This is a genomic window from Actinomadura rubrisoli (assembly GCF_004349215.1).
GTDB lineage: Bacteria > Actinomycetota > Actinomycetes > Streptosporangiales > Streptosporangiaceae > Spirillospora > Spirillospora rubrisoli.
In genome coordinates this window covers 1-46313 of sequence record NZ_SMKU01000028.1, presented here as the reverse complement: position 1 = coordinate 46313, position 46313 = coordinate 1, and the positions used below count along the sequence as shown (strand labels likewise).

Genomic DNA, 46313 nt, shown 5'->3' with positions numbered 1-46313 from the left:
CCGCGTGGCCCCCGCGACCAGTGCGATCTTCCCTGTCAGTTCACGGCTCATGAGGACGATGCTGGCAGCGAAACCTGACAGGGCGCGTCAGGCTTTCCCGGCGATCCGGGATCTCGTGCATCAACCGCGTCCGTGGGGAACAGGAAGAGGGAGGAGGTAACCCCCGGTGAACACCCGCCAGTTGCTCGATCACGTCCCCGGGCTGACCTACCGGCAGCTCGACCTGTGGACGCGCTCCGGATACCTGCACGCCCTCCAGGCCGGCCCCGGGTCGGGCCACGCCCGCCGGTACTCGCGGGACGAGGTCGAGGTCGCGGCGCTGATGGTGCGGCTGCACGCGGCCGGCCTCAACGTCCAGACCGCGCACCACGCCGCCCGCGAGCTGGCCGCCGGACGCCCGGCGGTCCTGGCCCCGGGCATCGAGATCACCGTCGCCGAGCCGCCCGGCGGCGTGGCCGCCTCGGCGTGAACGCCGGCGTGACCTGGTCGTGAGCCTCGGCGGGACGGCCGCGCTTCCCGCCACCGGAAATCCGGTGGCGCGGGGGGCGGGCCCGGGACCATGATCGTCGGATGGACGTGCTCCCGATCGAGGAAGGCGGCGATCACCACGCGTGGTGGGTCGGCGCCGGTCACGTCCTGCGGATGGCCCGGGACCAGGACGGGTCCGTACGCCAGCTGCGGGAGATCGCCCTGCGGGACGCGCTGCGCCCCTTCCTCGCCGTCCCGGTCCCCGAGAGCGTCGCCACCGGTGAGTGGGCGCCGGGGCTCACCTACAGCGTGGACGGCCGGCTCTTGGGAGTCTCCGCCGAGGAGCGGGCCGTGTCGCCCGGCGGCGAGGCGGACTTGGCGGGCCTTCTCACGGGCCTGCGCTCGTTTCCCGTGGCGAAGGCCGCCGCGCTCGGCGTCCCGGCCTCTCCCCCGCGCGACCTCGGCGTCCTGCGGGTGAGCGCCGCCGAGGCCGCCGGACGGCTGGACGACGGCCGCGCGCCGCCCGCCGATCCGCCGGCGGCAACGACGGCGACGGCGGACGTGCCGGTCAGCCTGGTCCACAACGATCTCAAGGGCGAGCATCTGCTGGTCGGCGGTTCGGGCCGGGTCACCGGCGTCCTCGACTGGACGGACGCGGTCCTCGGCGATCCGGCCGAGGACATCGCGGGGCTCGCCATCTCCATCGGGGCGCGGGCGGCCGTCCGCGTGGCGGCCCTCGCCGGTTACGGGCCGGGCCTGTGCGCGCGCGCCCTCCGCCTGTGCCGCTGCGACACCGTGATCCTGCTCGCCGCCCGCCTCCACGGCGAGGATGACAGCCCGCTGCCGCTGCTGCGCGCCCAGCGGGACCGCGCGTGGGAGCCCACTCCGCTCGACGCGCCGTAGGCCCCCGGCCGCCGCCTTCCAGTAAGCCTGCGCCCGTTCCCCCTTATGGAGAGGAAACGGCCGTTGCTGTTGCATCGCCTCCCGTCCGGCCGGAATCCCACCGGCGACGCCGACGGGACGTAACGGCGCGCGCTCCGCATCTGTTTCGTCCCGTCCTCGCAAGGAGCGTGTGCACATGGCCCGATCCGAATCCTCGCCGGCGGAGCCGTCCCGGCGTTCCGCCCTCGGCCTGCTCGGGGCCGTTCCTCTCGCGGCCGGTGGCGCGATGGCGCTCCCGGAGGCCGCCCATGCCGGCACGTCCCGTTCGGGGCATGTGCCGAAAGAGCTTCGCCCCGGGGGCTCCTATGACCGCTACATCGCGAGACTCGCCGCGGAGGACAAGTTCTCCGGAACGCTTCTGGTCGCCCATCGCGGACGTCCCGTCCTGGCCCGTGCTTATGGAATGGCCGACAAGGAGCGCTCGGTCCCCAACCGCCTCGACACCGTCTTCGCCCTGGCCTCGGCGTCGAAGCCGTTCACGGGCCTCGCGATCGTCCAGCTCGCGCAGAAGCGGAAGCTGAAGCTGGACGCGACGCTGGGCACCTACCTGGACGGGTATCCGGCCGGGGTCGCGGACACCGTCACCGTGCACCACCTGCTCACCCACTCGGCCGGGATGGGCGATCCCACCCGGCCGGACGGGCGCCCAGACAAGATCTACAACAATGCCGACGACCAGATGAGGGAGCTTCGGGAGTACCTGAGGAAGCAGAAACTCGCCTTCCCTCCGGGCACCATGAGCCTGTACAGCAGTTCCGGCATGGACGTCCTCGGCGACATCGTGGAGAAGGTGTCGGGCCGGACGTTCTGGGACTACGTGCACGAGAACATCTTCCGCCCGGCCGGAATGAAGCGCTCGGCTTACTACACCCGGCCGCAATGGCTGGCCGACGAGGGCATCGCCCACCCGTACATGCTCCAGTCGTCGGGCCCGCGCCTCGATGCCCTCCGCAATCTGGACAAGGGCGGGATCGGCGACGTCCCCGGGACCAACTCGGCGCGCCAGTTCATCGGGACGGGCGGCGGGAACGGTTTCTCCTCGGCTCCGGACCTGGTCCGCTTCGCGCAGGCCCTGCGGAGCGGGAAGCTGCTGAACCGGGCCTACACCGAGCTCTACATGGCCGGGAAGATGCCGCCCGCACCGAGGCCGGGCGGCCCCGCGCCCGATCCGGCCACCCAGGAGCGGCACCAGGCGTACGGGCCCGCCGCCGCCATCTTCAACGACCAGCGGATCATCTCGCACGGCGGGGGGATCGCGGGAGGAGCGACGAACTGGTCGATCTACATCGATTCGGAGTGGACGGCGGTCACGCTCTGCAACTACGACGGCGTGCCCCTCCAGGACATCATCAACCGGGAGAGGCACGCCGTCACCGATCACCTGGCGTGACCGCGGGGGGATTTTCGGTCTAGGTGAAGATGCTGACCCCGCCCGGGCCGACCAGGAGGCCGACGACGATGAGGACGATGCCCCAGAGCAGGTCGCGCCGGGCGACGATCACATAGATTCCGGCGATGACCAGGATCACCGCGATGAGCCACAGGATTGTCATCATGGCCGACGGGATCCCCGCGACGGGCCGGTCAAAACTCTCATCCCGTTACGGTCACCCGTAAACCAGGATTTGGTGCGGAGGGGGGACGCCTCCCCCCTCCGCCGGGATAACGGCGATCACACACGTGTCACGGGAATGTGGCACGCTTGCCGTCCACGAGTCTCCCTCCGCCGCCGCGCCCGCGACAGGAACCTGAGGACCATTTCCCCTCGGCCGCCTTAGTGCCTCAGGACTAGGCCCGGCTCGTCCGGCGGGTGGGCCGGTCAGGCGCGGCAGAGGCGCAGCACGTTCGCCACGATCCGGTGCCCGGCCCCGCCCGCCGCCGTCAGGATCGACTCCGGGTGGAACTGGACGGCCCATCGCGCGCGCCGCGGGTCCTCGACGGCCATCACGACGTCGCCGGTGAGCGCCGTCACGTCGAACCCCGTGACCTGGTCGGACGTGGCGTGCAGCGAGTGGTAGCGGGCTGCGGTGAACTCGTCGGGGAGCCCCTCGAACAGCGCTCCCCCGGTCACCTTCACCCGGCCGGGCTTGCCGTGGGACGGCTCGGGCAGCAGCGCCAGCCGGCCCCCGGCGTGCTCCACCATCGCCTGGAGGCCCAGGCAGACGCCGAAGACCGGCAGGTTCCGCGCGTCCAGGGCGTCCAGCAGGGCGGCGGTGGAGAAGTCCTCGGGACGGCCCGGCCCGGGCGACAGGACGACCAGGTCGGGGGCGTGCTCGTCCAGCATCCGCACCGGGAACCCGTGCCGCAGCGTGACGACGCCGGCGCCCTGCTGGCGGAAGTAGTCGGCGAGGGTGTTGACGAACGAGTCCTCGTGGTCGACCAGCAGCACCTTCAGCCCGTCGCCCGGCCGCTCCGGCTCCGGCTCCGGCGGCGCGGCGGCCCCCGGCTCCCGCTGGGCCGCGGCGAGCGCCCCGAGCAGCGCGCTGGCCTTGAGGTGGGTCTCGCGCTCCTCCTCCTCGGGGTCGGAGTCGTACAGCAGCGTCGCCCCGGCCCGGACGGTCGCGACGCCGTCGCGGATCTGCGCGGTGCGCAGCGTCAGCCCGGTGTTCATCGACCCGTCGAACCCGACGCACCCGACCGCGCCGCCGTACCAGCGCCGCGGCGACTCCTCGTGGTCCTCGATGAACTGCATCGCCCACGTCTTCGGCGCGCCCGTGACGGTGACGGCCCACATGTGGGTGAGGAAGGCGTCGAGCGCGTCGAACCCGGGGCGCAGCCGCCCCTCGATGTGGTCGACGGTGTGGATCAGCCGCGAGTACAGCTCGATCTGCCGGCGGCCGAGGACCCGCACGCTGCCCGGCACGCAGATCCGCGACTTGTCGTTGCGGTCGACGTCGGTGCACATGGTCAGCTCGGACTCGTCCTTGGCCGACGACAGGATCGTGCGGATCTGCTCGGCGTCCTCCAGCGCGTCGCCGCCGCGCCGGATCGTCCCCGCGATCGGGCAGGTCTCCACCCGGTCGCCGCTGACCCGGACGAACATCTCCGGCGAGGCGCCCACCAGGTACTCGCCGTCGCCGAGGTTGAACAGGAACTCGTACGGCGCCGGGTTGGTCTCCCGGAGCCGCTCGAAGAACGCGGCGGGCGCGTCGCACCGCCCGTACATGGCATGGCCGGGCGTCACCTCGAACAGGTCGCCGCGGATGAACTTCTCCTTGGCGTCCCGCACCGTCTGCGCGTACGCGCCGGGCACCGGCTGCTCCGGCAGGGCCGCGGGGACCGGCACCGGCGTCGGCTCGGTGGCGCGCGGCAGGCCCGCGGTGCTCGTCCCCCCGACCTCGAACTCGTACGACATGCGGTGCGAGGTCTCGCGCTTGCGGTCCACGACGACCAGCTCGTCGGCCAGGTGCAGGACGAGGTCGCGCTGGTCGGCGGGGCGCTCCAGGCGGGTCCGCAGCGGCTCGAACTGAAGCGACAGGTCGTAGCCGAACGCCCCGTACAGGCCGAGGTGGGGGTCGTCGCAGCGGAACAGGTCCACGACGGCGCGCAGCGCGGTGAACACGGTCGGCTGGCGGCTGCGCTCCTCCTCGGTGAAGAACTCCTCCGTCGGCGGGACGAAGACCTCGAAGGTGCCCGGGCCGTCCGCCCTGACCTCGCCGATGCCACGCAGCACCGGGGCCAGCGCGGGCATCAGCACCCGCCCGCGGCCGTTGAGCGCCCGGACGGCGACGCTCCGGCCCCGGGCGACGATCTCCAGGCAGGGGTCGAGGTAGGCCATGTGCCAGCGGCTGTAGCGGCCGGGATACTCCATGCCCGAGCTGAGCACGCCGCCTCGCCGCTCCCCCACGGCGGCGACGAGGGCGTTGAGCACGTCCGACTTGCGCTCGGGGTCGACCGGTGTGGCGGTGCGGGTGACCCGCACGCCCCCGGCTGTGACGAACTCGCTGGTCAGCGGCTGTTGTGAGACGGTCTCCACCGCGATGGCCCCTCGTGGTCGGGCCCTGCACCCAGTCGGACAACGCAAAAACGACCGCCGGGTGAGGGCGGTCGCCTGGTCTGAACGTGCACGAACCGGCGCCGCCTTAGCGGCGCCACCACCACTGGAAGGTCGCGGTTCGCATGCCGCGAGACTACCCCGCCCCCGGCGCCCGCGCCAAGCGTCCCCGCCGGGGCCAGGACGAGACAAATTCCCGGACTTGTCGCAGAACGGGGTTCTCTTCGGGGCGGGGGGTTGCGATGATGGCGGCGAGGGTCCGTCACGTCAGCGGGGAGCGTCGCCCATGGCCGGGAAGAACACCGAGTTCGAGCTGCGCGGGGTGAACCACCTGGCGCTGGTGTGCCGCGACATGAAGCGGACGGTGGACTTCTACCAGGGCGTGCTCGGCATGCCGCTGATCAAGACCATCGAGCTGCCGATGGGCTGGGGGCAGCACTTCTTCTTCGACTGCGGCGGCGGCGACGCCCTGGCGTTCTTCTGGTTCCCGGACGCGCCCGAGGCCGTCCCCGGCGTGTCGGCGCCCAAGGGCCTGCCCGACCGGGGCGAGCTGCTGTCGGCCGTCGGGTCGATGAACCACATCGCCTTCGACGTCCCGCCCGAGCGGATCGAGGAGTACCGCGACCGGCTCGCCGCCAAGGGGGTCGACGTCGGCGTCCTGCTCAACCACGACGACAGCGAGTTCGGCGTCGCGCGGGAGATGCACGACGGCGTCTTCGTCCGCTCGATCTACTTCAGGGACCCCGACGGGATCCTGCTGGAGTTCGCGGCGTGGACGCGGGAGCCGGACCCGGCGTCCGACGTCCGGCACGAGCCGAGGACGGCCGCCGACCGCACCGTCTGACGCCGCGCCGGCCCGCCGCCGGCCGGGTCGCGGCCCAGGGCGCCGGCCCTCCCCGGGCTGGAGCGCTCCCGCCGAGTCGTTCCGTGTCCGAGATCGGGCCGTTACCGTCCGTGGAGTAAGCTCTCCCGGCTTCGCCCGCATGTGACGAGGAGACTCCCCTTGGCCTCGACAGAACCCGCCGCCGACCAGCCCCCCGCGCGGGGGCGCCGCTCGGACCGCAGCCACTGGAACTGGCTGCTGATCGTCCCGGTCGTGATCCCGCTGCTGACGTTCCTGTTCAACCGCGACGCCCCCCGCCTGGCGGGGTTCCCCGCGTTCTACTGGATACAGTTCGCGTTCATCCCGCTCAGCGTCGCCTGCACGATCGTCGCCTACCGCGCGACCCGGAAGCGGGGCTGAGCCGGTGCCGAGCGACCACCTCACCGAGATGATCGTGTTCGGCGCCCTGTTCCTGCTGGTCAGCGGGATGGGGTTCGTCGCCGCGCGGTGGCGCAGGCCGGACACCATGCACAGCCTGGACGAGTGGGGCCTGGGCGGCCGGAGCTTCGGCAGCTGGGTCACCTGGTTCCTCATCGGCGGCGACATCTACACCGCCTACACCTTCGTCGCCGTCCCGGCGCTGGTCTTCGGCGCGGGCGCGGCGGGCTTCTACGCCGTGCCCTACACGGTCGTGATGTACCCGATGGTCTTCCTCGTGCTGATCCGGCTCTGGTCGGTGTCGCACGTCCACGGCTTCGTCACGCCCGCCGACTTCGTCCGGGCCCGGTTCGGCTCTCCGACGCTGGCCCTCGCGGTCGCGGTCACCGGCATCGTCGCGACGATGCCCTACATCGCGCTGCAACTGGTCGGCATCGAGGCCGTGCTCAAGACGATGGGCGTCAACGGCCACTGGCCGATCGTCATCGCGTTCGTGATCCTCGCGGCCTACACCTACCAGTCGGGCCTGCGGGCGCCCGCGCTGATCGCCTTCGTCAAGGACATCCTGATCTACCTGGTGATCATCGTCGCGGTGCTGTACATCCCGTCGAAGCTGGGCGGCTGGGGCGATGTGTTCGACTCGGCGCAGGCGAAGTTCGCCAAGAGCCCGGCGCCGGGCGACGGGATCCTGCTGGACGGCACCAACCAGCTGAACTACGCGATGCTGGCGCTCGGGTCCGCGCTGGCGCTGTTCCTGTACCCGCACAGCGTCACCGGGGTGCTGGCCAGCAAGAACCGCGACGTGATCAAGCGGAACATGGCGGGGCTGCCCGCCTACAGCCTCGTGCTCGGCCTGATCGCGCTGATGGGCCTCATGGCCATCGCGGCGGGCGTCAAGCCGGTCGTCACCGACGGCAAGCCCGACACCAACACGGTCGTGCCGCTGCTGTTCGACCGCATGTTCCCGGACTGGTTCGCGGGTGTGGCGTTCGCCGCCATCGGCATCGGCGCGCTCGTCCCGGCGGCGATCATGTCGATCGCCGCCGCCAACCTGTTCACCCGCAACATCTACAAGGAGTACCTGCGCCCGGACGCCACCGAGCGGCAGGAGGCCACGGTCAGCAAGCTGGTCTCGCTGGTCGTCAAGGTCGGCGCGGTGGCGTGCATCCTGCTGCTGGACCCCGAGTTCTCCATCGACCTGCAGCTCATCGGCGGCGTGATCATCCTGCAGACGCTGCCGTCGGTGGCGCTCGGGCTGGTGACCCGCTGGTTCCACCGCGGCGCGCTCATCGCCGGCTGGGCCGCGGGCCTCGCGGCGGGCCTGTGGATGCTGTACGAGACCCCGAACCCGGCCAAGCACAAGGAGCACTTCGGCTCCCCGGCCTTCAATCTCGGCGACTTCGGCCTGGACACCAAGATGACGGTCTACGTGGGCATGCTCGCCCTCGCCGTCAACCTGGCGGTCGCCGTGGCGGGCACCGCGGTCTGCCGCGCGGCGAAGCTCGCCGACGGCGTGGACGCCACCCGTCCAGGCGACTACCTCGCCGACGAGGACGACCCGAAGACCAAGAAACTGGAGATCACCGCCAGCACCTGACCCTCCTTCCGAACGACCGGTGCCCGCTCAGGACCCGAGCCGTCCGGCCTACTCTTGCGGCGCCTTACGCTTAATGGTTGCCCGAGGAATACCCACGTTGACGGATTCCCACGATCTATTTGTATAAGAATAGTATCCGCCCGTCTTTTCCATCCCGCCAAACGAGACGGTGTAGCCGCCTCCAGGCTTCACCGGAACGGCCCTACCTATAACTTGGTCCTTACCCGTAATGGTGTCTTTTCGAAAAAATCTCTCCTCAGTCCGTTCGGCGGTGGCCGCGTACACTCCTTCTATTCTGACCATATAGTCATCTGAATACCATGAGGCGATCCAAAAGTAGTAATACTCGAAAGCGGCTACAGGGCGAACGAAGAGATTTCCCCCGGTCCTGAAGACCTGGGAACACAGAGAGTACTTGACCCTCGAATAATGGTTCCTGCTGTAAGCCGCACCCCCAGTGCAGTAGTTCTCCACGACGCCGTCCTTCGGGGCGCGGGCAGCGTGGTGCGGTGGTTCCGCTCGTGCGGCTGTCGCCGAGGTCGCCGCGAATAGCGCGGATGCGGCCATGAGCACGGACACCGGCCTGAGGTACATCATTTCTCCATAGGTCGGGCGGCTGGGCGTATCTCGCCCAACGCGTGGCCAAAACAGTAGCCGCCTCGAATGCGACCCCACAAGGCCCTTTCATCGCGTTACGGCGCCCTGTCCTCTCCGATACACCACCCTCTAATGCGGCATCTTAAAATTCCAGAACAAAGGGAATGATGGTCGGATAATGGCCATTTTGTGGCGATAAGAGTTCGGCCTGCGCTGACCGGGCGCCAGGATCGCGCCGGAGTCAAGACCCGTCCGGTGGCCGGGTCCGGCCCGGCGGGCGTGGCCTGGGGGTTCGGCCGCGGCCGGGCCGGGTACCGGGATCATGAGAAATAGATAGGATACTTTCCTATTCATTGTGCCCGTCCCGGCCCCCGCCGAGAAGCCGTCTCGTACGCCAGGAGAGCGGAACCCGTGAAGAGCCCGAGCAGACCCGTGGCCCTCGCCTCGGCGGCCGTCCTCGCGGGCGCGCTCGCCGCGGCCCCCGCGCCCGGCGCCGCGTCCGCCGCGTGCCGTCCCGGCGCCCGCGACCTGCGGGTGACCTACCAGCCGGTCGACCACACCGTCGCGGACGCGCGGTACCACCTGGCCAGGCTGACCCTCGACAACAACGACCGCCGCTGCGCGCTGGACGGCGGCTGGGCGATGTACTTCAACGGCCCTCGCCAGCCCGCGGCGGTGCTCGACAACGCGGCGGGCGACATCGGCCGCAAGCAGCTCGCCGACCAGGGCCTGGCGGTGAGCCGCGCGGACGCCGCGCGCAGCGGCGACTTCTACGTGCTCAAGCCCACGGCCGGGTTCGCGGCGGTCGCCCCGGGCGGGCACCGCGCGATCGACATCAACTTCGAGCTCTGGGCGACGCACAAGTCGGACGGCCCGGCCGGGTGGACGATCGCGTTCGGCGGCGGGCGGCCGGCGTGGGTTCCGTCCAGGACCCTGCTCGACCCCGCCGACCCGAAGCAGACCACGGCGTTCTCCGGCGACAGGCGGCCGGTCGAGACGGCGGCGACGCGGTACGCGGACAACACCTCGGCCAAGGCGGCGCTCACGCTGCGGCAGCGGCTCGTCCCGCAGCCGCTGTCGGCCACGGCGTCCGGCGGGACGGTCGCGATCGGCGGGGCGTCGGAGATCTCGGCGCCGCCCGCGCTGCGCGGCGAGGCCGGGTACCTGCGGTCGGCGCTGCGGGACGTCGCGAAGGGGAGGGGCGCGCCGATCCGCCTGCGGGAGGACCCGCGCCTGGACGCGGACGGCGACGGCAAGGCCGACGCCGAGGGCTACACGCTCGACGCGACGGCCGCCGGGGTCCGGATCACCGGCGCCGACCGCGCCGGGGTGCTCTACGGCGTCCAGACGCTGCGGCAGCTCGTCCCGCCGGACGCCTACCGGGCCGCGGCCGAGGGACGCGGCGGCGCCACGGTCGCGATCCCGCGCGCGGCGGTGTCGGACGCGCCGCTGTTCGGCTACCGGGGCCTGCACATCGACGTGGGCCGCCACTTCGAGACCAGGCCGACCATCGAGAAGTTCCTCGACCTGATGAGCTTCACCAAGCTCAACCGGCTGCACCTCGGCCTGACCAACGACGAGGGCTGGCGGCTGGAGGTCCCGGGGCTGCCCGAGCTGACCGGGTTCGGGTCCCGGCGCGCGTTCGACCTGGAGGAGACGGGCGCGCTGCACCAGGGCATGGGGTCGGCCAACGACCTCGGCGGCGGCGACGGGATCTCCGGCAAGCCGCGCGGCGCGGCCGCGGCGAACCTCGGCCGCGCCCCCGCCTACCAGGGCTACGAGCAGGCCATGCAGAACTTCACCGGGAAGGGCGGCGGCTTCTACTCGGTGCGGGACTTCCAGGAGATCCTGCGGTACGCCCGGGAACGGCACATCGAGGTCGTGCCCGAGCTGAACTTCCCGGCGCACGCCCGCGCGGCCGTGCAGTCGATGGAGCGCCGCTACCAGCGCACCCGCGACGCGACGTACCGGCTGCTGGACCCGGCCGACACTAGCAGGCACACCAGCGTCCAGCGCTACACCGACAACCTCGTCAACCCCTGCCTGCCCAGCACGTACGCGTTCCTGGGCAAGCTCGTCGCCGAGGTCGGGAAGATGTACGCGGGCGCGGGCGTGCCGCTCGGCAGGATCAACCTCGGCGGGGACGAGCCGCCGGGGCCGCCCGAAGGCTGGTGGTCGGGGTCGCCCGCGTGCAAGGCGAACCCCGAGACCGCGGGCAGGCCCGGTGAGGAGCTGAAGGAGCTGTTCTTCACCCGCTGGAACGACATCGCGCGCAAGGCCGCCGCCGCGACGACCGGCTGGGAGGACATCACCAACCCGGCCCGCCCGTTCCGGCTCAAGGGCTTCACCCCGCTCCCCTGGCAGAACGTGTGGGGCTGGGGACGCGAGGACTGGGCGTACCGGTTCGCCAACGAGGGCACGCCGGTGATCCTCGCCCACGCCACCAACCTGTACATGGACCTCGCCTACAACAAGGACCCGGACGAGCCCGGCTACTACTGGGCCGCGTACGTGGACGAGAAGAGCACCTTCACCTACCAGCCCTTCGACGTGTACGCGAACGCGGTCGAGGACCGCTGGGGCAGGCCGGTCACGCCCAGCCCGTCCTGGACGAGGCTCACCCCCGAGGGCAGGAAGAACATCCTGGGGATCGAGGCGCAGCTGTGGGCGGAGAACGGCAAGGCCCCCGAGATCCGCGAGTACCAGGCGTTCCCCAAGCTCCTCGGCGTCGCCGAGCGCGCCTGGAACCGCGACATCCCGCCGCCGGACAGGATGGGCGCGGCGTGGGACACCTTCGCCAACACCCTGGGCCAGGTCACGTTCCCGCTCCTGTCGTACTACCGTCCGGTCGGGCTGCCCGGCCGGGGCGTGAACTACCGCGTCCCGCCGCCCGGCGCGAAGATCTCCGGTGGCGTGCTGACCGCGAACGTCCGCAACCCGGGCATGGCCATCGAGTACTCGACGGACGGCACGCGCTGGCGGCCGTACGCCGGGCCGGTCGAGGTCGGCGCGACGGCGCTGGCCCGCACCCGCGGCGCGGACGGCCGCGGCAGCCGCATCTCCGCGGTCGGCGTGCCCGGCTGGCAGGGCGGCACCGCGTACGAGCGGGGCGCGCTGGTGGTCCACCAGGGCGAGCTGTACCGGGCGACGCGCGGCAGCACGGGCCGGCGACCGGATCTCGCCCCGGGCCCGTGGTCGCCGCTGCGGTGATCCGCCGCGTCCCCGTCCGCCCGCGTGGCGCGCGCCGCCCGCCGCCTCGGCCGCGCTGATGGGCGCGGGACGTGCCGGTCGTTCAGTATGTGACCTATGCCATACAACCGGGCGGGCGGCCCGCGCGGTCCCCTGGGTGTGAACGCCTCACTCTCCCGCCCCGTCGAGCTGACGGTCGTGATCCCCGTCTACAACGAGATGGCCCGGCTGCCCCGCACGCTCGACGCGGTCAGGGCGCACCTCGGCCGGGGGACGGACCGCTGGGAGCTGATCGTCGTCGACGACGGCTCCACGGACGGCACGGCGGGGCCGGTCCGGGCCGCCGCCCGGCGCGACCCGCGGATCCGGCTGCTGCGCACGCCCGCCAACCGGGGCAAGGGCCACGCCGTGCGGACGGGCGTGCTCGCCTCGCGCGGCCGGCTCGTCCTGGTCACCGACGCCGACCTCGCGACGCCCGTCGAGGAACTGGCCCGGCTCCGCGCCCGGCTGGAACCCGGGTTCGCGGCCGCGATCGGCTCGCGCGCGCACGTCCGGCGGCACCCGCTGCGGCTGCCCGCCGCCGGCCTCGGCCGGATGCTGATCCGGGCCCTGGCGGTGCGCGGCGTCGCCGACACCCAGTGCGGCTTCAAGCTGTTCGACGGCGGCCGGGCCCGCAGCGCGTTCGCGGCGGCGCGGGTGGACGGCTGGGGCTTCGACGTGGAGATCCTCTGCCTGTTCGCCCGGCGGGGATGGCCCGTCGCGGAGGTCCCGGTTCGCTGGACGCACCGCCCAGGGTCCAAGATCCGTCCCGTGGACTATGCGAAGGTGCTCGGCGAGGTGGTCCTCGTCCGACTGCGGCTCGGGCGCACGTCGCCCGCCTCCCCTCCCCCCGGCTCCGGGGGCTCCGGCTCCGCGGGCTCCGGCTCCCGCGCGGCGGACGGCCCCCGGCGGGTGCCGGCATGACCGCCGAGGCCGGGGTCCGGCCACGCGTGGACGGCGGGCGGCCCCGCTACCGGCGGCTGAGCGGCCGGGAGGCCGACCTCGCCGTCGCGGCCGGGTTCCTGCTGGCGGCGTTCGCCGTCCTCGGGCGGCTGTGGGCCGACCCGGGCCGCCGCTACCTGGTCGACGGCGGCCAGGACCAGACGCAGTGGGAGTGGTTCTTCGCGGTGACCGCCCGCGCCGTCACGCGCCTGGACGACCCGTTCTCCACCACGCTGCAGAACTTCCCCGGCGGCGTGAACCTGATGGCCAACACGGTCATGCTCGGCGTCTCGGTCCCGCTGACGCCGGTGACGCTGGCGTTCGGGCCGTCCGCGACCTGGGCGCTGGTCCTCACGCTCGGGCTCGGCGGGAGCGCCGCGGCCTGGTACCGCCTGTTCCAGCGGCACCTGGGGGCCTCGCGGGCGGCCGCCGCCGTGGGCGGGGGCTTCTGCGGGTTCGCGCCGCCGATCATCTCGCACGCCAACGCGCATCCGAACTTCGTCGTGCTGGCCGCCGTCCCGTTCATGATCGGACGGCTCGTCCGGCTGGCGCGCGGGGAGGGCCGGCCGCTGCGCGAGGGCGCGTTCCTCGGCCTGCTGGCGGCCTACCAGATCTACCTGGGCGAGGAGGCACTGCTGCTCACCGCGACCGGCCTCGCCCTGTTCGCGGCGGCGTACGCGGCGTTCCGCCCGGCGGCGGCGCGGGCGGCGGCGGGACGGATCGCCGCGGGCTGCGGCGTCGCGGCGGTGGTCTTCCTGCCCCTCACGACCTACGCGCTGCTGTGGCAGTTCTTCGGCCCGCAGAGCTACGACGGGCTGGTGCACGGGCCGTCCGGCAACGACGTCGCGGTGCTCACCGCGTTCGCGCGCCAGTCGCTGGCGGGGCACCAGGCCGCGCCCGGCCCGCTCGACGTGAGCCCGACCGAGCAGAACGCGTTCTTCGGCTGGCCGCTCGCCGTGCTGGTCGCGGCGCTGGTCACCTGGCAGCGCCGGGACCCGCTCGTCCGGGCGCTGGGCGCGGTGATCGTCGCGGCCGTCCTGCTGTCCCTCGGCCCCGAGGTGGTCGTGGACGGGCATCGGACCGGCGTCCCCGGCCCGTGGCGGCTGGTCTCGGAGGCCCCGCTGTACGAGTCGGTGATCGAGTCGCGCCTCACGCTGCTGTGTGCTCCCGCGGCCGGGCTGCTGCTGGCGCTCGGCGTGGACCGGTTCCTCGCCACGGCCCCGGCGGGGACGCCGCGCGCCGCCGGGGTCCGGCTGCTGTGCTGCGTCGTGCTCGCCCAGGCGCTGCTCCCGATCGCGCCGAAGCCGCTGGCCGCGCAGGACCGCCCGCCCGTCCCGGCGTTCTTCGCCGACGGGACCTGGCGCCGCCACGTCCGCCCCGGGCGGGCGCTGGTGCCCGCGCCGCTACCCGACGTCCCGGACGCGACGCCGCTGCACTGGCAGGTCGAGGCGGGCTTCGGCTTCCCCGTCCCGGAGGGCTACTTCATCGGCCCGTTCGGCCCCGGCCGCGAGGGCGGGTACGGCGCGGCGCGGCGCCCCACGTCCGACCTGCTGGCCAAGGCGCGCGACGAGGAGCGGCCCCCGGTCGTCGGGGACGCCGACCGGGCCGCCGCCCGCGCCGACCTGGCCTACTGGCGGGCGGACGCGGTCGTGCTCGGCCCGAACGCCAAGCAGCGGGTCCTCCGCGAGGTGCTCCAGGAGCTGCTGGGGCCCGGCCGGTACGAGGGCGGCGTGTGGGTGTGGGACGTCCGGGACCTCACCGGCGGGCCGCGGGGGTGACCGGGACATGGACGCGGATCGCGTGACCTTTCTCCCTCCGGCGGTCGTCTCACCGACGAGAACGCAGGCGGGACGACGGGCGGGGAGGCGGGCGGCGGTGCGGTCGGCCGACGAGCGCGAGTACGTGGAGTACGTCACCGGCGCGCTGCCCGGGCTGCGGCGGATCGCGCACCTGCTGTGCCGCGACCCGCACCGCGCGGACGACATCGTCCAGACGGCCCTCACCCGCCTGTACGTCCACTGGAAGCGCGCCCGCGCGGCCGACGACCTGGACCGCTACGTCCGCGCGATCCTGATGCGGTCGTTCCTCAACGAGCGGCGGCTGGCGTGGGCGAGGGTCCGGCTCACCGGCGCGCCGTCCGACACGCCCGAGCGGGCGGCGGCGCCGGGGACGGACGTGGAGACGCAGGCCGTGCTGCGGGCGGCGCTGGAGCGCGTCCCGCCGAGGCAGCGCGCGGTGCTCGTGCTGCGGTTCCTGTGCGACCTGCCGGTGGCGGAGGTCGCGCGGACCCTCGGATGCTCCGAGGGGACCGTCAAGAGCCAGACCGCGCACGGGCTGGCCCGCCTGCGCGACCTGCTGGGCGCACAGGACTGGGCCGCGCCGATGACGCGCCGCGACCGGGGAGAGGAGTAGCACGGTGGACGAACGGGAGCGGGACGCCGCGCGGCTCCTCGCGGCGCTGCGCGGCTTCGAGGCGCCGACGGGCGGGACCGCCGATCCGGAGGACGCCGTCCGGGCAGGGCGGCGCCGTGTGCGCGCGCGCCGCGCCGCGGCCATGACGTCCGCCGTCGCCGCCGTCGCCGCGATAGCCGCTGCGACGGCCCTCCTCGGACGGCCCGCCGCGGCGCCGGAGCCCCGGCCCGTCGCCCCGGCCGAGCACTTCGACGCGGGGCGGCACGCGTTCAGCGTCGGCTCGGCGGGCGGCTTCGCCCCGGCGTCCTACCAGCCCGGACGCGACGTCCAGCGGATCACGCTGCGCGTGGAGCGGCCCGGCGGGACGCTGCGCGCCGACGGGCTCGTGGAGATGTACCCGGCCGGGGGCCTGCCGCCCGGCAGCGGGGGCCGCGCCCCCCGGGGACGGCCCGCGCCGGACGTGCACGGCCACCGCGCCTACGTGCTCGCGGTGCCGGTGCTGCGCCCGGGCGCCGTGGAGCTGGCCTGGGAGTGGAAGCCCGGGGCCTGGGGGTTCGTGTCCCTCAAGGGGCCCGGCGCCGACGAGGGACGGGCCCAGCGGGTCGCCCAGGGCGTGCTGCCCGCGGGCGGTCAGTCGCGGCCGTAGGAGTCCTCCAGGCGCTCGATGTCGTCCTCGTCGAAGTGCCCGAAGGCGATCTCCATGACCCGGACGGCCGGGCCGTCCGAGCTCAGCCGGTGGGTCTCGCCGGCGCGGATGAACGCCCGCTCGCCCACCTCCGGCAGGACGCGCCGCCCGGCCACCTCGAACACCGCGCCCGGGTCGAGCGCGACCCACATCTCGTCGCGGTGGCGGTGCCGCTGGAGGCTGAGGCGCTGCCCCGGCTCCACGTGGATGATCTTCACGGTGGACGGCTCGTTGAGCGTGAAGCGCTCGAAGGCGCCCCAGGGCCGCCGCTCGGTCTCGACGGCCGGTTCGGGGCGCGGAGCGGCCGCGTCGGGCCGCCGGTCGGTCTGGGTCTGCACAGTCACCTCGGGGATCGTGGTTCTCGGAACAACTGCAGGACGGGGGCGCCGGCCGCGGCGGCCGGGAGCCCTCCGAGGATGAGGTCGGCCAGGCCGTCCACCACGGCCTCCCTCGGCACGTCGCCGTCGTGGTCGAGCCACCAGTCCCCGGCGGTCTGCACCATGCCGACGATCGCGTGGCCCCACACGTAGGCGCGGGTCCGGTCCGCCGGCTCGCCCTCGTCGATCATCACCTCGGCCAGCTCCCGGCTCACGTCGCGGATCATCGTGCTCATCGCGCTGCGCGTGGCCGCGTCCTCGGCGCTGGCCCGGTGCATCAGGAACCGGTACAGGTTGAGGTTCGCCGAGATCGTCGACAGGTAGGTGTCGATGGTGGAGCGGGTGCGCGCGCGGACCGAATCGTCCCGGGAGAACTCGGCCCGGATGCCCTCGATCAGCTTGCGCGTGTGCCGCTCGGCCAGCGCCTGGTAGAGGCCGCTCTTGTCGCCGAAGTGGCGGTACAGGATCGGCTTGCTGATCCCCGCCTCCGCCGCGATCGAGGCCATCGACGCGCCCGGGCCCTCCCGCTGGATGACCCGGTCGGCCGCCTCCAGCAGGGCACGGCGGCGGTCGGGATCGCGCCGCGATCCCGGACCGGCGCCCGCCTGGCTCGTCATGACCTGATCACCGTACGCCAGGGTCGCGGGCGGCGGGGCCCGCAGAGGACGCGGGCGGACGGGACGGTCGGGCACGCACCGAACGGTATCCGGGGGTGTTACCCGGTGCCAACACCACTGGCCTGCGGCGCCCTCCCCGGCACCCCGGGCTTCCGGGCCGGCGGGCCGACCGGTTACCGTGATCGACCAGGCGGCTCAGGGAGGTCGAAGGGTGGAGACCCTCTACTCGGTGCGCCTGGAAGGGCTCGCCGCCAACCCGAGCGCGCCGGAGGACATCCTCCTGCGGATCCTGGAGCACGCCGAGCACCGGATCAGGGCCGCGCTGGTGCACCGGCCCGGCGTCCCCGGCGCGGTGTACGACGCGGTCATGCGCCACCCCGACCCGCGGACGCGGCGGCTGCTGGCCATGGACGGCCGCGTCCCCGCCGGGCTGCGCGCCCGGCTGGCCGCCGACCCCGACCCGGCGATCCGCATGGCCGTCGCCTGGGGCCCCGACCTGCGGTGGGACGGCGCCGAGCCGCTCCCGGCGCAGACCGTCGCGCGGCTCGCCGCCGACCCCGACGCGCGGGTCCGGCACGCGCTGTGCGAGCTGGCGTCGCTGCCCGGGGCCGTCCGGGCGGCGCTGGCGGCCGACGCCGACCCGAAGGTCCGGCGGAACGCGCTCCAGCTGTGGCGGGACCCGCCGCCCGAAGTGGTGGACGCCGCCCTGGACGACCCCGACCCGGACGTGCGGCGGCAGGCGATGCTGCACGGCTACCGCCGGCGCCCCGACCTGGTCGCGCCGCTCCTGGCGGACGGCTGCGAGAGCGTCGCGTCCGACGCCGTCCTGGACCGGGCCCAGGCGCTGGCGCTGTCCCGGCACGACCGGCCTTGCATGCGCGCCGCCGCGGCGGCGAACCCGAGCCTGCCCGCCGACCTCGTGACGGAGCTGGCCGCCGACCCCGAGGACGAGGTGCGGCTCGCGGTGTCGCTGCGCCCCGAGCTGACCGAGAAGGAGCGCGCCGCCATCGACTACCGCGTCGGCGCGCGCGACCGGCTGCGCCCGCCGCGCTGGTTCCGCGACCGGCTGGACGACGCGGACCTGCTGCGGCGGTACGCCGCGTCCGCCCACGTCGGCCTGCGCCGCCTCGCCGCCCACAGCCCCCACCTCCCCGGGGACCTCGTCGCGCGCCTCGCCCGCGACGACGACTCCACCGTGCGGGCGCTGCTGGCCGAGCACCATCCCGACGCGCCCGCCGACCTGCTGCTCGCGGTGACGCTGGAGTCGCCGCACGTGTTCCGGTTCGAGCGGCTCCGGCACCCGAACTTCCCGCACGCCGGCCTGGCGCGCCTCGCGGGCTCACCCGACCCGGTCGCGCGGATGCTGGCCGTCCGCGACCCGGGCGCGTCCCCGGCGGTGGTCGAGCGGCTCAGCCGCGACGGCGAACCGCGCGTGCGCGCCGCCGCGGCGGGCGACGCGCGGCTGCCCGTCGCCCGCGTGCTGGAACTGCTCGACGACCCGGCGGCGGCCAGGAGCGCCGCGGGCAACCCCGGCCTGCCGGTGCGGTCGATGGAGCGGATCCTCTACGACGTGGCCATCCTGTAGCCGCCGGGCCGCTACCGGACGGGCAGGCCCGTGAGGGTGCGGCCGATGACCAGGCGCTGGATCTCGCTGGTGCCCTCGAAGATCGTGAAGATCTTGGCGTCCCTGTGCATGCGCTCGACCGGGTACTCGCGGGTGTAGCCGTTGCCGCCGAGGATCTGGATGGCCTCCTCGGTGACCCGCACCGCCATCTCGCTCGCCATCAGCTTGGCCATCGAGCCCTCGGCGTTCTCGAAGTCCTTGCCGGTGCGCGCCATCCAGGCGGCGCGCCACACCATCAGGCGGGCGGCGTCGACCTGGCACTTCATGTCGGCCAGCTTGAACGCGATGGCCTGGAAGTCGCCGATCTTCTTGCCGAACTGCTCGCGCTCCCGCGCGTACCCCAGGGCGTAGTCGTAGGCGGCGCGCCCGACGCCGAGGGCCATCGCGCCGACCGACGGGCGCGTGGTCTCGAACGTCTTCATCGCGGCCTGGCCCTTGGCCCGCTTGCCCTCGCGGACCCGGGCGATGCGCTCGTCGAACTTCTCCTTGCCCCCGATGATCAGGCGGCTCGGGATCCGCACGCCGTCCAGGACGACCTCGGCGGTGTGCGAGGCGCGGATGCCGTGCTTCCTGAACTTCTGCCCCTGCTTGAGCCCGGGGGTGTTCGGCGGGACGATGAAGCTCGCCTGGCCGCGGCTGCCGAGGTCGGGGTGGACGGAGGCCACCACGACGTGGACGTCGGCGATGCCGCCGTTGGTCGCCCAGGTCTTGGTGCCGTCCAGCACCCACTCGTCCTTGGCCTCGTCGAACACCGCGCGGGCCCGGATGGAGCCCACGTCGCTGCCCGCGTCGGGCTCGGAGGCGCAGAAGGCGCCGAGCCTGACGTCGTCGGGCGTGCCGAACATCTGCGGGACCCACTCGTTGATCTGGTCGGGCGTGCCCACGGCCGCGATGGAGGCGGCGGCGAGGCCGGTGCCCACGATCGACAGCGCGATGCCGGCGTCGCCCCAGAACAGCTCCTCGAACGCCACCGGGATGCCGAGGCCGGTCGGCTCCAGCCACTGGGTGGCGAAGAAGTCGAGCGAGTAGAGGCCGACCTTGGACGCCTCCTGGATCAGCGGCCAGGGGGTCTCCTCGCGCTCGTCCCACTCCTCCGCCGCCGGACGGATGACGTCCCTGGCGAAGGCGTGGACCCACTCCCTGACCTCGCGGACATCTTCGCTGGGCTCCAGCGAGAACGGCGTCGAATCCGGGCTCGTCATGTTTACTGGACCTCTCTCCAATACGGCTGTTACCAACGGTAGCAGCGGAGCGCTACCCGCGGCCGGGCGAGAGGGTCCGGGCGGACGCGTAGCCGGGGACCTCGATCATCGGCGGGCGCTCCCCCACCGCGACGTCGCTGGTCCGCGCGTCGTGCCCGTCCGGGACGCGGCGGAACTGGGTGAGCGCGGTGGCGGGGGCGCCCAGCGGGATCATCCGGCCCTGCCGCTCCAGCCGCGACCAGGCGGTCAGCATGATCTGGCCCGACATGGCGCCGAGGGCCTCGGTGGACTGGTGGGAGTGGACGCGGCGGCCGAGGTCCACCTGGGCGATCGCGTCGAGCCCGGAGTCCTGGCAGACGTCCAGCAGCAGGCCCAGCTCGACCCCGTAGCCGGTGACGAACGGCAGGCGCTCCAGCAGCGCGCGGCGGCCCGCGTACTCCCCGCCGAGGGGCTGCACGACCCCGGCGAGCAGCGGCCAGTGCAGGTTGATCAGCGGGCGCGCGACCAGCTCGGTCACCCGGCCGCCGCCGCCCTCGGCGCGCCGGTCCCCGTCGATCAGCGGCCGGTCGTAGCAGCCCTTGACGTAGCCGACGGACGGGTCGGCCAGCAGCGGCCCGAGCAGCCCGGTGACGTAGGACGAGGTGAACCCGCGCAGGTCGGCGTCCACGAACACGATGAGGTCGCCGGTGGTCGCCGCCAGGGACTTCCACAGCGCCTCGCCCTTGCCGGACATCCGGCCCTGCCCGGGCAGGACGGCGTCCTGGGCGACCACCTTGGCGCCCGCCGCGGCGGCGACGGCGGCCGTCCGGTCGCGCGAGCGCGAGTCGACCACGACGATCTCGTCGACGAGCGGGATCCGCTCGACCAGGTCCGTCCGGATCGCGGCCACGATCGCGCCGACCGTCGCCTCCTCGTCGCGCGCGGGGAGCACGACGCTGATCCTGGCGGCGCCCTTGGCGGCCGACAGGCTGTGCGGCGGCCAGTCCTCCGCCCTGCTCGTACGACGGCGCGACCATGAAGCGACCTCAGGCAGCACGCACTTCCCCTCCCGACCGGAGCCGCCCCCGGACCGAGGCGACTCGTCCCAGGAAACGCCACCGGCGCCCTGAGCACCCGCCGCCGACACGGACCGGGCCCGGCCGACCCGAAGAGTTAACACGGCCACAACACGTCCGTCATTCGGCGGCGTGCTTGTCCAGGAATGCGTAGACGTCCGCCTCGTCCACGCCCGGGAACGCGCCGGGCGGCAGGACGGACAGGACGTGGGAGTGCGCGCGGGCGGACGGCCAGGCCATGCCCTCCCACCGGTCGGACAGGGCCTTGGGGGGCCGCCGGCAACAGTCGCCGTCCGGGCAGGCCGACTTGACCCGCCGGGTCGTCTCGCGTCCGCGGAACCAGCGCGAGTCCTCGAACCGGACGCCCAGCGTGATCGCGAAGTCGCGCTCGTGGCTCGGGTCGATGTGCGACAGGCACCAGTACGTCCCGTTGGGCGTGTCGGTGTACTGGTAGTAGACCGAGAAGCGGTCCTCGGCGCCGAACACGTGCCGCCCGGCCCACTGCCGGCACATCCGCTGGCCCTCGATCGCGCCGTCCTCGTCCTGCGGAAAGGCGAGGCCGTCGTTGGTGTAGGCCTTGTAGATCGTGCCGTTCTCGTCGTTCTTGGTGAAGTGCAGCTCCAGGCCGAGGTGGTGGGTCGCGACGTTGGTGAACCGGTGCGCCGCCATCTCGTAGGAGACCGAGAACACGTCGGCCAGGTCCTCCACCGACAGTTCCCGGGCGGCCTTGGCCTCCTGGAGGAACGGCACGACGCTGCGCTCGGGCATCAGGATCGCGGCGCCGAAGTAGTTCGCCTCGACGCGCTGGCGCAGGAAGTCGGCGAAGTCGCGGGGCTGGTCGTGGTCCAGCGCGATGTGCCCCAGGGTCTGCAGCAGGATCGTGCGCGGGGTGTGCATGCCGAGCTGCTCGCGCTCCAGGTAGATCCGCCGGTTGCGCAGGTCGGTGATCGACCGGACGGAGCGCGGCAGGTCCTGGACGTACCGCAGGCCGAAGCCGAAGTGGCCGACGAGCGTCATCAGCACGCCCTGCGACACCGCGCCGCCCCGGTAGCCGACGGAGTCCAGCGCCTGGGCGGCGATCGTCTCGATCTCGGGGAAGTGGTTGCCGCGCTCGTGCATCTGGCGGCGCAGCTCGGCGTTGGCCTTGCGGGCCTCCTCCGGGCTCGCGGTGGGCTTGGTGCGGCTGCGCCTCAGCTCCCCGTACAGCGCCAGGATGTGCTCGATCACCTCGTTCGGCATCCGCTTGCCGACCTTGAGGTGCGAGAGCCCGAGCGCGGCGTAGAGCGGGTCGCGCTGCGCCTCCTCCAGCTGGATCTCCAGCTGCGCGCGGCGGCTCGGCGGCTGGCGGCGCAGCAGCTCCTCGACCGGGCACTCCAGCGCGGCGGCGAGGGACTGCAGCAGCGACAGCTTGGGCTCGCGCCGGCCGTTCTCCAGCAGGGAGAGCTGGGACGGCGCGCGCCCGACGCGCGCGCCCAGGTCCGCCAGCGTCATGCCGCGGCCCCGCCGGAGATGGCGGAGCCGCTGCCCGAAGGTGACGAGATCCACGTCGCTCGTCAAGATGAGGGGTTCTTCTGGCCGCAAGGTCGTCACCGCTTCATAATAGCGGAAATTTCGCAATTCTTCTGTTACCCGCGAGTTCAACGGCGCCCGCGGGCGGGGCATAGTCAGGTCCAAGCACCCAGGGGACGACACAGAAGGGCACGACATGAGCGACAGTCGCCTCAAGGGCGCAGCTGAGGAGCTGCGGCGGCAGTGGGACACCGACGACCGCTGGAAGGGCATCGAGCGGACCTACACGGCCGAGGACGTCGTGCGGATCCGCGGCTCGGTCCAGGAGGAGCACACGCTCGCCCGCCTCGGCGCCGAGCGGCTCTGGCGGCTCCTGCACGAGGAGGACTACGTCCACGCGCTCGGCGCGCTGACCGGGCTCCAGGCCGTCCAGCAGGTGAAGGCCGGCCTCAAGGCCATCTACCTGTCCGGCTGGCAGGTCGCGGCCGACGCCAACCTCGCGGGCCAGACCTACCCCGACCAGAGCATCTACCCGGCCAACTCGGTCCCGGCCGTCGTGCGGCGCATCAACAACGCGCTGCTGCGCGCCGACCAGGTCCAGTGGGCCGAGGGCGAGGGCGACACGCACTTCCTCGCGCCGATCGTGGCCGACGCCGAGGCGGGCTTCGGCGGCGTACTGAACGCCTTCGAGCTGATGAAGGGCATGATCGCCGCGGGCGCCGCGGGCGTGCACTGGGAGGACCAGCTGGCCTCCGAGAAGAAGTGCGGCCACCTCGGCGGCAAGGTGCTGATCCCGACCTCGCAGCACATCAAGACGCTGAACACCGCCCGCCTCGCGGCCGACGTCGCCGGCGTGCCGTCAGTGATCATCGCGCGGACCGACGCCGAGGCCGCGACCCTGATCACGACGGACGTGGACGAGCGCGACCGCGAGTTCACCACCGGCGAGCGCACCGCCGAGGGCTTCTACCGCGTCCGCAACGGCATCGAGCCCTGCATCGCCCGCGCCAGGGCCTACGCGCCCTACTCCGACCTCATCTGGATGGAGACCGGCACCCCGGACCTAGAGCAGGCCCGCAGGTTCGCCGAGGCCGTCAAGGCCGAGTACCCGGATCAGATGCTGGCCTACAACTGCTCGCCGTCCTTCAACTGGAAGGCGCACCTGGACGAGGCGACCATCGCCAAGTTCCAGCGCGAGCTCGGCCACATGGGCTTCACGTTCCAGTTCATCACCCTGGCGGGCTTCCACGCGCTCAACTACGGCATGTTCGACCTGGCCCACGGCTACGCCCGCGAGGGCATGACGGCCTACGTCGAGCTCCAGGAGCGCGAGTTCGCGGCGGCCGAGAAGGGCTTCACCGCGGTCAAGCACCAGCGCGAGGCCGGAACCGGCTACTTCGACCTGGTCAGCACCGCGATCGCGCCCGACTCGTCCACCACGGCGCTGAAGGGCTCCACCGAAGAGGGCCAGTTCCACTGACCCGCACCTGATCCGCACCGATCTTTCCAGGCCATTCCTCCCCTCACACCGAAGGCCCCCGCGTCCCTACACCCGCGGGGGCCTTCTGGCGCGCGTCCGTCCGGGAGCCCGATCCGGCACGCCGTACCCGCCCGCACCTGCGGACACCCGCGGCCACATTCGGCACATGTCTCGACATCTCCTGGCAATGCGGGCAATGTAAGCACGCTTGTGATCACTCAAGGGAGAGGATCCTCAAATGGCGTCGCGCCACAACCGGTTCATGCCGCCCCGGGCCACCCCCGGGCGAATGCTTCCGATCGCCGTCGCGGCCGTAAGCGTGCTCGCGCTCGCCCCGGCCGCCTCCGCCACCGCCCGCGAGCGCTACACCCCCGGCGCTCCCGGAGTCGGCGATGCCTACTTCCCCTTGGAGGGCAACGGCGGATACGACGTCCAGCACTACTCGCTGAACCTCCGCTACGACCCCGACTACGACCAGCTCGACGGCACCGTGACCATCACCGCGAAGGCCACGCAGAACCTGTCGAGCTTCGACCTGGACCTGTCCGGCATGGACGTCGACCAGGTGAAGGTGGACCGTGGCAAAGCCACCTACAAGCGGCGCGGCCAGGAGCTGATCGTCACCCCGCGCAAGGGCCTGCGCAAGGGCAAGACGTTCACGGCGGTCGTCACCTACGGCGGCGTCCCGCAGACCATCGTCGGCTCGCCGATCGTGTTCGGCTCCCCGTACGGGTTCCTGCACACCCCGGACGGCGCGTTCATCGGCGGCGAGCCCAACGGCGCCTCCACCTGGTTCCCGGTCAACGACCACCCCAGCGACAAGGCCACCTACGACTACACGATCGCGGTGCCGAAGGGCCTGAGGGCCGTCGCGAACGGCCTGCTGACCGGCACGCAGAACACCGTCGCCTCGTTCAGCCGGCGCCGCGCGGCCACGTCCGCCAGCGTCTTCAAGTGGCGTGAGAGCAGCCCGATGGCGAGCTACCTCACCACCATCGACATCGGCAAGTGGGACATCAGGGACGGCCGGACGCCCGGCGGCGTGCGCAACTACACCGCCGTCGACCCCGAACTGATCAAGGCCCAGCCGAACGCGGTCGGTTTCTTCTTCGACACCACCAGCCAGGTCACGGACCTGTGGGAACAGACCTTCGGCCCGTACCCGTTCAGTACCACCGGCGCGATCGCCGACGACGCCCAGTTCAACGGCCAGCCGCTCGGCTTCTCCCTGGAGACCCAGGGCAAGCCGGTGTACTCGGCCGTCCGCAACACCGGGACCATCGCGCACGAGCTGGCGCACCAGTGGTTCGGCGACAGCGTCTCCCCGAAGCGCTGGAAGGACATCTGGCTGAACGAGAGCTTCGCCACCTGGGCGCAGTGGTGGTGGGCCGAGAAGCAGGGCGGCGCCACCGTCCACGACCAGGCCCGCACGACGTACAACTCCCGTCCGTTCCCCGACCCGGCGGGCCGCCCGTTCTGGTCGGTCGTGACGGCCGACCCGCAGCGCGACACCATGTTCAACGCGCGGGTCTACAGCGGCGGCGGCATCGCGCTGCAACTCCTCCGCGAGAAGATCGGTGACGAGAAGTTCTTCGCCCTGCTGCGGACGTGGCTCGCCCAGCACCGGTACGGCAACGCCACCACCGAGCAGTTCACCGCCCTGGCCCAGAAGGTCTCCGGCCAGGACCTGACGCAGTTCTTCAAGGAGTGGATCTACTCCCCGACCAAGCCGGCCCTCCCCCAGGGCTGACCTTCCCTCGTTCGCTCGCGGCGAGTCGTTGTCATGGAGGGCCTCATGACAGCGGCTCGCCGCACGTCGACGCCGGTGGGGGCGCGGTCCGGTTTGTCCGCCCGCGTGCGGGGTTCTAGGCTCTCGGCAAGTGAGCGTCCTTCCGTGGGTCTGGTGGCTGGTGGCCCTCTGGCATGAGCGCCCCTCGCTCGGCGGGTACGACGCGGCCGACGCCGTCACCTTCTGCTTCCTGACGCAGGCCCTGATCGGACCCGTCCAGATCTTCGGCGGGCTGGACCTCGCCACGCGGATCCGCGACGGCGACGTGGCGATCGACCTGCACCGCCCGGTCGGCCTCCAGGGCTGATGGCTGGCCGACGACCTCGGGCGCGCGGCCGGGACGCTGGCGCTGCGCGGCGGCCCGCCGCTGCTGGCGGGGTCGCTGGTGTTCCCGTTCAGCCGGCCGGGCGGCGCCGGGCCGGCCGCGTTCGCCGTGGCCGCGGCGCTTCGGGAAGCTGGTCCCGGCGGTGACCGTCCTCGTCCTCGCGCTGCCGCGACTGGAGGCGCCCTGGACGCCGGGGCGGGCGGCGATGGTCCCGCTCATGGTGCCGGCCGGAACCGCGATCTTCGGCGGGCTGTGGGTGCTGTCGGGCGCCCTGCAGTTCGTGCCGATCGAGAGCCACGGCGCGACCAAGTCGCTCACCTACGGGGGCGCGTTCCTGACGCAGTGCCCGATGACCGTCTTCGCCCGGGACTTCGTGCGCGGCGTGACGTTCGTCGCGCCGCTCGCGTTCATGATCATCGATCACTGTCGGCCGGCCTACGACGGCGGCGGCCTGGACGAGCTGCGCCGGACCGTCGGCGCCGACCGGATGCTGGTGGTGGAGCTGGCGAGGCCGGGCCCGCCGGTCGCGCTGGACGGCCCCGCGACCGGACGGATCGAGGCCGAGCGGGTCGAGGGGCCCCGGCAATGGCTGCGGCTGCCGCGCTCGGCGAACGCGGCGGCGGTGGTGGCCGCGCAGCGCCGCCTCAGCGCTCCACGGCGGAGTAGTACTCGGGCTCGGCGGCCTCCTCGTCGCGGGCGGAGCCCCAGCGGCGCGGCGCCCACGTCGGCATCAGCAGCGCGAAGCCCATCATCGCGTAGACGCCCGAGCCGAGCAGCATGCGCAGCCCGAAGTCCATGTCGCCGGAGGGGGGCACCTTGCCCGGCAGGTCCAGGACGCGGCCGGGGTCGACCAGGAAGGAGGCGGAGAGCCCGAGCAGCGCCAGCGCGGGGACGAGCGAGACCAGCGGCGACGCCCACCGCGCGACGATGATCACGCCCATCACCAGGCCGACGGCGGCGAGCAGGGCGAACGCCCCGTAGATGCGGGTGCGGTCGGTGATCTCCTGCCCGGACCCGTCGAAGGACTGGCCCGCCTGCACGTAGCCCCAGGCCGCGCCGTAGAGCAGCGCGGGGGTCAGCACGACGCCGAGGACGAGGCCGAACGCATGGCGCACCGCGCATCACTTCCCATCGCGCGCACCCGCACCGGGCACATAGGGTTTTCGTACCGCTCCATCAGAACATGCAGATCGGATATGGCGCAGTAAATCGTGACTTGTGGCATCGAGGGGCGGACTCCGGGTACGCCAGCAAAGATCAACTTCTTGGCGGAGCCTGTGAACTCCCCGGGCCGCCGGGGCGTCGTAAAGAACAAGATCACTAAACAGCACCGTGCCTCCGGACACTCGGCCACCCCCGCCGGCAGAGGACGGTGAGAGCACACGCGCGCACTGGGGGAATCGGATGATCCAACTTCGGGATCGTTCCACTGAGACGAGGGACGGCGGTCTGACGGGGGCATCGCGCACGACGCGCATCATGGACGGGGTCGGCGACGGCGCCGTGCTGCTGTTCGCCGCGTGGACCCTCGTCTACCATCTCGGCCTGCTGCTCCGGCCGCCCACCGCGGTCCTGCTGGCCGCCTGGCTGGTGCCGGCGGCCGTGCTCGCCGTGCTCGTGGCGCGGCGGGGCCTGTGGCGGGACGGCAGGCCGCTTTGGCCCGATCGCCGGGTCCGGGCCGCCGGGGCGCCGCCGCGCGCACTGGCCGCGGTGGCGGTGGCGGCGGGCCTCGCGGCGGGGACGTGCGCGGGCCTGCACCCGTCCGGGGTCCCGTGGTGGTGCGCGTGGGCGCCGGGGCTGGTGAGCGTCGCGGCGTCCGCCGCCTGGCTCCTGCGCCGCCGCGCCCCGTCCGGCCCGGAGGGGGAGCCCGGGGACGGGGCGGACGAGCCCTCCGGGGAGGCGGACGAGCGGGACCTGCGCTGGGGGACGCCGCTGGCGCTCCTCACCGGCGCCGGGTTCGCCGTGGCGTCGCTGTTCATCGTCAACACCGACGCCGACGACGCCTACTTCGTGTCACGCTCGGTCGCCACGGCCGCGACGGGCCGCATCCCGCTCCGGGACGTCATGTTCACCTCCGGGAAGACGGACGCGATCGCCGGGGAGCCGCCGGTGGCGTCGATCGAGGTGCTCGTCGGCGCCCTCGCCCGGATGCTCGGCGTGCCCGCGTCCTCCTTCCTGTGGTACGCGGTGCTGCCCGCGGCGACGTTCCTGGCGATCTGGTCGCTGTGGCGGCTGATCCGGGCCTGGGCGCCGCGCCACGCCGCCGCCTGCTTCGCGGTGGGCGCCCTGTACCTGCTGTGGTCGGGCGAGGACCGCGCGTCGCTCGGCTCGTTCCACCTGCTGCGCATGTGGCAGGGCAAGGCCGTGCTGGTGTCGGCGCTGATCCCGCTGATGTACGTCTACCTGACCCGCTGGGCCGAGCGCAGGTCGCGCCAGGACCTCGCCCTGCTCGCCGCGGCCGGGATCGCGGCGGCCGGGCTGACGTCGTCGTCGGCGTTCGTCGTCCCGCTGATCGCCGCGGCCGCCGCCGTCCCGCTGATCGCGGCCGGGCGGGTCGCGACCGGGCTGGCCGCGTGCGTCGTGGCGGCCTACCCGATCGCGGCGGGCCTGGGCGTCATGATGATGGAGAGCGACACGACCATCCACGGCAGCTTCCACGACGGGCCCGTCAGCTTCCAGTGGGTGCTGCTCCACTCCACGCTCGGCGTCCTCGGGGGGTGCGCGCTGTGGCTCTCGCCCTGGACGGCCCGGCGCGGCGTCCCCGCGCTGATCCTCACCGGCGTAGCCGCGCTGCTGACCCTGCTCGTCCTGCCAGGGGTCCTGGAGGGCATCAGGGACGCCACCGACGTCGGGCAGGTGCTGTGGCGGACGATGTGGATCGTGCCCGCGCCCGCCCTGGTGGGCCTGCTCGCCGCGGTCCCGGTGACGGCACTGGTCCGGGACGCCGGACGGGCGGGGGCCGTGCGCCTCCTCGCGGCCGCCGCGCCCGCCGCCGCCCTCGCCGTCGCGCTGGTGGCCGGCGGTACGCCGGTGTGGTCGGAGAAGAACGGCTCCTACGTCGCGTCGCGTCCCTCCTGGAAGGCCCCCGCCGAGCAGATCGGCACCACGCGGGCGGTGGTCCGGGCGGCCGGGCCGGACGGCGTGGCGCTGATGCCGATCGCCTTCATGCGGATCGTGCCGATGCTGTCGGCCGACGTGCACGCGGTGAGCCCCAACCACCACTACCTGTCGCTGGTCCCCGCGCCGCCGGAGTTCATCGAGGACCGGCGGCTGCTGAACGCCGCGGTGCGGGGGCCCCGCAGCCGCAAGCCCGGCCTGGAGGAGTTCCGGCGGGCGCTGGGCCGGGTGGGCGTCACCGTCGCGTGCACGCTGCCCTGGGACAGGCGCGGGATCGCCCTCCTGGACGCGGCCGGATGGACCGAGCGCAAGCGCATCAGGATGCTCGTCTGCTCCTTCCCTCCCAAGGGTTGACAGGCGCCCCGGCCTCCGGGCGCGCCTAGCCCGGCGGCTCGTTTCGACCGTCTTTCTCCGGGCATCGGCGATGCATTCAATCCGACGCACGTTGGAGGACAGACAATGTCGACCGTCATCATGGTCGTCATCGCCGTCGTCATCGTCGCCGCTGTCGCGTACCTGGCGTGGACCCAGGCGCGGACGCGGCGGCTCAAGCGGCGGTTCGGCCCCGAGTACGACCGGGCACTGGAGAGCCAGGGCGGCCGCGCCGCCGCCGAGCGCGAGCTCCTCTCCCGCGAGGAGCGCCACCAGGAACTCGAACTGCGCGACCTCGAACCGCAGCAGCGCGAGCAGTACCGCGAGCAGTGGGTCCGCGTCCAGGAGCGGTTCGTCGACGCCCCGGAGGCGGCCGTCGAGCAGGCCGACGGGCTCGTCACCGTGGTGATGGGCGAGCGCGGCTACCCGACGCGCGGCTTCGAAGAGAAGGCCGCCCACCTGTCGGTGGAGCACGGCCGCACCCTGGAGCACTACCGGGACGCCCACGACATCAGCGCCCGCGCGCAGGGCAAGCAGGCTTCCACGGAGGAGCTGCGGCAGGCCATGGTGCACTACCGGGCGCTCTTCGAGGAGCTCCTGTCCGTCCCGGCGCGGGACGCCGCCGAGCAGACCCCGAGGAGCTGACCCCTGATGGAGCACAGGCCACCGGACGACCGGACAGCCGCCGCCGGGCCGGGGCCGGCCCCGGACGAGCGCGCCCGGGCCGCGGGGACCGCCGATCCCGGCGTCGCCGGCGACACCCGCGTCGCCGGTCCCCCGCCGAAGGCCCCCGGCACCGGCGGCGGGCCCGAGCCCGAGCCGGACACCGCACCCGACCGGATCACCTCGCCGGGACTCGCCAAGGGCGAGGTCGCCACCGGCTTCCCGAGCCCGCCGGGCACCACCGGCGGCCCCCGGGACACCGGCGACGCGAAGGGCACCGCCCCCGGGACGGGCGCCGCACCGGAAATCGGAAACGCGCCCGGCACGGGCACCGCGCCCGGCACCGGCACCGCGCCCAGTACCGGCACCGCGCCTGGCGGCGGCGGCAAGCCCGGTGCCGCAGACGCGGCCGCGAGCCCCGGCGGAGCCGGGAGCGGACCGGACCTCGGCGCGCTCCACGAGCGGTTGCTGAAGGCCGCCGAGGCCGAGCGGTTCAGGGAGCGCTGGCGCGCGGTCCAGGCCGGGTTCGTGGACGACCCGGGCGAGGCCGTCCGCAAGGCCGACGAGCTCACCGCCGAGGCCGCCGACGCACTCGTCCAGGCCGTCGCCGCCCATCGGCGGACCCTGTCGGAGCCCCTCGGGAACGGCAAGGGCGACCGCCCCGACACCGAGCGCCTGCGCCTGGCGCTCCGCGGCTACCGCGACCTCCTGGACCGGGTCTTCACGGCCTGACACCCCATCCCGCGACGGGCTTCACCCAGGTGAAGCCCGTCGCCGAGCGGCGGGCTCATCGCGCGCGAACCAACCACTCGGCAGACTCCACTACGCAGGAGACCGCACCACGCGGGAGGCCCCACCACACGGGAGGCACCACCACGCGGCGGACTTCACCACGCGGGCGCCTACGAGAGCGTGGGGTCGGCGCCCTTAGGAGGTCGCGGAGGTTTTCGCCGCGGCGGCGAGCTGCGCCGTGGTGGGGGGCGGCTCGGGGAGCGGGTGCGCGGCCCCGGGACGGAGGCCGTCGAAGATCATGTGCACGTAGCGGCGCCACAGGCCGGGGAGCGTGCCGCCGAGCGGGGCCGCCGCCTGCGTGGCGGCACCGAGCAGGAGCACGACGTCGTGGCCGGTGGCGTCCTCGCGGACGGACCCGGCGCGGCGGGCGCGCGCGGTGAGGGCCTCGGCGACGCCGATCAGGCGCTCGCTGGCGGCGCGGAGCTGCGGCTCGGTCCGGGCGAGCGCCGTCACGGCCTGGCAGAACATGCGGTCGCCGGCCTGCATCCGGACGCCCTCGGTCATGAACGCCAGCAGCGCGGCCCCGGGGTCCCGCGCGTCCAGCAGGCCCTGCCCGACGGCGGACAGCTCGTCCAGCCGGTGGCCGAAGATCGCGGCGAGCAGCTGCTCCTTGGTCGCGAAGTGGCGGAACACCGTGCCCTTGCCGACGCCGGCGCGGGCCGCGATCCGCGCGATCGGGACGTCCATGCCGTGCTCGGCGAACTCCGCCGCGGCGGCGTCCAGCAGCAGGCGCCGGTTGCGGACCGCGTCCGCGCGCGTCCCGCCCTCCGCCGTTCCGGTTCCCGCCATGTGCCACCGCCCTCTCGCGTCACCCCCCACCCTACAAGCGGACCGGACGGTCAGGTTTTCTGCTAGCGTGAGCACAACATGACCGACTGGTCCGTTTAGTGCGGAGCGATGGGAGTGATGCGGCATGGGCGAGACGATGAGGGCCGTGGTGGCGGACGGCTACGGAGGGCCGGAGGTGCTGCGCGCCGGCGAGCTGCCCGTCCCGAGCCCCGGTCCCGGGCAGGTGCTGGTGCGCGTCAGGGCGACCGGGCTCAACCCGGGCGAGCTGCGGCTGCTGGCGGGCGTCTTCCGCGACCGGGCTCCGCTGACGTTCCCGCACGTCCCGGGCCGCGATTTCGCGGGCACCGTCACGGAGGCGGGCCCGGGGGTGACGCGCTTCTCCCCCGGCGACGAGGTCTTCGGGCACGCGCTGCCGCGCGGTGCGGTGGCGATGGCGGCGCTGGTCGCGGACGTGCCGTCCCTGTCGACGGGGGCGATGGCCGAGTACGCGGTGTTCGAGGCGGACGCGCCCGCCCTCGCGCTTCGTCCGGCGGCGCTGCCACCCGAGCACGCCGCGGTCCTGCCGACCGCGGCCCTGACGGCGCTGCCGCTCATGCGCGCCGGGGCGTTCCAGAAGGGCCAGAGGGTCCTGGTCATCGGCGCGGCGGGCGGTGTCGGCGGGGTCGTCGTCCCGCTGCTGGCCGAGGCGGGCGCGCACGTGGTCGCGACCGCGATCCCCGAGGACGAGGCGTACGTGCGGGGGCTCGGGGCGGCCGAGGTGATCGACTACCGCGCCGCCGACCCGGTCGCCGAGACGCTGCGGCGCCATCCGGGAGGGGTGGACACCCTGGTCAACCTGGCGCTGCCGGGAGACCGGCTCGCGGAGGCCGCGCGGGCCGTCCGGTACGGCGGGCGGCTGCTCAACATCGCCTTCCCGGCGCCGCCCGCCGACGCCATCGGGCGCGACGACCTGGCCCCGGAGACCGTCCTGACCACGGCCAGGCCCGGCGACCTGGAGACCGTCGCGGACAGCGCCCTCAAGGGGACGCTGCCCGCGACGGTCGGCCGGCGCTACACCCTGGACGAGGGCCCCAGGGCCTACGCCGACCTGCTGAACGAGCACACCCGGGGCAAGCTCGTCGTCGTGGTCGACAACGGCTAGCCGTTGAGGAAGGTGTAGACGGCGTCGCGGCCCTGCGTGCCGCGCTCACGGTTCTGGATGGAGTGCGCGGCGCCCTTCACCACCACGAGCCGGCCGCGCGGGGCCAGGCCGAGCGCCTCCCGGGCCCATTCGAGCGGCGTGGACAGGTCGCGGTCGCCGTTCAGCAGCAGCACCGGGACCGGGGGCAGCTTCGACCGCCTCGGCTCGGCGGTGTGCCGGGACGTGGGCCAGTACAGGCACTCCTGGACGAACCCGTTGCCCACGGCGGCGTCGGCGGTGAACGGCCAGGTGGCGCGGGCGGGAAGCCGCCGGCGCGTCTTCTCCAGGATCGCCTTGCGGCCGGCGAGCGGCGCCGCCGAGGTGCCCCAGGGGAAGTGCCCGTCGCCGCAGATGGTCGCGATGTGCAGGCCGGAGCTGTAGGACGCGACCGGGTCGCCGCCGGAGTCCAGCAGCCGGATCAGGCGGTCGAGCCGGGCCGGGTTCCCGTGCCGCGCCTCGTGGAAGGCCGACACCACGTCCCCCGACCCGGCGGGCAGCCCGGCGGGGTTCGGGTCGCGGTAGGTCGGGTCCAGGAACTCGTAACTCACGAGCATGTCCCAGATGAGGACGTCGTCGTCGCGGTGGCGGGCCACCCAGGCCAGGTCCTTCGCCGGATCGAAGCCGCAGGACGGGGCGGCCCCGCACGCGTCCCGCAGGACCCGCGCGGTCGCCCGCAGGCCGGTGAGGTAGAGCATGTCGTCCTTCTGCGGGTCCACGTGCGGGAGCACCGAGTCCAGGACGAGGCTGTTCACATTGTGCGGATGGAAGGCGGCGTAGGTCGCGGCGGTCATGGTGCCGTAGGAGACGCCGTCCAGCGTCATCTTGCGGGCGCCGAGCGCCCGGCGGAGCAGGTCGAGGTCCCCGACGGTCTGCTCGGTGGTGAAGTAGTGCCGGCGGTCGCCGAGGACACCCGCGCACTCGGCGACCGCGTCCGGCGTCGGCGCCTCGATGTCGCTGCCGCCGACCTGCGCCTGGAGCCTCGGGCAGTCGATCGCGCCGAACTCGCCGGTGCCCCGCTGGTCGATCATGACGAAGCGGTAGTTCTTCGTCAGCCCCGGCAGCCGCTGCTGGGCGATCCGGCTGATGAAGGGGACGCCGGGCTGGCCGGGACCGCCGGTCAGGAACAGCAGGACGCCCTTCGGCGCGCCGGTGTCGCCGCCGGTCGCGACTTGCAGCTTCAGGGTCCCCTTGGACGGGTTCCGGTGGTCGAGGGGAACGGTCAGGGTCGAGCAGGTGAATCCGGGCTGGCCCGCGCACGGGTGCGGGTCGGCCAGTTCGGGAGCGGACGCGGACGGGGTCGCGCGGGTGGTCGCGGCCCCCGCCGCCCCGCCGGACGCGGCGAGGACGAGGGTGAGGGCGAACACCGCGGTCAGACGTGATCCCATAAGGCCGATCATCTCCCCGGCCGGGGCCGGAGCGCTCCGCTCTCGCCGGAAGCGGCCACGGCCCGCCCCGGCCGACCACGGCCGACCGAGGCGCGCGCCGCTCTCGTCAAGCGGGTGAGCAGGGTGAATACTGAACGCCATTCGGCGGACGCCTTCGAGCGGAGGATGAGCGGTGTCGGAGAACTACTCGATGACCATCGGCGGCGCGGCCGTGCGGGCGACCGGCACGTTCGGCGTGATCAACCCGGCGACCGGCGAGGTGGCCGAGCGGGCGCCCGACGCCTCCCGCGACCAGCTCGACGCGGCGATGACCGCAGCACGGGCCGCCTATCCGGCCTGGCGGCGCGACGAGGCCGCGCGGCGCGAGGCGCTGCTCGCGGCGGCCGATCTGCTGTTCGCCAGGTCGGAGGAGATCGGCCGCATCCTCACGCTGGAGCAGGGCAAGCCGCTCACCGACGCCACCATGGAGGTCGTCGGCGCGGGCGTCTGGCTCAAGTACTTCGCCGGGCTGGAGCTGCCGGGCGAGGTCATCCGGGACGACGCGGACGCGCGGGTCGAGGTCGTCCGCCGCCCGATGGGCGTCGTCGCGGCGATCACCCCGTGGAACTACCCGCTGCTGCTCGCCGTCTGGAAGCTCGCCCCGGCCTTGCTCGCGGGCAACACCGTGGTGCTCAAGCCGTCCCCGTTCACCCCGCTGTCCAGCCTGAAGCTCGGCGAGGTCCTGCGCGGCGTCCTGCCGCCCGGCGTGCTGAACGTGGTCACCGGCGGCGACCGGCTCGGCGCCTGGATGACCGCGCACGAGGTCCCCCGCAAGATCAGCTTCACCGGCAGCGTCGCGACCGGCAAGCGGGTCGCCGCGGCCGCCGCGCCCGACCTCAAGCGCGTCACCCTGGAGCTCGGCGGCAACGACCCGGCGATCCTGCTGGACGACGTCGACCCGGGGGCCGTCGCCGCCAGGCTGTTCGGCGGGGCGTTCCAGAACAACGGGCAGGTCTGCTCGGCGATCAAGCGGGTGTACGCGCCGGAGGCGCTCTACGGCGACGTCGTCGACGCCCTCGCCGAGCAGGCACGGGCCGCGAGGGTCGGCGACGGCATGCGGGAGGACGTCCAGTACGGGCCCATCAACAACCGGCCGCAGTACGAGCGGGTCGGAGAGCTGGTCGCCGAGGCGGTCGCGGGCGGCGCGCGCGCGGCGGCGGGCGGCGGGCCGATCGACCGGCCCGGCTACTTCTTCGAGCCGACGATCCTCGCCGACGTCGCCGACGGCGCCCGGATCGTGGACGAGGAGCAGTTCGGCCCCGCGCTGCCGGTCATCAAGTACACCGACCTCGACGAGGCCCTCGCCCGCGCGAACGGCACCCATTTCGGCCTGTCCGGCTCGGTGTGGGGCACCGACGCCGACCGCGCCGCCGAGGTCGCCGCCGAGCTGGAGTGCGGCACCGCCTGGGTCAACACCCACCTGGCCCTGTCGCCGAGCCAGCCGTTCGGCGGGATCAAGTGGAGCGGCGTCGGCGTCGAGAACGGCACGTGGGGCCTGTACGGGTTCACCGAGATCCAGGTCATCCACCGCTCGAAGACCTGAGCGCGGGCGTATCCGGGCACCGTATTCCCTGTACGGAAGGTCACGACTTCGAGTCCGGAAAGTGACACGGCCACTACTGGTGGCCGCTCCCCGGAATGGGACACTTTCTGGACGGGGGCGTTCGATGACCGCTTCGCCGACCGTGGAGGGGCCGGATGCACACGTGGAACGTCATGCGCCAGGACGACAGCGGCAACGAGTTCCACGTGGCCGCCCATGACTCGCGGACCTCGGCGCTGGCCCACGTCCTGGCGCTGGAGAGCGGTGTCCGGCACAAGCAGATGTACTGGGTCGAGGGGCCGCCCGGTCCGTCCGTCCGGACCAACCGCGACCTGTACCTGCACTTCCTGCACCTCGGCCAGGAGGCCAGGGCGGCGTCCTGGTCGCTGTCGGCGTTCCTGCGCGCCCTGTGGAGGGTCAGCGCGCCGCTGAGCGACCGCGAGCGGCTGGAGCCCGACGACGTCGCGGCGATGTTCACCGCGGCGTCCACCACCCCGCCCGCCGATTTCGACCCCGCGTGGACGGCGAAGGACCTGTCGCTGCCCGGCCCCGAGCCGGAGGGCTACGCCGACTGGGAGCGGGTCGTGCTGTCCCAGCTCGCCGACCTGGAGGACTTCCTCGCCGCTCCCCCGGGCCCGCAGGCGAGGTTCGGCGCCGACGCGCCCCGCGGGCCCGGCTCGGGACGGCGCGCCACCCCGGCCCGCTGGTACAACTTCGACCCCGCGACGTACCTGGAGTGCGCGGTCGCCGGGAGCCTCGGCGGCTGGGACGCCGCCGACGGCGCCCGGGTGCCGCTGCCGGCCCCGCCCGGGCGGCCCCCGGCCCGCTCCTACGTCCGCACGATCACCACGATGACGTGGGGCGACCTGGCGCGGATCGCGGTCTGCGGCCAGATGTACGAATAGCCCGGCCCGCCGGCCCAGGTGGTAGTACTGGACGCATGACGGACAGGACGGTCGAGATCGCCGACCGGGGCGGCTGGTGGGAGGCCAAGGCGCGCCCGCACCCGGCCCTGCGCCCGTTCCTGCGCTTCTACGACGGCTACTGGGAGCCCGAGGTCGTCCCCACTCGGATGCGCACGCTCCCGACCCGGACCACCGTCATGATCGTCAACCTGGGCCCGCCGCTCCACCTGACGGTCCCCGACCCGGGCACGAGCGCCCGCGACTACGGCTCGTTCGTGGCGGGCATGCACGACGGCCACGGCATGTACGCCCATCCCGGCGGGCAGCGCGGCATCCAGCTCGACCTGACCCCGCTCGGCGCCTACACCCTGTCCGGCGTCCCGATGGCCCGCCTCACCAACGCCGCCGTCGACCTGCCCGACCTGCTCGGCCCCGCCGCCTCCCCGCTGGTGGAGCGGCTCGCCGCCGCCCCGTCCTGGGGCGAGCGCTTCGGCCTGCTCGACGCCTTCCTGCTGCGCCGCCTGGAGTCCGGCCCGTCCCCCGATCCGGAGGTGGCCCGCGCCTGGCGGCTGCTCACCGGCGCCGGCGGGCTGGTCTCGGTCGCCGACCTCGCCGCCGACGTGGGCTGGAGCCGCAAGCACCTGACCCGCCGCTTCCACGAGCAGGCCGGGCTGCCGCCCAAGGTGATGGGGCGCGTCCTGCGCTTCCAGCGCGCGGTCGGCCTGCTGTCGGGCGGCGGCTCCGCCATCGCCGACGTCGCGTTCGCCTGCGGCTACTACGACCAGGCCCACCTCAACCGGGAGTTCCGGGCCCTCTCGGGGTGCACCCCCACCGAGCTGCTGGACGGCCAGCTCGAACAGCAGCGCCTCACCACCCCCGCCGACGCCCGCTGACGCCCGCCGCCGGGAAAGCGCACGTCACGGCATGGGGAGGAGTGGAGCGGCGGCAGGCGGCAATACCGGAGGGGACTCCCCCGGAGGTGCGCATGGTGTGGCTCGGCCTGGTCCTGCTCGTCGCGGGCGCCGTCCCCGCGCTCACCGCCGACGGCGATCTCGGCGGCGTCGACCTCACGGTGGCGGGAGCCGTGGTGATGGCGGCCGGGGCGGTGCTCCTGGTCGCGGGCATCCTGCGGCTGCGCAGGCGGCGCCGGCCGGGCGCGCCCGGCGGCGTGCAGGGCTTCTACCGGACGTCCACCGGCAAGATCGTCGCGATGGTGGCCGCGGTGGTCTACATCGTGTCCCCGATCGACCTGGTCCCGGACGTGTTCCTGCCGGTGGGCGTCGTCGACGACGCCACCGCGTTCACCTGGCTGCTGTTCGCGCTCGGCCAGGAGTACACGCGGCGCTCGCGGTCGGCGCGGCGGGCCCGCTGATCAGCCCTGGCTCACGCCCCCGCCGAGGTTCATCACGATGACGCCCAGCACGATGATCACCGCTCCGGCGACGGTCAGCGGGCGGACCTGCTCGTCGAACAGCAGCACGCCGCCGACGAACGCCCCGATCGTGCCGAGCGCGGACCAGATCGCGTAGACCGGGCCGACGTTCAGGGAGGTCAGCGCCTTGGCCATGAAGAAGAACGAGACCAGGTAGCCCGCCACCACCAGCGCGGACGGGCCGAACCTGGTGAACCCTTCCGAGGCGCGCATCGACAGCGTCGCCGTGACCTCGAACGCGATGGCGAGGCCGAGCAGCACGAACGGCATCACCGTCCCTCCCCGTGCTCGGCGGCGACCGCCTCGAACACCTTCATGTCGGCGTCCCAGGGCGTGCCGGGGCGGGGCCAGTGCAGCGCGACCTCGGTGACGCCGAGCTCGCCGTAGGCGCCCGCGAGATCGGCGAACGCCCCGGCCGACTCCAGCCAGGGCTCATCGGTGAACCCGGTGAGCAGGACCAGGTCGTCCAGGACGCGCCCCTCGGCCTCGCACGCCGCGCGCAGGGCCTCCAGCCGGGAGCGGACGACCTCGCGCGGCTCGCGGCCCTCGGCGCGCCCGCTCGTCACCCAGCCGGTGCCGTACCGGGCCGCGAGCCGCATGCCGCGCGGGCCGTTCCCCGCGATCACGAACGGGACGCGCGGCCGCTGGACGCAGCCGGGCTCCTCGACGACCTCGCGGGCGGCGTAGTACGTCCCCTCGTAGGTCGTCTCGGGCTCGCGCAGCAGGCGGTCGAGCAGCTCCACCCACTCGGCGAACCGGGCGGCGCGCTCGCCCGGGGTCCACTCGCCGCCGCCGAGGACGCCCGCGTCGGAGGCGCGGCGGGTCCCGCCCGACCCGATGCCGATGGTGACGCGGCCGCCGCTCACGTGGTCGACCGTCTTGATCGCGTGCGCGGTCGGCACCGGGTGCCGGAAGTTCGGCGAGGTGACCAGCGTGCCGAGCCGCACCCGCGAGGTGACCGCGGCCGCCGCGGCGAGCGTGGTGTAGGCGTCGTACCAGGGGGTCGTCCCGCGCCAGGCGAGGTGGTCGTACACCCAGGCGTGGCGGAAGCCGAGCTCCTCGGCCCGCCGCCACAGCTCCCCGGCCTCCGGCCAGGACTGGGTGGGCCACATCACCGTGCCGATCCGCGGTGCGGTCACCGGTTCCTCCGTCGTCTCATCCGTCTCGTCCCGCTCCGGGACACCGCATCCATCCCATCATCCGGACCGGCCGATCAGCCCCTCGCCTGGGCGAGCCAGTGGTGCAGCGCCCACCACCAGTTGGCGGCGCGGGCGACCGCCGCCCCGCCGGACGGGTCGAGCAGCGGGCGGCCGGTCAGCTCCTGGAACCGCCGCGTCCGGTACTTGACCGTGTTGCCGTGGACGTGGAGCGCCGCGGCCGTCGGCCCGATCCGGCCGCCGTGGTCGAGGTAGGCGAGGGCGGTCTCGGCCAGCTCGGCGTGGAACGGGTCGCCGGGGTCCAGGCCGCCGAGCAGCCCGGCGGCCAGCAGCCGCCCGAGGCCGGGCTCGGCCTCGGTGACGGTGAGCAGGGCCAGGTCGCCGAGCCCCCGCATCCCCGCGAGCCCGGCGGCGGCGCCCGCCCGCAGCGCCCGGCGGCCCAGCTCGTACAGCGGCCCGACCTCGTGCGGGCGGGCGGGCGGCGCGGCCACCAGCAGCGGCCCGTCCGGCGGCGGGCCGGGCAGCCGGGCGACCAGCGCCGCGAACCGCCCGTCGACCAGCCCGCACAGCCCCGGGCCCGCGGCGGTCAGCCGCGTCTCCAGCCGCGCCGCGGCGGCCGGGTCGCCGACGTCGGAGACCACGCAGTGGTAGGCGCCCGCCGGGTCGAGCGGCGCGAGCACCGGGACGGCCTCCCCGTGCAGGAGCCGCCGGAGCATCTGCACGTGGGTCTCGCGCGCGGTCCGGGCCATCTCCAGCTCGGCGACCCGGTGGGCGTGCACCATCCGGTGGACGAGCCGGGTGGTGATCTCGTCGACGCGGGACACGCCGTCCAGCAGCAGGCCCTCCGGCACGCCCAGCCGCCGCCCGTCGGCGATGATCGCCTGGACGAGGTGGGCCCGTCCCGCCTGGAAGCCGTCCAGGAACGCGGCGACCGGGACGCCCTGCCGGGCCCGGTCGGAGCCGAGCCGCTCCGCCGCGGCCAGCACCTCCTCGTCCGGCCCGCCGGTCTCCAGCGCGGCCAGCACGCCCCGCACGAGCGCGCGGGTGTGCCGCCGGGTCTCCTCCTCGGGCAGCGCGGCGACCAGGTCCGACCTGCCCCGGGCGGCGCGGACCGCCGCCTCCAGCACCACCGGGTCGTCGCTGCGCTCGATCAGCAGCCGCAGGAACCGGTCGCCTTCACTGGGCTCCATCCCCCCATTCTGCGCCCCCGTTGTCCGTTCGGGACAACCGGTCCGGCCGAGATTGGATCGCGCCGCCCTAGCGGACGGCCCGCCGCCGGGTGTTCGGTGGGGGCGGGACGAGCCGGAGGAGTACGCCGATGACCGCTGACGAGGAGTTCCTCGACAAGCTGCCGACCGACCTGGTCTTCAAGCTGCCGCCCGCCTTCGACAACGCCGAGGACGAGCGCCAGCACCGCAAGGAGCGGCTCGCCGCGGCGCTGCGGATCTTCGGCAGGCTCGGCTTCGAGGAGGGCGTCGCCGGGCACATCACCGCCCGCGACCCCGAGCGCACCGACCACTTCTGGGTCAACCCGTTCGGCATGTCCTTCAAGCACATCAGGGTCAGCGACCTCATCCTGGTGAACCACGCGGGCAAGGTCGTGGAGGGCCGCTACCCGGTCAACGAGGCCGCGTTCGCGATCCACTCCCAGATCCACCAGGCCAGGCCGGGCGTCGTCGCCGCCGCGCACAGCCACTCCACGCACGGCCGCGCGATCTCGGCGCTGGGGAGCCGGCTGGAGCCGATCACGCAGGACGTCTGCGCGTTCTACCAGGACCACGGCCTGTTCGACGACTACACCGGCGTCGTCACCGACCTGGAGGAGGGCAAGCGCATCGCCGCCGCCCTCGGCGACCACAAGGCCGTCATCCTGCGCAACCACGGCCTGCTCACCGTCGGCGACACCGTGGACGCCGCCGCCTGGTGGTTCATCACCATGGAGCGCTCGTGCCAGGTGCAGCTGCTGGCGAAGGCCGCGGGCCGGGTCGTCCCGATCGAGCACGACGACGCCGTCCGCACCCACGAGCAGATCGGCAACGACCTGGTCGGCTGGATCAACTACCAGCCCCTCCACGACCAGATCGTCCGCGAGCAGCCCGACCTCTTCGACTGATCCGCCCTTCGCTCACGAGGGGGTGCCGGGGCGCGCTCTCGGGTCGTGGTGGGTGAGCAGGACCCGGGTCATGCGCGCGTAGGCGGCCCTGTCGGCGGCGTCGAGGGGGGCGAGGAGCTCGGCGTCCAGATCCGCCGCGCGGCGGGTGACGGTGTCCAGTTCCGCGCGTCCCTCCGGGGTCAGCTCGACCAGATAGCGGCGGCGGTCGGCGGGGTCGCGGTCGCGCCGCACGAGCCCGGCGGCCTCCAGCCGCCCGACCACCTCGACCAGGTCGCTCGGGTCGATGCGCAGCCGCGTCCCGAGCTCCCGCTGCGAGGCGTGCCCGGAGTCGTCCAGCGCGGCCAGGACGGCGAAGTGCCACAGGCCCAGGCCGTGCTCGTCCATCATCCGGCCCATCCGGGCGCGGCCGGCGCGGCCGACCTGGGCCAGCGCGAACGTCGTGATGCCGAACAGGCGGGGCGGCAGCCGCCCCGGCCCGGTCTCCGCCGTCTCGTCCATCCGATTATTGTAGGGTTACCCCAATCATTGGTGAGCCCCCACGAATAGGAGGACGGCATGGACGCGCTCTACCCGCGCCTGCTGGTGGACGACTTCGACGCCTGCGCCCGGTTCTACGAGGCGGCGCTCGGCGAGCTGCTCGGCATCCGGCCCGCGAAGCTACTGCCCGAGGCCCAGTACGCCGACTGGGACCTGCGGGGCGAGGGCGCGCTCGTCCTGATGGGCCGGGCGAGGATGGCGGAGGCGGTGGGCACCGCGGATCTCCCCGCCACCGCCGGGCAGGACCGTTCCATGCTCGTCTTCCGCGTGGACGACGTCGACGCGGCGGCCAAGGCCCTCACCGGCCTCGGCGCCTCACCCGTGACCGCGCCGCAGGACCGTCCCGGATGGGGGCCGGGGCTGCGGACCGCCCACCTGCGCGATCCCGGTGGCAACCTGCTCGAACTCCAGTCCTACTGACCTGGAAGCGCCTGCCGCCGGACCCGCCGCCGGGACGCCGGGGCGCCATCGGTCATGATGCGGGCATGGACCTGCGTGTTGCGCTGATCGGCTACGGCACCGGCGGCTCGGTGTTCCACGCCCCGCTCATCTCCTCGGTGCCCGGCCTGCGCCTCGCCGCCGTCGTGACGGGGGACCCGGAGCGGCAGCGGGCCGTCCGGGACCGGTATCCGGAGGCGAAGGTCCTCGCCGCCGCCGACCGGCTCTGGGAGGCGTCCGGCGCCTACGACCTGGTGGTGGTCGCCGCGCCGAACCGGCAGCACGTCCCGCTGGCCCGGACGGCGCTGACCTCGGGCCTCCCGGTCGTCGTGGACAAGCCCGCGGCGGCCTCCGCGGCGGACGCCCGGTCCCTGGCGGCGCTGAGCGCCGTCCGGGGCCTGCCGGTGATCCCGTTCCACAACCGGCGCTGGGACGGCGACTACCGCACCGCGTGGCGGCTGATCGCCTCGGGCGCGCTCGGCGACGTCCTGCGGCTGGAGTCGCGGTTCGAGCGGTGGCGGCCCGAGGTGAGGGCGGGCTGGAAGGAGAGCGGCGACCCCCGCGACGCGGGCGGGATCCTCCACGACCTCGGCCCCCACCTGATCGACCAGGCGGTCGCCCTGTTCGGCCGTCCCGAGCGGGTGTACGCGGAGGTCGACGCGCGCCGCCGGGGCGCGGCGGCCGCCGACGACGCGTTCGTGGCGCTGACGCACCGCGGCGGGACCCGCTGCCACCTGTGGATGAGTGCGACGGCCGCGCGACCCGGGCCCCGGTTCCGGATCCTCGGCAGCCGCGCGGCCTACACGGTGTCCGGGATGGACGGCCAGGAGAACGCCCTCCGCGCCGGGCTCACCCCGCAGGACCCGGAGTACGGCGTCACGCCGCCCGAGGCGTACGGCCGCCTCGGCACCCCGGGCGACGACCGCCCCGAGCCGACCGAGAACGGCGCCTACCAGGACTTCTACGCCGGGGTCGGACGCGCGCTGCGCGGCGAGGGACCCCCGCCCGTCGACCTAGGCGACGCGATCACCGGCCTAGAGGTCATCGAGGCCGCGATCCGCTCCGCCCAAGACGGCACCGTAACCGACCCCGGCGCTAGTACCTGAGCTCCGCCAGCACCCCGTAGTGGTCGGACGGAACCACGCCGCCCACCGGACGGACACCGAGCAGCTCGCACCGGACGGGATGCCCGGCGCCGCCCGCGCGGGGCCAGGCGGAGAAGACGTAGTCGATGCGGCGGTCGGGCCACAGCACAGGCCGCGCCCACGGGTTGGCGTTGCTCCAGGTGTGCCCGGGGCCGCCGTCGCCCGCGACCTCCCAGGCGTCGTAGAAGACCAGGCCACGCGCGGCGACGGCGGCGCGGCCGGTGAGCATGCGGATCTCGTCGCTGTCGGGCGCGGCGTTGAAGTCGCCGCATACTACAAGCGGGGCGTCCGTCGCGGCCGTCTCGCGCACGTACGCGCCGAGGTCGCGGACCTGCTGCTGGCGCTGCCCGCTGTGGCCGAGCTTCCAGCCGAGGCCGACGCCGAAGACCTGCACGGCGCCGCGCGGCCCGTCCGCCCGGGCGGACACCGCGAAGCCGGCGTCCCAGCCGTCCTGGTCGCCGAGGCGCCGCTCGCCCGTCCGCCCCAGGGGCCAACGGGACAGGACGGCGATCCCGGCCAGACCGCCCGCGTCCGTGTCGGACGGCGCCCCGCGGAACACGCGGTGGGGCAGGCGGAGCGCGTCCCCCAGCCGGTCGGCCTGGGCGTCCTCGCCGTCCTCCCACGCCTCGTTCAGGACGACGATGTCGGGGGCGGCGTCCCGGAGCGTCGCGATGATCGCGGTCTCGCGCTCGCGCCAGGGGCCATACCGGTCCCACACGTTCCAGGACGCGACGCGCAGCGTCGTCTCGATCAGCGGGCCGTACGGCCGCTCGATGTCGTGGCCCAACGGATCAAAGGACCGAGACGTGGACGTGGTCGAAGTGGTTCTGGGTGACGCTGCCCCGGTCCTCCATCTGGCGCCAGCCGCCGCTGCCGCGCATGTCGTAGATGCGCTGGCGCCAGATGACGTACTTGATGCCGAGCCGGGACGCGTTGCTGATGACGTACTGGGCGACCTGGTCGCCGTGGGACTGGGCCGAGCCGCTCGGCATCTTGCCGCCGCTGCTCTCCATGAAGTCGCAGGCCCGGCCGGAGCCGTGGTCCTGCCGGTCGCCGGGGCGCGCGCAGCCGATGGCGGGGAACGGGCCGAATTTCCCGTCGATCGCCAGCATCGCCGTCCGCATGCGGGCGGTCATGGAGTTGCCGACGATCGGGGACTTGGCGCCGCTCGCGCCGTCGGGCCGTCCGCCGCCGGACGGCGACCCGGCGGAGGGGGCCTCGGGCTTGTACTTGGCGAGCAGCTTCCGGACGCGGGCGCGCTGGCCCTCCAGGTCCTCGATCTCGTGCCGCACCTCGTCCAGGGTCTTCTTGGCCGTCGCCTCGGACTGCGCCGCCCTGGTGCCCAGGTCCCGCAGGCTCTGGACGCGGCGGCCGTTGTTGCGGCTGAGGTGCTCGATGACCGTGGCCTCCCGGATGGCGGCGCGGGGCTCGCCCGCGGTGACCATCGAGACCATGTCGAGCCGGCCGGTCATGTAGGTGGACGAGGCGAGGCGGGCGATGTCGGCGCGGGCGGCGCCCAGGTCGCGGTCGGCCCGGTCGGCGTCGACGCCGGCGCGCTCGGCGGCCTTCTTGGCCTGCTCCAGGGAGACCAGCTCGCCGCGGTACTCCTTGGACAGGGCGTCGGCGCGCTTCTTGAGCTTGGCGTACTCCTTCTTCAGGTCCTTCTTCGGCGCCTGCGGGGCGTGGGCGGCGCTCCCCGACACCGGCGGCAGCGCCGCCGACACCCCGACCGCGAGGACGAGCGCCGCGAGGCGCTTCGCCGCCTTGCGCCCACCGGAGGGGCGCTCCGTCCTGCCGAGGGGGTCGTGGGCCGCCACAGATCTCTCCTAGATAACATTTTCGAAGATTGGCGGCACGCTACCACAATCACCCATTTAGCCTCAGAAGGTTCTAAAAACACATAGAGTCACTCTGGGACTACGCCGGACGCCTCAGGGGCCGGACCGCCTCGCGGCGGTCCGGCCCCTCCCCCCGGTCACGGCCCGACGAGGTCCTCCCAGCGCGGCACCCGCGGCTCCCAGCGCAGCCGCAGCCCGGCCTCGGCGAGCGTCCGGTCCCCCTTGCGGTTGTTGCACCGGCCGCAGGCCAGCACCGTGTTCTCCCAGGTGTCGCCGCCGCCGCGCGACTGCGGGTGGACGTGGTCGACGGTGTCGCCGCGCCGGCCGCAGTAGCCGCAGAGGCCCCTGTCGCGCAGGTAGACCCCGCGCTTGCTCCACGGCGGGCGCCTGCCGTGCCGCCAGCGCATGGCGACGTACCTGACCAGCCTCAGGACCCGCGGCACCGGAAAGGGGCCGATGGTCCGGCCCTCCTCGGCCTCCTCGACGACGGCCACCTCGCGGACCAGCATGCGGATGGCATGCCGCAGATCCACTTTCTGCAAGGGCTCGTACGACGCGTTCAGGACGAGCACGTTCACCGGTCACCTCCCCACCGTGTGCCGCTCCCCCGCCAGGTTTCGAACCTGGATTTCCGCATTAACGGCGCGGCGTTCTGCCGTTGAACTACGAAGGAATGATCCGGCAATTCTCCAGCTTCCGGGCATTTCCCGGAAGCCCCATCAGAGTGCCGATCCGGGGGCGGGAGGGGCAACGCATTTTACGAT

General features: G+C 73.6%; 44 protein-coding genes, 1 tRNA gene and 1 pseudogene. 27 read left to right on the top strand and 19 right to left on the bottom strand.

Annotated elements, in window-relative coordinates:
• Positions 1–166 precede the first annotated feature (166 nt).
• The 3 genes from E1298_RS08925 to E1298_RS08915 all read left to right on the top strand — a co-directional run bounded on the left by E1298_RS08925 (position 167) and on the right by E1298_RS08915 (position 2800).
• Positions 167–469 (top strand): MerR family transcriptional regulator, encoded by a 303-nt coding sequence (locus tag E1298_RS08925; protein ID WP_131890953.1) that lies wholly within the window; start codon positions 167–169, stop codon positions 467–469.
• Between the two features lie 101 nt (positions 470–570).
• The gene (locus E1298_RS08920) at positions 571–1371 is read left to right on the top strand and encodes a phosphotransferase family protein (RefSeq protein ID WP_131890949.1); all 801 of its coding nucleotides are present in this window, start codon (positions 571–573) and stop codon (positions 1369–1371) included.
• A 175-nt stretch (positions 1372–1546) separates the two neighbouring features.
• Positions 1547–2800 (top strand): serine hydrolase domain-containing protein, encoded by a 1254-nt coding sequence (locus E1298_RS08915; protein WP_131890946.1) that lies wholly within the window; start codon positions 1547–1549, stop codon positions 2798–2800.
• Between the two features lie 19 nt (positions 2801–2819).
• Here E1298_RS08915 and E1298_RS47945 read toward each other — a convergent pair whose 3' ends face one another.
• Together E1298_RS47945 and E1298_RS08910 are read right to left on the bottom strand one after the other, a co-directional pair.
• Positions 2820–2966 (bottom strand): GPGG-motif small membrane protein, encoded by a 147-nt coding sequence (locus tag E1298_RS47945; RefSeq protein ID WP_165975373.1) that lies wholly within the window; start codon positions 2964–2966, stop codon positions 2820–2822.
• A 263-nt stretch (positions 2967–3229) separates the two neighbouring features.
• Positions 3230–5386, bottom strand: a complete 2157-nt coding sequence (locus E1298_RS08910) for an anthranilate synthase component I (protein WP_131890944.1) — start codon at positions 5384–5386, stop codon at positions 3230–3232.
• Positions 5387–5690: 304 nt separating this feature from the next.
• Between E1298_RS08910 and E1298_RS08905 the strand changes: the two genes are divergently transcribed.
• The 3 genes from E1298_RS08905 (at position 5691) to mctP (ending at position 8262) form a co-directional block, all read left to right on the top strand.
• A complete protein-coding gene (locus E1298_RS08905) occupies positions 5691–6248 on the top strand; it encodes a VOC family protein (protein WP_131890942.1) in 558 nt (185 codons plus the stop codon).
• 159 nt (positions 6249–6407) lie between these two features.
• A complete protein-coding gene (locus tag E1298_RS08900) occupies positions 6408–6647 on the top strand; it encodes a DUF3311 domain-containing protein (RefSeq protein ID WP_131890940.1) in 240 nt (79 codons plus the stop codon).
• Positions 6648–6651: 4 nt separating this feature from the next.
• On the top strand, positions 6652–8262 hold the full coding sequence (mctP, locus tag E1298_RS08895) for a monocarboxylate uptake permease MctP (protein WP_131890938.1): 1611 nt from the start codon (positions 6652–6654) through the stop codon (positions 8260–8262).
• Between the two features lie 48 nt (positions 8263–8310).
• Here the strand turns inward: mctP and E1298_RS08890 are convergent, their stop codons facing one another.
• The gene (locus E1298_RS08890; protein WP_131890936.1) at positions 8311–8736 is read right to left on the bottom strand and encodes a hypothetical protein; all 426 of its coding nucleotides are present in this window, start codon (positions 8734–8736) and stop codon (positions 8311–8313) included.
• Positions 8737–9270: 534 nt separating this feature from the next.
• On the opposite strand from E1298_RS08890, the gene E1298_RS08885 reads away from it, so the two are divergent.
• The 5 genes from E1298_RS08885 to E1298_RS08870 all read left to right on the top strand — a co-directional run bounded on the left by E1298_RS08885 (position 9271) and on the right by E1298_RS08870 (position 16087).
• Positions 9271–12069, top strand: coding sequence for a family 20 glycosylhydrolase (locus E1298_RS08885; protein WP_131890934.1), 2799 nt, complete (start codon positions 9271–9273; stop codon positions 12067–12069).
• Between the two features lie 96 nt (positions 12070–12165).
• A complete protein-coding gene (locus tag E1298_RS49360) occupies positions 12166–13011 on the top strand; it encodes a dolichyl-phosphate beta-glucosyltransferase (RefSeq protein ID WP_207944518.1) in 846 nt (281 codons plus the stop codon).
• Positions 13008–14807, top strand: a complete 1800-nt coding sequence (locus E1298_RS08880) for a glycosyl transferase (protein ID WP_207944517.1) — start codon at positions 13008–13010, stop codon at positions 14805–14807. Before E1298_RS49360 ends, E1298_RS08880 begins: the two co-directional genes overlap by 4 nt.
• Positions 14808–14904: 97 nt before the next feature.
• Positions 14905–15441 carry a SigE family RNA polymerase sigma factor gene (locus E1298_RS08875; protein WP_243725466.1) on the top strand — a complete coding sequence of 179 codons (537 nt, stop codon included), beginning with the start codon at positions 14905–14907 and terminating at the stop codon, positions 15439–15441.
• 4 nt (positions 15442–15445) lie between these two features.
• Complete coding sequence (locus E1298_RS08870; RefSeq protein ID WP_131890930.1) at positions 15446–16087, top strand: hypothetical protein; 642 nt, start codon at positions 15446–15448, stop codon at positions 16085–16087.
• Here E1298_RS08870 and E1298_RS08865 read toward each other — a convergent pair.
• On the bottom strand, positions 16072–16470 hold the full coding sequence (locus E1298_RS08865; RefSeq protein ID WP_131890928.1) for a phosphomannose isomerase type II C-terminal cupin domain: 399 nt from the start codon (positions 16468–16470) through the stop codon (positions 16072–16074). The two genes, E1298_RS08870 and E1298_RS08865, sit on opposite strands and share 16 nt — an antisense overlap.
• Positions 16467–17120 carry a TetR family transcriptional regulator gene (locus tag E1298_RS08860; protein WP_131890974.1) on the bottom strand — a complete coding sequence of 218 codons (654 nt, stop codon included), beginning with the start codon at positions 17118–17120 and terminating at the stop codon, positions 16467–16469. Before E1298_RS08860 ends, E1298_RS08865 begins: the two co-directional genes overlap by 4 nt.
• Before the next feature lie 211 nt (positions 17121–17331).
• On the opposite strand from E1298_RS08860, the gene E1298_RS08855 reads away from it, so the two are divergent.
• A complete protein-coding gene (locus E1298_RS08855) occupies positions 17332–18705 on the top strand; it encodes an LRV domain-containing protein (RefSeq protein ID WP_131890926.1) in 1374 nt (457 codons plus the stop codon).
• Positions 18706–18716: 11 nt separating this feature from the next.
• Here the strand turns inward: E1298_RS08855 and E1298_RS08850 are convergent, their stop codons facing one another.
• From E1298_RS08850 to E1298_RS08840, 3 genes are all read right to left on the bottom strand, one after another.
• Positions 18717–19946, bottom strand: coding sequence for an acyl-CoA dehydrogenase family protein (locus E1298_RS08850; protein WP_131890924.1), 1230 nt, complete (start codon positions 19944–19946; stop codon positions 18717–18719).
• Between the two features lie 52 nt (positions 19947–19998).
• Entirely contained in the window at positions 19999–20982 is a 984-nt protein-coding gene (locus E1298_RS08845; protein ID WP_131890922.1) for a glucosyl-3-phosphoglycerate synthase, read from the bottom strand.
• Between the two features lie 139 nt (positions 20983–21121).
• Complete coding sequence (locus E1298_RS08840; RefSeq protein ID WP_131890971.1) at positions 21122–22558, bottom strand: XRE family transcriptional regulator; 1437 nt, start codon at positions 22556–22558, stop codon at positions 21122–21124.
• 148 nt (positions 22559–22706) lie between these two features.
• Here E1298_RS08840 and aceA point away from each other — a divergent pair, with 148 nt between their 5' ends.
• From aceA to E1298_RS49355, 4 genes and pseudogenes are all read left to right on the top strand, one after another.
• Positions 22707–23990, top strand: a complete 1284-nt coding sequence (aceA, locus tag E1298_RS08835) for an isocitrate lyase (protein WP_131890920.1) — start codon at positions 22707–22709, stop codon at positions 23988–23990.
• Positions 23991–24279: 289 nt separating this feature from the next.
• On the top strand, positions 24280–25740 hold the full coding sequence (locus E1298_RS08830) for a M1 family metallopeptidase (protein WP_207944516.1): 1461 nt from the start codon (positions 24280–24282) through the stop codon (positions 25738–25740).
• A gap of 130 nt (positions 25741–25870) precedes the next feature.
• Complete coding sequence (locus tag E1298_RS08825) at positions 25871–26086, top strand: hypothetical protein (RefSeq protein ID WP_243725465.1); 216 nt, start codon at positions 25871–25873, stop codon at positions 26084–26086.
• A gap of 160 nt (positions 26087–26246) precedes the next feature.
• Positions 26247–26459 (top strand): annotated as a pseudogene (locus tag E1298_RS49355) (ABC-2 family transporter protein); the annotation flags it as partial.
• A gap of 289 nt (positions 26460–26748) precedes the next feature.
• Here E1298_RS49355 and E1298_RS08815 read toward each other — a convergent pair.
• Positions 26749–27219, bottom strand: a complete 471-nt coding sequence (locus tag E1298_RS08815; protein ID WP_131890918.1) for a hypothetical protein — start codon at positions 27217–27219, stop codon at positions 26749–26751.
• Positions 27220–27583: 364 nt separating this feature from the next.
• Between E1298_RS08815 and E1298_RS47935 the strand changes: the two genes are divergently transcribed.
• From E1298_RS47935 to E1298_RS08800, 3 genes are all read left to right on the top strand, one after another.
• Positions 27584–29575 carry a DUF6077 domain-containing protein gene (locus tag E1298_RS47935; protein WP_165975372.1) on the top strand — a complete coding sequence of 664 codons (1992 nt, stop codon included), beginning with the start codon at positions 27584–27586 and terminating at the stop codon, positions 29573–29575.
• Between the two features lie 105 nt (positions 29576–29680).
• The gene (locus tag E1298_RS08805) at positions 29681–30238 is read left to right on the top strand and encodes a hypothetical protein (protein ID WP_131890913.1); all 558 of its coding nucleotides are present in this window, start codon (positions 29681–29683) and stop codon (positions 30236–30238) included.
• A 6-nt stretch (positions 30239–30244) separates the two neighbouring features.
• A complete protein-coding gene (locus E1298_RS08800; RefSeq protein WP_131890910.1) occupies positions 30245–30988 on the top strand; it encodes a hypothetical protein in 744 nt (247 codons plus the stop codon).
• A gap of 195 nt (positions 30989–31183) precedes the next feature.
• On the opposite strand, the gene E1298_RS08795 is transcribed toward E1298_RS08800, so the two are convergent.
• On the bottom strand, positions 31184–31837 hold the full coding sequence (locus E1298_RS08795) for a TetR/AcrR family transcriptional regulator (protein WP_131890907.1): 654 nt from the start codon (positions 31835–31837) through the stop codon (positions 31184–31186).
• A gap of 124 nt (positions 31838–31961) precedes the next feature.
• On the opposite strand from E1298_RS08795, the gene E1298_RS08790 reads away from it, so the two are divergent.
• Positions 31962–32978 carry an NADP-dependent oxidoreductase gene (locus tag E1298_RS08790; protein WP_243725464.1) on the top strand — a complete coding sequence of 339 codons (1017 nt, stop codon included), beginning with the start codon at positions 31962–31964 and terminating at the stop codon, positions 32976–32978.
• Here E1298_RS08790 and E1298_RS08785 read toward each other — a convergent pair.
• Positions 32975–34402, bottom strand: a complete 1428-nt coding sequence (locus E1298_RS08785; RefSeq protein ID WP_131890904.1) for an alpha/beta fold hydrolase — start codon at positions 34400–34402, stop codon at positions 32975–32977. The two genes, E1298_RS08790 and E1298_RS08785, sit on opposite strands and share 4 nt — an antisense overlap.
• Positions 34403–34574: 172 nt before the next feature.
• Between E1298_RS08785 and E1298_RS08780 the strand changes: the two genes are divergently transcribed.
• The 4 genes from E1298_RS08780 to E1298_RS08765 all read left to right on the top strand — a co-directional run bounded on the left by E1298_RS08780 (position 34575) and on the right by E1298_RS08765 (position 38261).
• Entirely contained in the window at positions 34575–35984 is a 1410-nt protein-coding gene (locus tag E1298_RS08780) for an aldehyde dehydrogenase family protein (RefSeq protein ID WP_243725463.1), read from the top strand.
• A 155-nt stretch (positions 35985–36139) separates the two neighbouring features.
• A complete protein-coding gene (locus E1298_RS08775; RefSeq protein ID WP_131890901.1) occupies positions 36140–36889 on the top strand; it encodes a hypothetical protein in 750 nt (249 codons plus the stop codon).
• 35 nt (positions 36890–36924) lie between these two features.
• The gene (locus E1298_RS08770; protein ID WP_131890898.1) at positions 36925–37782 is read left to right on the top strand and encodes a helix-turn-helix domain-containing protein; all 858 of its coding nucleotides are present in this window, start codon (positions 36925–36927) and stop codon (positions 37780–37782) included.
• 92 nt (positions 37783–37874) lie between these two features.
• Entirely contained in the window at positions 37875–38261 is a 387-nt protein-coding gene (locus E1298_RS08765) for a YkvA family protein (RefSeq protein ID WP_131890895.1), read from the top strand.
• Here E1298_RS08765 and E1298_RS08760 read toward each other — a convergent pair whose 3' ends face one another.
• From E1298_RS08760 to E1298_RS08750, 3 genes are all read right to left on the bottom strand, one after another.
• Entirely contained in the window at positions 38262–38591 is a 330-nt protein-coding gene (locus tag E1298_RS08760) for a DMT family transporter (protein WP_131890892.1), read from the bottom strand. It abuts the gene before it with no gap.
• Positions 38591–39460, bottom strand: a complete 870-nt coding sequence (locus E1298_RS08755) for an LLM class flavin-dependent oxidoreductase (RefSeq protein ID WP_207944515.1) — start codon at positions 39458–39460, stop codon at positions 38591–38593. Before E1298_RS08755 ends, E1298_RS08760 begins: the two co-directional genes overlap by 1 nt.
• 74 nt (positions 39461–39534) lie before the next feature.
• A complete protein-coding gene (locus E1298_RS08750; RefSeq protein WP_131890889.1) occupies positions 39535–40668 on the bottom strand; it encodes a helix-turn-helix domain-containing protein in 1134 nt (377 codons plus the stop codon).
• 128 nt (positions 40669–40796) lie between these two features.
• On the opposite strand from E1298_RS08750, the gene E1298_RS08745 reads away from it, so the two are divergent.
• The gene (locus E1298_RS08745) at positions 40797–41591 is read left to right on the top strand and encodes a class II aldolase/adducin family protein (protein ID WP_131890886.1); all 795 of its coding nucleotides are present in this window, start codon (positions 40797–40799) and stop codon (positions 41589–41591) included.
• A 12-nt stretch (positions 41592–41603) separates the two neighbouring features.
• On the opposite strand, the gene E1298_RS08740 is transcribed toward E1298_RS08745, so the two are convergent.
• Positions 41604–42089 carry a MarR family winged helix-turn-helix transcriptional regulator gene (locus tag E1298_RS08740; RefSeq protein WP_131890883.1) on the bottom strand — a complete coding sequence of 162 codons (486 nt, stop codon included), beginning with the start codon at positions 42087–42089 and terminating at the stop codon, positions 41604–41606.
• 57 nt (positions 42090–42146) lie between these two features.
• Here E1298_RS08740 and E1298_RS08735 point away from each other — a divergent pair, with 57 nt between their 5' ends.
• Complete coding sequence (locus E1298_RS08735) at positions 42147–42548, top strand: VOC family protein (protein WP_131890881.1); 402 nt, start codon at positions 42147–42149, stop codon at positions 42546–42548.
• Between the two features lie 65 nt (positions 42549–42613).
• Positions 42614–43672 carry a Gfo/Idh/MocA family oxidoreductase gene (locus tag E1298_RS08730; protein ID WP_207944514.1) on the top strand — a complete coding sequence of 353 codons (1059 nt, stop codon included), beginning with the start codon at positions 42614–42616 and terminating at the stop codon, positions 43670–43672.
• Here E1298_RS08730 and E1298_RS08725 read toward each other — a convergent pair.
• The 4 genes from E1298_RS08725 to E1298_RS08710 form a co-directional block, all read right to left on the bottom strand.
• Positions 43662–44498 carry an endonuclease/exonuclease/phosphatase family protein gene (locus E1298_RS08725; RefSeq protein WP_131890878.1) on the bottom strand — a complete coding sequence of 279 codons (837 nt, stop codon included), beginning with the start codon at positions 44496–44498 and terminating at the stop codon, positions 43662–43664. The two genes, E1298_RS08730 and E1298_RS08725, sit on opposite strands and share 11 nt — an antisense overlap.
• Positions 44499–44502: 4 nt before the next feature.
• A complete protein-coding gene (locus E1298_RS08720; protein ID WP_131890876.1) occupies positions 44503–45528 on the bottom strand; it encodes a VldE C-terminal domain-containing protein in 1026 nt (341 codons plus the stop codon).
• Positions 45529–45686: 158 nt separating this feature from the next.
• Positions 45687–46127 carry an HNH endonuclease gene (locus E1298_RS08715; protein WP_131890873.1) on the bottom strand — a complete coding sequence of 147 codons (441 nt, stop codon included), beginning with the start codon at positions 46125–46127 and terminating at the stop codon, positions 45687–45689.
• A 24-nt stretch (positions 46128–46151) separates the two neighbouring features.
• A tRNA-Asn gene (locus E1298_RS08710) sits at positions 46152–46222 on the bottom strand.
• Positions 46223–46313: the final 91 nt, after the last annotated feature.

Excerpts from the sequence above, each read along its gene's own strand:
- E1298_RS08880 (WP_207944517.1), top strand. The coding sequence starts at position 13,008 with ATGACCGCCGAGGCCGGGGTCCGGCCACGCGTGGACGGCGGGCGGCCC.
- E1298_RS08805 (WP_131890913.1), top strand. The coding sequence starts at position 29,681 with ATGTCGACCGTCATCATGGTCGTCATCGCCGTCGTCATCGTCGCCGCT.
- E1298_RS08750 (WP_131890889.1), bottom strand. The coding sequence starts at position 40,668 with ATGGAGCCCAGTGAAGGCGACCGGTTCCTGCGGCTGCTGATCGAGCGC.
- E1298_RS47945 (WP_165975373.1), bottom strand. The coding sequence starts at position 2,966 with ATGATGACAATCCTGTGGCTCATCGCGGTGATCCTGGTCATCGCCGGA.
- E1298_RS08745 (WP_131890886.1), top strand. The coding sequence starts at position 40,797 with ATGACCGCTGACGAGGAGTTCCTCGACAAGCTGCCGACCGACCTGGTC.
- E1298_RS47935 (WP_165975372.1), top strand. The coding sequence starts at position 27,584 with ATGGACGGGGTCGGCGACGGCGCCGTGCTGCTGTTCGCCGCGTGGACC.
- E1298_RS08735 (WP_131890881.1), top strand. The coding sequence starts at position 42,147 with ATGGACGCGCTCTACCCGCGCCTGCTGGTGGACGACTTCGACGCCTGC.
- E1298_RS08920 (WP_131890949.1), top strand. The coding sequence starts at position 571 with ATGGACGTGCTCCCGATCGAGGAAGGCGGCGATCACCACGCGTGGTGG.
- E1298_RS08770 (WP_131890898.1), top strand. The coding sequence starts at position 36,925 with ATGACGGACAGGACGGTCGAGATCGCCGACCGGGGCGGCTGGTGGGAG.
- E1298_RS08915 (WP_131890946.1), top strand. The coding sequence starts at position 1,547 with ATGGCCCGATCCGAATCCTCGCCGGCGGAGCCGTCCCGGCGTTCCGCC.
- E1298_RS08800 (WP_131890910.1), top strand. The coding sequence starts at position 30,245 with ATGGAGCACAGGCCACCGGACGACCGGACAGCCGCCGCCGGGCCGGGG.
- E1298_RS08765 (WP_131890895.1), top strand. The coding sequence starts at position 37,875 with ATGGTGTGGCTCGGCCTGGTCCTGCTCGTCGCGGGCGCCGTCCCCGCG.
- E1298_RS49360 (WP_207944518.1), top strand. The coding sequence starts at position 12,166 with ATGCCATACAACCGGGCGGGCGGCCCGCGCGGTCCCCTGGGTGTGAAC.
- E1298_RS08850 (WP_131890924.1), bottom strand. The coding sequence starts at position 19,946 with ATGACGAGCCCGGATTCGACGCCGTTCTCGCTGGAGCCCAGCGAAGAT.
- E1298_RS08740 (WP_131890883.1), bottom strand. The coding sequence starts at position 42,089 with ATGGACGAGACGGCGGAGACCGGGCCGGGGCGGCTGCCGCCCCGCCTG.
- E1298_RS08775 (WP_131890901.1), top strand. The coding sequence starts at position 36,140 with ATGCACACGTGGAACGTCATGCGCCAGGACGACAGCGGCAACGAGTTC.
- E1298_RS08730 (WP_207944514.1), top strand. The coding sequence starts at position 42,614 with ATGGACCTGCGTGTTGCGCTGATCGGCTACGGCACCGGCGGCTCGGTG.
- E1298_RS08860 (WP_131890974.1), bottom strand. The coding sequence starts at position 17,120 with ATGACGAGCCAGGCGGGCGCCGGTCCGGGATCGCGGCGCGATCCCGAC.
- E1298_RS08795 (WP_131890907.1), bottom strand. The coding sequence starts at position 31,837 with ATGGCGGGAACCGGAACGGCGGAGGGCGGGACGCGCGCGGACGCGGTC.
- E1298_RS08760 (WP_131890892.1), bottom strand. The coding sequence starts at position 38,591 with ATGCCGTTCGTGCTGCTCGGCCTCGCCATCGCGTTCGAGGTCACGGCG.
- E1298_RS08905 (WP_131890942.1), top strand. The coding sequence starts at position 5,691 with ATGGCCGGGAAGAACACCGAGTTCGAGCTGCGCGGGGTGAACCACCTG.
- E1298_RS08830 (WP_207944516.1), top strand. The coding sequence starts at position 24,280 with ATGCTTCCGATCGCCGTCGCGGCCGTAAGCGTGCTCGCGCTCGCCCCG.
- E1298_RS08790 (WP_243725464.1), top strand. The coding sequence starts at position 31,962 with ATGGGCGAGACGATGAGGGCCGTGGTGGCGGACGGCTACGGAGGGCCG.
- aceA (WP_131890920.1), top strand. The coding sequence starts at position 22,707 with ATGAGCGACAGTCGCCTCAAGGGCGCAGCTGAGGAGCTGCGGCGGCAG.
- E1298_RS08785 (WP_131890904.1), bottom strand. The coding sequence starts at position 34,402 with ATGGGATCACGTCTGACCGCGGTGTTCGCCCTCACCCTCGTCCTCGCC.